The organism is Sphingomonas sp. PP-CE-1G-424 (assembly GCF_004341085.1).
Lineage (GTDB): Bacteria > Pseudomonadota > Alphaproteobacteria > Sphingomonadales > Sphingomonadaceae > Sphingomonas.
The window spans coordinates 634,060-691,730 of record NZ_SLXW01000003.1 but is presented as its reverse complement, the minus strand read 5'-3'; the positions used below and the strand labels follow the sequence as shown (position 1 = coordinate 691,730).

Genomic DNA, 57,671 nt, shown 5'->3' with positions numbered 1-57,671 from the left:
CGCGGTTACCCTCGTCATGCTCGGCAAAATTACCGACTTTCGTCCAATCGACCACCACGGGGCCCTTGGTCGTGACAAAGGCCGTCTGGCAGCGTGACCGGAGCTGAAAGTCCTTGATCGCCGCGCCGTCGATCGTTCCGAACTGGATGAGCACGGGGCGGATCGTGCCGGCACCCGTTGTATTCGTGCGGTCCAGCGATTGCGTTGCAGGCGCGTCTTCGGACGCATTTTCCGTCGCTGGCAGCGGAGCCGAAGGTTCTGGCGCGGCCATGTTACCGTTGGCGTTCATGTCGGTGCTCGTGTCGGCTCCTGGCTGCGCGACGGACGGCGCGGCGTTGCCGTTCTCTGCGGCCGAACCATTGGCGCTGGCGCCACATCCGGCGAGCCCGACGGCGAGCGCCAGCATTACAGAACGCGAAACCATCACTTATATTCTCCGTATAGAAAGAGCTTACTCTCGGCAGCGCGTCGGGTCACCAAGCTGCGGACCATCTGGCCCTTGGAATAGACGTGGCGCTTAATCTCGACCATCGCGTCGTGAAGTTTGCCTTCGTTGACCAGTTTGGTGGTCTTGGTCCAGCCGCCGCCGGGGTTGTAGGCATAGGATACCAGCGCATCGAATTCATGCTGATGCAGCGGTACCTTGATCGCACGCTTGACGCGGTCCTCGTATGACCCGACGATCCGGCGCAGCAGCAAGGCTTCCTGGTCGATCGAAATGTTGATGACGGACTTGTTGTCCTTCACGAATTGCGTCGCCGGCGCGCCCGATCGACCTGCGCCCGCCGCGGCGGTCTTCGCGGCCTCGATCGGTACGCCGATCGCGGTGAGATCCGATTGAACCTCCGCACTGGAGCGATCCTTCATGTCGTAGCCGGGCCCGATCGTCACGCCGCTGCCCGCGGTCGGGTGATGCAGGCGATTGCTGACGCCGCGTTGCGACTCATGTTCGACGATGAAGCGTCGGCCTTCTCGAGACATGTGCATGCTCGACACCGGGCTGGCCGTCCCCGCCGGCATCGCGGCGGTGCGAGCGCGTTCGCGGGCGGGCTCGACGGCGGCTTTCAGGGGGCCGGGATCGCCCTTGCCGACACTTGCCGCGCTGGCTGCGGTCTGCGCCTTCTGGAAGGCGGCGGAGCGCGTTCCAGGGATCGCGACGGTGCGCGTCGGTGTGCCGGCGGGGATGGCGCGCGCCGGGCTGGCGTAGCCGGCACCGTTGCCGGTCAAGACGCCCATCGTCATCGGGCCGGCGATGCCGTCGGGGGGATAGAGCCCGTTACGCCGCTGACCCAGCCGCACCGCGCGCTCGGTCTGCGGACCGAAGACGCCATCGGCGCCGAGCTGCGGGTCGTACTGGCGCAACAGCGTCTGTAGATTTCGGACGTCCTCGCCACGGCTTCCAACGCGTAACATCGCCATCCTTCCTGTCTCCTGGTCGTGGATACTACCCAATTCCACAGGCTTGCACCTCAATGCAGCGGGTGGGCCAGCCTGCAACGGGCCCGGTCGTGCGGCGACTACAATAGATCGAAAGCGAATGATCTCCAGCCGATTTTACAAGTTTTTTGAGGTTAACCATAGTCTTCGAAAGATCACCGCGACTTCGCATCTATGCATGGCGTAAAAATGTCGTCATGGTCCGCCGGGCCTTTCAAGGCGTCGTGCGTATCCCCAAAGGAGAGCGACAGTTCGTCTGTCTACAAATCGCACGTCGTTATCGGCAACGCGCGGGGGATTGATGACATCGAAAGTATGGCGTTCATACGTGCTTATGATGGCTGGCGTCGCAGGGGGGGCGCTTCTTGCGCAACCTGTTGCCGCGCAAGTAGTTCTGCCGTCCCGTCAGGAAGTGACTCCACCCGCACCTGACACGCGCCAAGAATCGGCGGTCAGCGTCGATTCGAGCCGTGCGCTGGAACAGCCCGCCTGTCCGTTCGAGACGTCGTCGCTCAAGGTCACGCTGACCACGCTGAGCTTCGTGCGGCCGGATGGCAGCGCGTTGCAACCCGAGATCGCCGAAGCGGTCGCCGGCATCGACGTGCCGCAGGGCGAGCAGCCGATCAGCGTCGTCTGCGCGCTACGCGACCGTGCCAACGCCGCGCTGCGACATGCGGGCTGGGTGGCTTCGGTGCAGATCCCTGCACAGGAGATCACGGGCGGAACGTTGCAACTGCAGGTCGTGACCGCGCGTATCGTCGAAGTCCGCGTGCGTGGATCAGCTGGGCCGTATGATTCGATCCTGCGTGAGCGGATCGCGCAGATCCAGGCGCTCGATCCGCTGAACGAGAAGAAGGCCGAGCGGCTGTTGCTGCTCGCGGGCGATATCCCGGGGCTCGAGGTGCAGTTGTCGCTACGTCCGGCAGGAACGCGACAGGGCGAGGTGATCGGCGAATTGTCGCTCGCGTTCCGCCGGTTCGCGGTGATCGCCAACGTGCAGAACCAGAATAGTCGGCTGACCGGGCGCGAGACGGGCTATGCGCGCGCGGAGATCTATGGGCTGACCGGGCTATCCGACGTCACCTATGTCGGCGTGTCGTCAACCGCGGACTTCAAGGAACAGCGCGTCGTGCAAGCGGGGCACATCATGGGCCTCGACCGCAACGGCACGACGTTGGGCGCGCGCTTCACCTACGCATGGTCGCGTCCCGACCTTGGTGCACTCGACCTGCGGACCAATACGCTGATCACCGGGTTCGATCTGGCGCGGCCGCTGATCCGGTCGTTGCGGACCAACCTGCGGGCGACTGGCGGCTTCGACTATGTCGACCAGCGCTCGGTGGTGCGGACCGAGGGTGGGTCGGTGCCGTTGACGGTCGATAAGCTGCGGATCGGCTTTATCGGTATCGATGGTGACTATCGCACGGTGCGGTACGACGGCGCGACCGCATTCTCGATCGCCAGTTCGCTGCAGGTCCGCAAGGGCGTCGATGTGTTCGGATCGAGTGATATCGGCTTTGCAAACGGCCGGCTGACCTCGCGGATCGACGGTAATTCGCGCGCGCTAGTGGTGCGTGGTACGGTCGACACGGTGATCGGGGTCGGTCCGATCTTCAGTCTGGCCGGCCAAGGCCAGGCGCAATGGACGAACGATCCGCTGCTGAACTACGAGGAGTTCTCGGTCGGCAATCTGACGATCGGTCGCGGCTACGATCCGGGCGTGAGCACCGGCGATCGTGCGGTCGGCGGTCGCGGCGAAGTCCGTGCCGAGCTGCCGTTGATCACCGGCCTCGGGACGCAGCTGTTCGGCTTCTACGACCACGTCTATCTGCGCAATCTCGATCGTAATGCGATCGAGCCGAAGCGAACCTATCGCAGCTATGGCGGGGGCGCCCGCTTCTCGTTGCCGGGGCTTCTGGTGCTCGAGGTGATGTATGCGCACCCGCTGGATCGGGTTTTGAAGCTGGACGAGAAGCGCCCGCCCAACCGCGTGCTGGTGTCGTTGACCGCGCAATTCCGCGACAAGACGCGCTGACCCGCGCGCCGTACCGAGTTTAGGGGAGCCTTCGATGTCCATCCCATTGTACCGTCGCCATATCCGCCGCACGCTGGCGATCAGCACCGTGCTCGCAAGCGGTTGTGTGCCCGCGGTCGGATGGGCGCAGGCGCTGCCCAGGGCGAGCGACGTGAGGGCGGTGATGACGTCGCCCGGCGGCGGCAACCCGACCGTGACGCGCTCGGGCTCGACCTTGTCGGTCGATCTCAAGGCCACCAGCACGGTGATCGACTGGAACGGCTTCAACGTGCCGACCGGAGCGACGGCGGAGTTCACCGACGGTCGGGGGGCGGCGCTTGCGCGCAACATCGCCGTACTCAACCGCGACGTATCGGGATCGACGGCCGGCACGCAAATCCTCGGCACGCTCAAGTCCGATACGAACGTCGCGGTCTGGGTGTTCAATCCCAACGGCATCCTCGTCGGATCGGGCGCCAAGATCAACACCGGGTCGCTCGTCCTGACGACGTTGAAGCCCGATCAGGCGAATTTTCTCGCCGGTAACGATCTCGGCGGCAGCTATGGCCTCGGCAAAGAAGGCGGCACCGCCGGCGATATCCGCGTCCAGTCGGGCGCGACGATCACGCTGTCGAGCGGCAACCGCGGGCTGATCATGGTCGCGCCCAAGATCACCTCGGCCGGCACGCTGACCGCGGGCAATCAGGACGTCGCCTTCGTTACCGCGACCGACGTGACGCTGAACTACGCCGCCGGCAGTCCCTTGTCGGTGACGTTGGACAAGGGAACGTCGGTCGGCGGCACCAGCCAGCTCGTGACCGGGTCGGTGAGCGGCCGGAACGTCGTGTTCGCGCTCGCCTCCGAGGCGAACGTCACCGATGCCCTGCTCAGCGTCGATGCATCCGTCACCAGCGCCTCGAACGGCGACAACGGCATCGTGCTGTCGGCGGGGCGCAGCGGTAACGGCGTGACCGTGGGCAGCACGGCGACCGAGACCGGCGGTGTGGTCGGCATCGGCGGGTCGGGCGCATGGCGTGCGATCAATGACGATGTGACGCTGACCGCGAACGGCGCAGTGGCGCTGACCGGCGCGCTACGGTCGGGCGGCGACGTCGTCGTCAACGCCGGGGGGCTCGCCAGCGTGGCGGGCGCGGTCACGGCAGGCAATGACTACCGCGTCGCCGGGACCGGCGTCACGCTGGGGCGCTCGACATCGGTCGTGCAGTCGGCGGTCGATGTGGTCGAGATCCTTTCGACCGATGGCAATCTTTCCGGAGGCGCCGGACTGACGCTTCGCGCCAACGCGAATGGCGCGGGCAACAACTTGATGACGCTGTCGACGGCAGGCGCGGCAGGCGGTGATATCGTCTTCGCCAAGGGCTCGTCGATCGAGGGCGGTCCTAATCTCGACTCCGACGTCCGGATCGGCGTCGGGGTGGCGGGCAATGCGATATCGCTCGGGGACGTGTCGGCACGCGGTCTGCTCGGCGCAGTTGGCGGTGGCGCCTATACCAACGGGCTGTCGATCGGCGGCCCGCTGGACCTTGGCGATGTGACCACGCGGTCGGCGTTGTCGCTGAGTTCGGGAGGCAGCTTGACTGCTGGCGTGCTGACATCCGGGGGCGCCGTTACGCTGAATGGCACCGGCGCGATGGTCCTAGCGGCAGTCGATGCGAGCGGTGACGTCGCGCTGAACGGGAGTGGCGCAACTACGGTGTCGAGCGGCCTCATCAGCCGGGGAGCGTCCAGCGACATTACGATCGCGCGCGATAGCGCCTTCACGGTGACAGGCGCGGTAACCGCCGGTGGCACTTTGACGATCGGGACGACCGCAGCGACCGCCGAGTCGACCGCGATCAGCGGCGCGGTCGGCGCACGCGATATCAGTGTCGTGACCAGCGGCGCGCAGACCTATGGCGGCGCGGTGAGGGCAACTGGTGGTCTTACCGCAACGGCTGGTGGCGCGTTCACCTCGTCCGGGGCGATCACCGCTGCGAATACGGTAACACTTACCGGCGCGAGTCTGGGGCTGAACGCCGTGACAAGCACGAACGGCGATCTCACGCTCGTCGCGACGAGCGGCGGCATTGCAGGGATTGCGCCGGTCGGCGTACGCCTGACCGCCGGTGGTGCCTTGAGCGCGACCGCTCCCAACGGCGCGGTAACGGTGGCCAGCAGCACCGCGAACGACGGTGTTCTCCGACTGACGGGCAGCGGCGGTGTGACGGCGGGCAGCTTGACCGGCAGCAACGACGTCATCGTCGACGCGGGGGGATCGACGGCGATCGTTTCGGGCGCCGTTACGGCGGGACGCAACTATGCGGTCAACGGCGGCTCGGTTTCACTGGGAACGACGGGATCCGGACCGATCGGCGTCGTCACGCAGGCCGCTCGAGGCGCGGTGACGATCAGCGGGGGCGCGGGGGGCATAATCGGGCTCGACCGGCTGACCTTGCAGTCCAATTCGGACGGTGCGGGCAGCGAAGCGCTCGAGCTTGCGATCGCCGACACGACGAATGGCGCGATCGCCTTCGCGCCGGGAACGACACTCAGGGGTGGGGCGGCCTCGCAATCCGACGTCGTGATCCGCTCCGGCGTCGCGGAGGGCAGCGTCGCGCTTGGTAACGTCGTTGCGCGCAACCTGCTCGGCGCGGTCGGTACCGATACCGCGACCAGCGGTCTCACGCGTACATCCGCGCTCTCGCTCGGTAACGTCACGCTCACCGGCCCCTTGTCGCTGTCTGGTGCGGGGCTGGCGACCGGTGCGCTGACCGCCGGCGGGGTTGTGACGCTGACCTCCTCGTCGAACCTGACGACGGGTGCGATCAGCACCGCCGACGCCGTCACCGCCGTAGCAGCGGGCAATCTGCGGATCGCATCGGCACGCGGCGTCACGGGCGTGGCGCTGACGTCGACCGGTGGCGATGTCGACGTCGCGGGAGCGTTGAGCGCGACGGCCGGCCCCGTGACTGTCGTGGCGAATGTCGGTGCGGCGCGCTTGCTGGGCGCGGTGACCGCAGGTGGCGATTACGGTGTTTCGGGCGGGTCGGTCACGCTCGGTGGCGTGCAGGCGGCGGTGGGTGCGGTCTCGATTGCCGCGACGGCCGGCACGCTGACCGGCGCGTCCGGACTTTCGCTGACATCGGGAAGCGATGGCCGGACGGCGCAATCGCTTGCGTTGTCGGCAACCGGTGGAATCGGGTTCGCCGCGAACAGCGTGATCAATGGTGGTCCGGCACAGCAGGGCGCGGTGACCATAGATGGCGGCGCGAACGCGATCACGCTCGGCGACGTCAACGGCCGATCGTTGGTCTTCAATGCTGGGCAACCGCTGACCGGGGCGCTGACGGTGGGCGACATCGCAGTCGTCGATGGCCTGTCGATCACCGGCGGCGCGGCGGGAATCCGTCTCGGCGACGTTTCGGTCTCGTCGGGCGGGTTGGCGATCACCGCGGTGGACGGCGGGGTCAATTTCGGCAACGCGGCGGTCAGCGGTGATCTGGCCGTGTCGGGATCGCGGATCGATTACCGCACGATCGATGCCAACGCAGTCGATCTTCGATCGGTCGGCACCTCCGCAACGGGTATCGCCGGGGGACTGATCGATGCGAGCGGACCGGTGACGATCACCGCGACCGACGGCATCGGTGGGGTCGCGACCGGCGCGATTACCACGAAATCCAACCTGACGATCAACTCGGTCGGCGAGATCCGCCTCGATAGCGTCGATGCCGGGGGCACGGCTGATCTGGCGACGCTGACCAATCCGGCCGATGTGCTGATAGTCAACGGTCTCACCGCGGTCGGCAAGGTCACGATCGCCTCGACGCGCGATATCCGCGCACCGTTCATCACCAGCACCGGCAGCAGCCTCTCGCTCAGCGCCCCCAATGGCGACGTCACCGGGTACCTGCCTGGCACGACGATCGAACTCAATACCGGCGTCGATGGCGGCTATACAGTGGACGTCGGGCGCGCGGTGCGGCTGGGCGCGCTGACCGGCGGTCCGGTCTCGTTGCGCGCGGATACGATCGAGATCGGTTCGATCAGTGTCGGTACCAACCTCGTCAAGCTGTTCGCGGACAGCGGCGATCTCACTATCCGCAACGGGATCAAGGCCGGGTTGGTCGACCTCCGCGCGTCGGGCGCGGTCTCGGTCGGCGGCCTGATTGACGCGAGCGATGCGGTCACGCTGACCAGCACCGATGGGCTGTCGTTCGGCGGCATCCGCGGACTGTCGGTCGCGGCAAACTCGGGCGGTGCGATCACCGGCGGCGCGATCCGGAGTAGCGGCGCTATCAACCTGACCGGCGGCTCGCTTCGGGTCGGCGACCTGACCAGTGCCACCGGCGCGATAACGCTCGAGGCCGTGTCGGGAAAGCTCGTGACCGGCGATCTGACCGCCGTCACCGGGATCGGCGCGCTCGCGCGCGGCGACGACCTGTCGGTGGGGTCGGTCACAGTGTCAGGCGGCAGCGCCAACCTGGCCTCGACGGCCGGCGATGCGCGGCTCGACAGCGGCTCCGCGAGCGGCGACATCGTGTTGAGCGCGGCAGGCGTGGCCGCATCGCCCGGCGCGATCCTGGCGGGGGGCAATTATCTGGTCACCGGCGGGACGGTCTTGCTGGGGCGCAACGTTACGCAGGAAGCGGGCGGTCGTATCGCGATCACCGCCACCAGTGGCAATATCGGCGCAGGCGATAGGCTTGCGTTGATCGCGAACAGCGGCAACGGCGTCGCGAGCGATGCGATGTTGCTCGATGCGGCGGGCGCGATCGACCTGCTCGGCTCGCGTATTTCCGTCCGCAACGGCGGCGCGCTGGGGTTGCGCGCGGGATCGGGCAAGACCGTGACGCTCGGCGATATCGATGCCGGGCTCGTCGGCGGCATCGCGACGGCTGCGGATGGCAGCCGTTCGGTCTCGACGCTGTTTGCCAATGACGCGGCGTTCACGGCCGGTACGATCCGCGCGGCGAATCTGGGAATCGCATTGTCGGCGGGCGATATCGCGATCGATGCCGTAACGACGACGCAGGCGACGCAATTGTCGACGGCGGCGGGGGCGATCGGGGTCGGGTCGATCACCGCGGATACCTTTGCGGTGAACGCAAGCGACGTGCTGGCGGGTGGCGCGTACGCGTCGCGCGGGGATAACAGCGTGGCGGCGGGCAGTATCGGACTGACCAGCCTCACCGCCAGTCTCGGATCGACCAGCGCGGCTGCGCGCACCGGCGACATTGCGATCGCCACGGTCGCGGCGGGTAGCACCGCGACGCTCACCGCACCCGGTGCGATCGGTGTCCGATCGATCACGGCGAATGCGCTGACGCTCGACGCGGGCGGTACCGTTACGGGCGGAACCTACGCTATCAAGGACGCGACGTCGGTTGCCGGGCAATCGATCCGGCTTGCGGGTCTCACGTCCGAGACCGGGAGCATCGCTGCGGCGGCTCGACGGGACGGCATTGCGATCGATCGGCTTGCATCGGGCGGCGGCGCAACACTTAGCGCACCCGGTACGATCGCGATCGGCGGCCTGACGGCGAATACGCTGACCGCCACGGCGGGCGGTGCACTGTCGGGCGGCGACTTCACGACGGCGGGTATGGCATCGCTGACCGGGCAGTCGATCGCGCTGACCGGGGTCACGAGGACCCAGGGATCGCTGACCGCCAACGCGACCGGCGGCGACCTGGCGATCGGCCGAGTGACGGCCGGCGGCCTGGCAACGCTGACCGGAACCGGCGCGGTTACGGTGAATGGCCTGACAGCGGGCGCACTGGCGGTGGATGCAGGGGGCGGCGTTTCGGGTGGCACCTATGCGGTGAACGGCGCGGCGTCGGTGGCCGGACAGGCGGTTACGCTGGCCGGGCTGACATCCGATACGAGCGACGTGACGGCGACGGCGCGCGCGGGCGACATTGCCATCACCCGACTTGTCGCTGGCGGCGCGGCAACAGCCACAGCGAGCGGCGCGGTGGCTATCGGTGAGTTTGGCGCAAAGGGTGCTGGCGCGATTACCGCGACCGGCGTTGGTATCCGGCTCGACACGGCGACCGCGAGCGCCCTCACGCTCAAGGCGGCGGGCGATATCGGTGGGCGCACCGGGGCTGGCGCGACGCTGGCGAGCACCGTCGGCGATCTCACCGTGACCGGCGACCGCGCGGTGACGCTGGCGGGGGCGACCTCGGCAGGCGGTGCGACGATCGGCGGTACCGATGTCCGGGTGTCGGGCGGGCTGAGTGCCGCCCGCGCGTTGCTGGTGCAGGCGCGCACCGCGTTGACGCTGGGCGACGCGACCGCGGGGAGCACGCTGTCGCTGACCGCGACCAACGGGCTGACCACGCAGGCGCTGAGGGCAGGTGGCGATACCAGCCTGAAGGCGGGTGCCGCCTTGGCGACGGGCGCGATCGATACCGGTGGCGCGCTGTCGGTAATCGGCGGTGGCGACGTGTCGCTCGCGTCGAGCCGCACCAGCGGTGCCGCGACGATCGACGCGGTCGGGATCGCGACGCTCGGCCAGATGATCGCCGGGCCGAGCCTGACGATTAAGGCCAGCGACGCCCGGCTGTCGGGTATCCAGCGCGCCGCCGCGGTCGGGTTCGAGAACCGCACGGGCGATACCAGCGCGCTACGGCTGGGCGACGGCACCGCCGCAGACGGCTTCCAATTGTCCGATGCCGAGATCAAGCTGGTCGAGGCCGATGCGCTGACCTTCCGGCAGGGCACCGGCGCGGTCGAGATCGGCACGCTGGCGTTCGGCGCCGATGCGGGCCGCCGCACGGTCGACGTGCTGGGGACCGGGCGGATGACGATCGACGGCGTCGTCAGTGGGGCGGGGGCGGGGCGGATGTTCCGCTTTGGTGGCACGACCACGTCGGAGACCGATACCGCGTCCGCGATCCACGTCGCGGCGACCAGCACGGCGGGCGGGCGGCTGTTGTTCGATACCGCCGATCTGGATCTGCGCGGCAACCGGATCGCGGTCGGGCTGGGCGCGGGTTTCCTTAACCTGCTGAACGACGATGCCACCGTCACGCAGGTCGTCGCAGGACTGGTAGGGAACGCCAATTCGGCGCTCTACAACGCCAATCTCGGCGGCGGCACCTATGATCCGTCCGCGCCGACGACGGTTTCGGCCCGCAGCCTGACAGTGCGCTACGGCGACTATGCGCTGTTCCAGAACACCGGTGTCGCGCGCACCAACACGGGTATCGTTCTGGGCGGCACACCTACCGCGCCGGTCAATCCGGCGCTCAGCCTGCGCCCGACGACCGCATCCAACACCTTTGCCGCATTCGGCACGATCAACGGCGTCGGCGCGACCGCGGCGGCGCTGCTGGGGCCGGACGCCGTGGCGCTGGGGAACGCCAACGTCTCCGCTACCCGGATCAACGGCTGCGTTGTGGGATCCGGCGCGGGTTGTCTCACCGCGATCGTGATCCAGCCGACCTTGCAGGTGTTCTCCGCAAGCCAGGCCGATCTGTTCGGCTCGGTCGCCGATCTGACGGTGCCGTTCGATCCGCTCGTCGGCGGCTCGAACGAGGAACTGCTGACCGGGCTGGCGGCACTGGCGCCGAAGCCCGATACCGATGGCTGCGTCGCCGGCAAGAAGGAGTCGTGCAAGTGATCCGATCGATGGCGCGCCCGCGTCTTGTGGCGGGCGCCGCTCTGACGAGCGTTGCCATGTTGTTGGCATCGTGTGCGACGGTGCGCGCGCCAGACCGACCGGACGTCGTCACCCTCGGTCGCAACCCGAGCGGCGAGCCTTGCGTCGCATCGCGCAACTGGTCCGATCCTGCCGTACCCGATCCGTTCGCGCGGGCCTATGCGATCACCTGTCGCGGCGTCACCGCCAGTCGTCCGGTCGGCAGCATCCGCATCGTCCCGGCAACCGCGGCGGCGATGAAACCGATCGATGCGGTGCTCGACTGCGGGCCGGTCTCGCCGATGACGATCGCGGCCGGTGCGGTGCAAGTTAGGCGCTGCAACGACCGCGCGCTGGGGACCGCGACGATCCGTATCGACATGCCGGTGGGCGAGACGATGCTGGTCGCGGATGCGCCGCCGTCGCTGCTCGGGCAACTTGAGGAAGCGGTTGCGATTCTGGCGGGCACGAAGCGGCCGAGCGCGGACGCGATGCGGCCGATCGCGCCGACGATCGATCTCGCGGGGGTCGCGCCGGGGCGCACGACATCGTCGGTGGCGTCGACCACGACCACCGCGGGCGTGTTCGATCCCGCGACCGCGCTCGGCGAGGGCATTGGCTTCAACCACCGTGGTCTGCATGTCGAAGCGTCGCGCGTGCTGAACGACGCGCTCAGCCGCGTATCGACCACCGCCGATCCGGCGATGCGCGTCGACCTGTTGCTCGAAGCGGGGCTGGCGGATTCGAACATCCGCTTCAACGACGCGGCCAAGGAGCATTTCGACGAGGCCGATGCGGTCATGGCGGCGTCGCCGGCCAACCGGTCGCTGTTCCTGATGCGCAAGCGCGATGCGTACCGCGCTCTAGACCTGATCAATCGGCACGCTTTCCGCGAAGCCGCCGACATGCTGAGCCAGTCGACCGGTGCGGCGGTTGCCGCGAAGGATCCGCTGCTGGATCCGGCGACGTTGCGTCAGTTGAACCAGCCGCGCTCGAACGCTGCCGATGCGGTCAGCGCGATCGCGGTGCCCGATACCGCCGACCTGGCGCAGCTGGTGCTCGATATCCAGGCGAAGTGGGCGCTCAGCGTCGCGCGGCTGGCGCTGGGCGACGATGCGGGGTCGCTCGCCGCGATCGACGCAGCGGCGCGGTCCTATCGCCCGCTCGAGAACGAGCGGATCAATCCGTCGCAGATCCTGTGGTTGAGCGCGCGGATCGAGCGGCAGCGCGCGCGCCTGCTCGCGCGGGCAGGCAAGTCGGGTGCGGCGCTCGATGCGTTCGACTCCGCGCTGGTCAACCTCAAGCGCGGCGCGCTCGCGACCGGCGGTACCGGTGCCGAGCCTGCGATCGCACAGGCCGAACTGGAACGCGCCAGCCTGTTCGCGCGCACCAGCGCGCCGCGGGCGGCGGTGCGGACCGAATATGCCCACGCGATCGACGCGATGATCGATGCCGATGTCGACACGCTGGCGACGTCGAACGGCATGGAGGAATATCTCGATCTGCTGGTCCGGGAAGCCGCGACCACGCCGCAGGCGGATACGTTCGCCCGTTTCTTCCGTGCGGTGCAGGCGACCGGCGAGCCGGCGATCGCACGACAGGTCAGCCAGCTGCAGACGGTGGTGACCGCCGATCCTGCCACCGGTGCGCTGGTCCGCGAACGCGGCGAACTGGAGCGCGAGGTCACGCGGCTTCGCTATGCGATCTCGGCGAAATCGAGCGATGTGGCCGTGCCCGGCGCCAACGCCGGCGTGAAAACCCCGTCGAGCGATCTGGGCGCCGCGCGCGCCGCCGCCGAGCAACGGCTGCTTGACGTCGAGGCGAAGCTCGCCAGCGATCCGCGTTATCGGACGGTCGACGATCAGCCGGTAACGATCGAGGCGGTGCGCGCGGCGTTGAAGCCCGGCGAGGTGTTCCTGAAGCTGACGACGCTCAATCGCCGGATCTACGGCATGATCGTGAGCGCGGACCGGACCTATATCTACGCGGTCGCAGCCGACGCCGCGTCGAAGCAGGCGGTCGACGCACTGGCGTCGCAGGTTCGCGGGTCGATCGACGGGGCGTTGTCGCAGGGCAAGCTCGTGCCGTTCGACGACGCGGCCGCCTATGCGCTGTTCCGCCTGATCGCGGGGCCGGCCGAGCCGATCCTGGCATCGGCACGGGCGCTCGTCGTCGATCCGTCGGGGCCGCTCGAGCGGCTGCCCGCGGGTGTGCTCGTCAAGCGCTATGACAAGGCGGCGGTGCGTGAGACGCCGTTCGATTTCTCGCATACCGCGTTTCTCGCGGCGGACACGGCGATCTCGACGGCGCTGTCGCCCAGATCGTTCTTGGTGGCGCGCGCGTTGCCGCCGTCGCGTGCACGCAATCCGTTTCTCGGGTTCGGCCAGCACCGTCCTACCGCGTTCGGGCTTGGCGAGGCGGGGCGGATGATCAAGGTCGGCTTCGGCTGCACGGTCGGCGCCGGGCAGCTCGGCATGCTTTCACAGGCGATCAAGCCGATCAGCGATCACGAACTGACCGTCGCGTCCGATGCGCTGGGCGTGCCGGGCGCGCCGCAGATGACCGGCGCGGCGTTCAGCGATACCGGCGTCGAGGCACGCGCCGATCTCGATCAGTATGAGGTGCTGCACTTCGCCACGCACGGTCTCGAAGAGGGGCAATGGGGCTGTGCGATGTCGCCCCCCGCGCTGGTCACGTCGTTCGGCGATGCGGAGTCGGACGGCCTGCTGAGCTTCTCGGAGATTGCCGGGCTGCATCTCGACGCGAACCTTGTCGTGCTGTCGGCCTGCGATACCGCGAGCGGCGTCCGCGATCAGGAACTCGCGCGTCGGTCAGGTCAGGAGGAGTCTGGCTCGACGCTTGAGGGATTGGTCCGCGCGTTCCTGACCGCGAATGCGCGATCGGTGCTCGCCACCTATTGGCAGGTCTCGGCGGAGCGTGAGAGCGAGGAGTTCATCAAGGTGTTCTATGGCGCGGCACGGACCAAGACGATCGGGGTTGCGCTCCAGGACGCGCAGCGCGACCTGATCCGCCAGCCGACCTATTCGCATCCGTTCTACTGGGCGCCGTATTTCCTCGTCGGTGACGGCAGCAAGACGATGCTGTCGCCGCCGGCTGGGCAACCGCTTGGCCAACCGGTGCGCGCGCCGATCGTCACCGCCCAGCGATGAGCGTTCCGGGTGCAGCGAAAGGCTCGCCCGTGAGAGTGGCGACGGCGGCTATTGTCGGCTTGGCGGCGGCCGCGCTGGTCGTCGGTTTTGGACCCCAGCTGATCGCCGCGTCAGGGGTGATCGGGGCGGACGGGGTTTATGGCGAGACGGTGTTCACGCTGGCGATCTTCGTGCCGCTGCTCGTGATGGCGATCGTCGGCGGCCGATTGACGGGGATCGCGACATTGAACCTAGGCGCGCGTCCGGGAGCGAGACTCGCGCAGGGTGCAGCGATCGGTTTCGGCGGCCTGTTGCTCGCGATCGGCTACGCGGCGATCGCAGGAACGCTCGTTCGGGGTGCCGGCACGACGCTTTCGGTCGTGTCGCTTGGCCTCGGCGCGCTCGTCGTCCTGGTCCAGGTCACCGCGGAGGAAGTCTATTTCCGTGGCTGGCTCCAGCCTCTGGTCGCGACGGCATGGGGAATGCGGATCGCGGTGCCGGTCGTGGCGATCGGGTTCGCGCTTCTCCATGTGGCGGGTGGCCTGCGCGGGCCGATCGAACTCCTCAACCTGTTGCTCGGCGGACTCCTGTTCGGATTGCTGACGGCGCGCGGTGGAGGCCTAGCCGGTGCGATCGGCGCGCATCTGGCGTGGAATGGTGCGGAACAGCTCGGGTTCGGGCTCGATCCCAATCCGGGTATCGGTGGCTATGGCGCGCTGGTCGATTACGATCTGGTGGGCAAGGCGTTATGGGGCGGATCGGACGCCGGGCTGAACGCGAGCGTCGCGATGACGATCAGCCTGCTCGCGCTGCTGGTGCCGCTGGTCCTGCTGTCTCGCCGTCGTCCCACACAATCCTGAGCCTCAGTTGGCCTGAGCGTCAGTTGGCGGCACTTCGCCGCGCGTCGACGCGGTCGCGCAGGGCGTCGAACGCCTTCAGCGCGGCACCGGTAAGGGTCTCGCTGCTCTTGCCCATCTGGAGCGCGAGCGGGTCGGTCGGCTGGCCGTCGATATGTACCTCATAGTGGAGATGCGGCCCGGTCGAGCGGCCGGTGGTGCCGACTTCGCCGATCTGCCGCCCTTGCACGACGCGTGCGCCCGCGATGATGCCGGGCAGGATCCGGTTCATGTGGAGGTAGAGCGTCTCCCAGCCATTGTCGTGGCGCAGCTTCACGAAATTGCCGTTGGGCCCCTTCAAGCCAGCGAACTCGACCACCGCATCGCCCGAAGCGAAGATCGGCGTTCCGGTGGGCGCGGCGAAATCTGTACCGCGGTGCAGCTTCATGAAGCCGAGGACAGGATGTTCGCGCATACCGAACGGCGAGGAGATCCGCGCGCCGTCGATCGGCGTCCGCATCAGCGTGCGGACCGTGCTGCGGCCATTGGCGTCGTACCATTTGGGCCCGGTCGCATCCTTTTGTCCCGGCGCGCCCTTCTGCTCCGGCGGAGTGAACCGGTAGAGCGCGCGCGATTTCGCGGCGGTCTCGAGCGAGGCATAGACGAGCACCGGGACGCCGACCGGGTTTCCCGCCGCATTGTAGCGCTGTTCGAACCCCGCCTCGAAGATGTCGCCGGGCGCGACTTCGCGCTGGAGATCGAAATCGAACGCGAAGGCGTTGGCGAAGTCGCTGACTAGCGTGTCGTTGACTCCCGCCGCGACCGCCGCGCTGTAGAAATCGCGCGCATCCAGTTCGCCGCGGACGATCGTCAGCCGCTGGACCAGATGCGCGGACAGGATCTGCTGTGTGAAGCCGTCGGCACCGCGCGCCAACGCGATGCCCGCGCCGTCTTCGCGGGTGGCGTCGAGATGGACAAGATGGCCGGACTCGATATCGAACACGAGGCGGACGTCGTCGCTCCCGGCACCCAGCGGGCCGCGCGCGCGTGTCGCGGCGTCGTTGGCTTCGGTCGCGTCGACCCCTGCCGCGACGAGGCTAGGGCCGATCGCGTCGGCACCGGCGACGGTGAGGATGCGACGACTGGCGGCAGCCGCGGCGGGGCTTGCGGGCGCCGTGGTTGCTGCGACCGATTGCGGTCCCAATGCGGGCTGGCGATCCAGCATGGCCCAGACCGCACCGCCCGACGCGATGGCGAAACCCGCCAGGATCGCCGGACCGAGCTGCGCTACCGCCTTGGGGAAGGCGTGCGCCGGCGCTGGTGACGGTGGCGTCGGCGACGTTGGCTGTTGTTCCGGCGCGCGCCGAGGATCGCTTTTTCCCCAGCTTCGCGGATCGAACGACGGGGACTGGGGCGTCGACCTGGGCGACGGCACAGGCGGCGCAGTTGGTCGGCCTATATCCCAGCTTCGGGGATCGAACGACAGGTCGTCATCGTCGCTGTCGTTCAATCCAAATCGCCTTCAAAACTGCGCGTGCGAAGAAAGTTATTGTCTGAAAGCCTCGCGGGCGCAATAACCGCAAGTGTTTCCTAGTGGCGCACCGTGTGCCCTGACGTAACGAAACGGGGGCGGATCATTGGCTGGCAAGAACCGTGTCGCATGGCACGAAGGTATGTTCCTGCGGCCGCAGCATTTTCAGGCGCAGGATCGGTTCATCGATGGCTTGATTCGGGCACGGGTCGATTCGGTTCGGCCTTGGCCTTGGGGCCTGACGGAGCTGGTACTCGATGAGGATCTGGCGACGCTCGGCAAGTTCGGGGTTGTTCGCGCATCGGGCGTGATGCCGGACGGAACACCGTTTTCGATCCCCGACGACTTGCCGCCGCCACCGCCGCTCGACGTGCCCGCGGATGCGCGCGACGCGATGATCGCGCTCACCTTGCCTGCACAGCAGTCGGGCGCGGTCCAGTTCCGCGACGCCGAGGGCGGTGCGCTCGAGGCGCGCTTCCTGGTGTCGGAGGCGGAGGTGTCGGACACCTATTCGGACGATCGCACGTCGGAGCCGATCGAGTTCGGCAGCCCCAATCTCCGCTTCGGCGTGACCCGCGACCAGCTCTACGGTCGGGTCACGCTCGGCCTCGCCCGCGTTCGCGAAGTGCAGAACCGCCGGTTGATGTTCGACGACCGCTTCATTCCGCCGACGCTCGACATCGCCGCCTCGCTGCGGTTGCGTGGCGCGCTCGCGGATATCGGTGGCCGTGCCGACCAGCGCGCCGAGGAACTCGCATTGCGCGCGGTCGAGGCGACCGATGGCGGCTCGGATACGTTCGTGAGCTTCCTGCTGTTGCAGGCGCTCAACCGGTGGATCCCGGTGCTGGCGCATCTCCAGCATCTGCCGACGGTGCATCCCGAACGACTGTATGAATCCTTCATCGCGATGGCGGGTGAACTCGCGACGCTGATCCGGCCCGAGCGGAGGCCGCCGCCGCTGCCGCGGTACGATCATGAGAATCCGCAGACCTGTTTCGAGCCGGTGATCGACCTGCTCCAGTCGATGCTGTCGGCGATGTTCGACCGGTCCGCGGTGCAGCTGCCGCTGGAGCAAGCGGGGCCGGGGGCGTACGTCTCGAAGATCACCGACCACAATCTGTTCCAGACGGGCTATTTCTATCTCGCGGTGTCGGCCGCGTCGCCGGTCGAGGAAATCCGCAGCATCTTCCCGTCCATCGCCAAGATCGGCACCGTCCAGAAGATGCGGCAGATCGTCGATTCCGCGCTGCCGGGCGTCCCGTTGCGGCATACCCCGACACCGCCGCCGCAGATTCGCGTGCTGCCTGGGCATGTCTATTTCGAGCTGGATCGCGGCGTCCCCGACTGGCGCGATTTCGCCACCGCGCCCGCGCTCGGCCTGCATGTCGCGGGTGACTGGCCGCAGCTCCGGATGGAGCTGTGGTGCGTGAAGCGAGCCGCACGGTGAGCGTCGAGGACGGAAATGGCGGCAAGACCGTCTTTCGCCCTTCGCCGCTTCAGGGCCTGAAGCAGGGCGCGTCCCCGCCGCCGCCACCGCCGTCATTCCCGCCGCCGCCCTTCGCGCCAGCGGGGGGCGGTGGGCCAGCGGGGTTTCCGCCCGCCGATCCCGGCTATGGTACGCCGCCGCCGTTGTCGCGGACCGGTATGCCGTCGACAGGCGGCGGCCTCGCGCCGTCGCGGCTGGCCGAGGACGACGTGCCGCTGCCGACGACACCGCGGGTCGTGCGCAACATCATGCTGGCGGAGGCCGAGCCAGTGCTCGCGCTGGTCGCCAGCGTGCGCAGCGGGCGGGTGCGGCTGGCGATGCCCGAGTTCCACCGCCAGGCGAGCCAGGCGATCGCACGGTTCGACCAAGCGATCGCGCCGCATTATTCGGAGGAAATGCGCCAGCGTGCAAAATACGCGGTCTGCGCCACCACCGACGACGTCGCGCAGAACCTGCCGGCGATCGGCACCGACGGCGCCGAATGGGCGCGCCGCTCGATGGTCGTGCAGTTCTTCCAGGAGAATATCGGCGGCGACCGGTTCTGGCAGCTGGTCGACGACATGCTGCGCGTGCCCAATGACAATTACGCGCTGATCGAGCTGTACCACGCGTGCCTCGCCGCGGGGTTCGAAGGCCGGTTCCGGGTCATGCCCGATGGCCGCCGCCGCCTGCACGAGATCATGGCGCGGCTGCAGGGTGCGTTGCCGCACGTCCGGTCGCAGTCCGCAACCGAGCTTTCGCCGCGCTGGCGGGGCGAGACCGCGCCGGTCGGCAAGCTCGGCTTCTGGAGCCTGATCGCGTTGGCGTCGGCGATCGCGGCGGGGCTGTTGCTGCTGGTGTTCATCGTGCTGCGCCTTATGCTGATGTCGAGCGGCGACACCCCCGGCCAGCGGCTCGGCGCGCTCCGACCCGAGGCGCGGCTGACTCTCTCGCGGCCGGGCGGGGCGATCGCCACCGCGGACAGCGCGCAGGCGAGCAAGCTCAAGCGGTTCCTGGAGCCCGAGATTCGCGAAGGCCTGGTGGTCGTGGAGGAAGATGCGCAGACGGTGCGCGTCCGCACCACGGTGGGCCAGTTGTTCCGGTCGGGCTCCGACGTGCTGGAGCCGGGGCGTGAGCCGCTGTTCCACCGCATCGGCCGCGCAATCGAGGACGAGAAGGGTGATGTGCTGGTCGAAGGCCATGCCGACAGCGACCGGGTCGCGTCGCTCGCCTTCCCCGACAACATGGCGTTGTCACAGGCGCGCGCGGAAACGGTCGGCGACATCGTCCGCACCGAACTGAGCGAGACCGGGCGCGTCACCACCAAGGGGCTTGGCGACACCGTACCGATCGCGAGCAACGACGATGCGGCGGGCAAGTCGCAGAACCGGCGCGTCGAGATCGTCGTGCCGCGGCGCTACTGACAGGATATCCAGTGATGCGGCGCTTTTTTGGCAATTGGTGGGCGGTGACGATCACCTGTGCGGTGCTGCTCGCGGCGTTGCTCGCGTTCGGCTTGCCGCTGTTCGTGAGCGCGATGCGGCCGCGTTGGGTGCGCATCGCGTGCGTCGTCGGGGTCGCGCTGATCTGGGGCCTCGCGGCGTTCCTGCGGCGGCGGCGGACGCGGCGCGCGGCGGATGCTATCGCCGCCGAACTCGCGGGTCCCAACGCGGTCGACGAGGAAGGCAAGGCGCTCGGCCAGCGGATGACCGAGGCGCTGTCACGGCTGAAGGGCGCGGCCGGCAAGCGGCGCGACTATCTTTATAAACAGCCATGGTACGTGATCATCGGCCCGCCGGGATCGGGCAAGACCACCGCGTTGCTCAATTCGGGCTTGCGCTTTCCGTTCGTCGAACAAGCGGTGCGCGGCGTCGGCGGGACGCGCAATCTCGATTTCTGGTTCGCCGACGAGGCCGTACTGGTCGACACCGCGGGGCGCTACACGACGCAGGATTCGGACCATGCGGTCGATTCCGCCGGGTGGAACGCGTTCCTGTCGCTGTTGCGGAAACATCGCCCGCTCCAGCCGATCAACGGCGTCATGGTCGCGATCGGCATCGACGAGCTGGTCCGCAGCGATTGCGCGAAGATCGATGCGCACGCGCGCGCCGTCCGCCGTCGGCTGGTCGAGCTGCGACGGACGCTGGAGGTCGCGGCGCCGGTCTATGTGGTGCTGACCAAGGCCGATCTGCTGGCGGGCTTCACCGAATTCTTCGACGATCTCGATGTCGAGGGCCGGCGGGCGGTGCTCGGCAGCACGCTCACCTTCGGTGACGGCCGCGCGAATGCCGAGACGCTGGCAAAGGCGTTCGACGAAATCGCGCAGGCGATCGCCGACCGCCAGGCCAAGCGGCTGTTCGACGAGAGCGACCCGCGCCGCCGTGCGCTGATGCTCGGGCTGCCCGCGCAGATGCGCTCGCTGCGGGCACGACTGATGCGGTTCCTCGACGGGGCGTTCGTCTCGGGCGACGAGCCCGGCGGCGTGCTGCGCGGCTTCTATCTGACGAGCGGGTTGCAGGAGGGCGCGCCGCTCGACCGGATCATGGCGAGCATGGCCGAGGTCTACGACCAGTCCGCCGCCGCATCGGGATCGAGCGGGCGCGCATATTTCCTCAACCGGTTGCTCGGCGAGGTGATGTTCCCCGAGGCGGGGCTGGTCAGCACCGACCCGCGGGCCAAGGCGCGGATGCGCAGCCGCCTGATCGGTACGATCGCCGGGCTGGGGATCGCGGTCGCGCTGGTGCTCGTCGCATGGGGCGTGAGCTATGCGCGCAATCGCAGTTTCCAGGCCGATCTCGCGACCAAGGCGGGGACCGCCGAGGCCCAACTCCGCGACGCCGGCGTCGATCTTCGGCAGGTCCGCGACGGCGATGCCGACCTGCGCGCGGCGCTGCCGGGGCTGAACGCGTTGCGCGCGCTGCCCCGCGGATACGCTGCGCGCGTCGCCGGCGGGCCGCCGCTCGCGATGACCTTCGGCTTGTATCAGTCGAGCCTCAGCCGCGAGGCTGAGGAGACCTACCGCGAGGCCCTCCGCCGCGTGTTGCTGCCGCGGCTGCTGCTGCGGCTGGAGACGGCAATGCGCACCGACGGCGCCGATCCGATGCGGCTGTACGAACCGCTCAAAGTGTATCTGATGCTCGGCCAGCAGGGCCCGATGGATGCCAAGACGGTGCGCGCCTGGGTGACGAACGACTGGGCGACTCAGGTCTATCCGGGGGCGGACAGCCAGGGCGAGCGCGACCAGTTGGCGCAGCATCTCGATGCGCTGCTCGGCGATACCGACATGGCGAGCGTCTGGCCGAACCGGAAGCCGCCACTCGACGGTGCGCTCGTCGCGCAGGCACGTGCGGCGGTGCAGACGCTGTCGCTCGCCGATCGCGCCTATGCGGTGCTGCGGCAGAAGGCGGCGAGCGCCGGCGCGCCGTGGGAGATGGCCAACATCCTCTCGCAGGGCGACGCGCTCGCGTTTGCCAATCCCAAGCAGGTGCTGACCGCGCGCATCCCGTATTTCTTCACGCGCGCCGGATATGAGCGTGCCTACATGGTCGGGCTGGCCACGGTGCAGCAGGACCTGAAGCGCGACCTGTGGGTGCTGGGTGGCGATGCCGGCAACGGCGGCGTCCGCGACGAGATGAGCAACGTCCGACCGGGTGTCGCGGGTCTCTATGCCAAGGACTATATCGCCGCGTGGGAAGGCGTGCTGAAGACGTTGCAGCCCGGCCCGTATTTCCGCGATCCGGTCGCGTTCGGGGCGTTCACCAAGAGTCCGTCGCCGCTGAAGCGCGTGCTGCTCGAACTGCGCAAGAACACCATCTTCGAGGGCGGTGCTAAGGCGGGGCTGGCGCGGGCGACCCGCTATGGCCTGAACCGATCGCGCCTGGGGCGCTTCGCGCAGGAAGCGAACCGCGACCGGGCATCCGGGATCGATGCGGGCGAGGAGATCGCCGCGTATTTCCAGCCGCTTCAGGATTATGCCGGGGACGGACGCGGATCGGCACCGGTCGACGAGTTCGTCGCGGCGCTGAAAGAGGCGGGGCAGGCGGTGATGGCCGCGCAGTCGGTCGGCGGCGGCGGCGGTGCGGATGCCACGCAGGCGGGCATGGCGACGGCGATGGCGTCGGTGAAGGCCGCCGCGGCCGGCGCGCCGCCGCAGTTGCAGGGGTTCGTCTCGAGCGCGACCGGCGGTGGCGCGTCGGCGCAGATCGGCGCGGCGAAGGGCGCGATCGCGGATGCCTATGCGCAGACCGTCCTGCCGGCCTGCAAGGAGGTTGCCCAGGAGCACTACCCTTTCTTCGCGGCGTCGGCGCAGGATGCGTCGATGGTTGATGCGTTGCGCGTGTTCGGGATGGGCGGCGTCATCGACGGCTTCGTCCAGACGCGGCTGAAGGCGTTGATGCAGACCGATGGTCCCGTCTGGCGCTGGCGCAGCGAGGACCCGATCACCGCGTCGCTCAACCCGTCGAGCCCGGAGGCGTTCGCCAAGGCGGGGCAACTGCGCGATCTGCTCGTCGGCGGATTGCCGATCAAGATTTCCGTCGCGAGCTTCGGCAGCGACGTCGGCATGGTCGAAGTGGCGAGCGGCGGCACGCGCTATCGCTTCACGCCGTCGATCAACGGCGCCAAGCCGTTGCTGTGGTCCGCCAGCGGTGGCCTGCCCGAAGCGTCGGTGGTCCTGTATCGCCCCGGGCCGGCGCAGACCGACCCGACCAGCGAACCGAAGCCAGGCGCCGAGATCGCGCATTGGAACGCCGAGGGCCCCTGGGCGCTATTCCGGGTGATGGACAAGGCCGACAAGCAGAATGCCGGGCAGCGGGCGATCAAGGCGCGGTTCGGCGACGGCGGCGGTGCGGCGACGTTGCTGGTCGGCCTGCCGAGCGACCGCAACCCGTTCAGCCGCGGTGGCCTGTGGTCGTTCCGCTGCCCCGGTGCGCTGTGACGGGGCCCGCGCGATTGTTTGGCAAGCTGCCCGCGCATGGCGACTTCGTGTCGCGTGGCTGGCGTGCGGACGAGCGTGAGGCGCTCGATGCCTGGCTGTCGACGTCGCTGGCCGACGCGCGGACGGTGCACGGTGCGGCGTTCGAAGAGCGGTTCGACAGCGCGCCGCCGTGGCGCTGCGTCCTCGACGTCGTCGAAGGTGGCCTGTCGGGTGCGCTCGCGGCGTCGCAGGATGCTGTCGGGCGGCGTTTTCCGGTATTCGTCGGGGTGACGGGAGCGGCGGACGCGGCGGTAGCGGAGGCGTGCGAGGGCTTGCTGTACGACGCGATCGCCGGGGGCTGGACCGCCGACGCGCTGGTCGAGCAGGCGGAATTGCTCGCGGTCGCTCGGGAGCCGGCGGAACGATCCTGCCGGTGGTGGACGTTGGGTGGCGAGGCGTTCGCGCCCGGTGAGCGGTCGGCGGCGTATCCGGCCGACCTGATCCCGGCGATGCTGACCCCCGCCATATCGCCCCCCGACATGTCGACGGTTGCGTCGTGAACGGCCGCACGTTGCGCACCGAAGGCGTCGCCGCATCGCACGTCGGCATGGTCCGCCGCGCCAACGAAGACAGCTTCTGCGATCGCGGCGCAGACGGCGTGTGGGCGGTCGCCGACGGGATGGGGGGACATGCGCATGGCGACTGGGCGTCGCAGGTCCTGACCAAGGCGCTGGCGGACGCTGCGCTCCCCGACGATTTCGACGAGGCCTGTCGGGAGATCGCGGCGGCGATCCATGCGGGCAATGCGCGGATCTGGGCGGAGGCGCAGGCGCGCGGGCAGCAGATGGGCACCACGGTCGCCGCCTTGCTGGTGCGCGACGGTCGGTTCGGCGTGGTCTGGGTCGGCGACAGCCGCGCCTATCTGTTGCGCGGGGGCGTCCTCTATCAACTTACGCGTGATCACACGCAGGTGCAGGAGATGGTCGACCGCGGCCTGCTCGAACCACACGAGGCCGCCGCGCATCCGCGGTCGCACGTGCTGGCGCGCGCGGTCGGCGTCACCGCGACGCTCGAGGTCGATGTCGTGGTCGACGCGGCGGAGGCGGGCGACGTGTTCCTGCTGTGCAGCGACGGGCTGACCGGGCAGGTGAGCGATCCCGAGCTGACCGCGATGCTTGCTGCGGCCGACGGCAAGGCGGCGATCCGCGACCGGTTGATCGCGCTGACGCTGGAGCGCGGTGCGCCCGACAACGTCACGGTGATCGTCGTGACCACGGGCGAGCCGACGCTGTTGTCGCTGTCGCCGATGCCGGGGGGCTTCGCGTGACCGACGAGAACGACCCGCCGATCGATCGCCGCCCGATCGATGATGGCCCGATCGATGGCAGTCCTGTCGATGATGGCCGCACCGTCTTCGTGCCGCAGCAGCCCGACCAAGCCACCGTCTTCGAAGCCGGATCGGCGACACCGCCGCTCCCCCCGATCGCGCCGCGCGTGGCGGCACGGGGCATCGAGGTCGGCGATGTCCTCAACCACATCTTCGAGGTGAAGCGCTTCATCGCGCGCGGCGGCATGGGCGAGGTGTTCGAGGGCGCCAACGTCATCACCGACGAGCGCGTCGCGATCAAGGTGATGCTGCCCGCGCTTGCCGCCGACGAGAACGTCATCACGCTGTTCCGTCGCGAGGCGCGGACGCTGACGCATCTCCATCACGAGGCGGTCGTGCAGTACCGCGTGCTGGCGCAGGAGCCGCAGCTCGGCGTGCTCTACATCGTCACCGAATATATCGACGGCACCAATTTGTCGGATGTGCTGAAGACCGTGGAGGCCTCGCCCGAAGCGCTCGTGGCGTTGCTGCGGCGGCTCGCATCGGGGCTTCAGGCGGCGCATGCGCTCGGCGCGATTCACCGGGATATCTCGCCCGACAACATCCTGCTCGGCGGCGGCGACCTGGCGCGCGCGAAGATCATCGATTTCGGGATCGCCAAGGATCTCGATCCCGGCACCGCGACGATCGTCGGCGACGGGTTCGCGGGCAAGCTCGGCTATGTCGCGCCCGAGCAGCTTGGCGACTTCGATCGCCGGCTCGGGCCTTGGACCGACGTCTACAGCCTCGCACTGGTGATTCTGGCGGTGGCGGCGGGGCGTGACGTCGGGCTCGGCGGGTCGCTGGTCGATGCGGTCGACAAGCGGCGGGCGGGGCCGGACCTGTCGCCTGCGCCGGAGGTATTGCGGCCACTGCTCGCCCGCATGACGAAGGCCGATCCGACCGCACGGATCGGCTCGATGGTCGAGGTGCTGGCGGAGATCGCGAAGATCGAGGCGGTGCCGGTACCGGTCGAAAAACCGGCGACCTTCCCCTTGCGCTGGATCGCCCTGGGGACCGTCGCCGTCATCCTGCTGGCATCGCTGGTCGTCTATGCCACGCGTCATCGCTCGACCCCGGCGACCGCGTCTGTGGCAACCGCCAAGCCCGCGATGGACGGCATCGAAGACGTCCGCAGTGCGGTCGCCTCGGCGCTGCCGTCGGTCAGCTGTACGTGGCTGCGGATCGTCAGCGTGACGCAGGGTCGCGACCAGCCGCAGATCGCGCTCACCGGGGTCGCCGGCAACCCGTCCGCCGCGCAGGCCGAGATCAGCCACGCGCTGGCGTCGCAGGGCGGCAAGGGGGCCGTGCTGGATTTTTCGGAGGTCGCGCCGATCACGCCAGCGGGGTGCGCCGCGCTCGACGCCTATCGCCAGATCGGCGCCCCCGACGACACGCGGCTGTCGGTCGCGCAACGCAAGTTCGAGATGCGCCGCCAGACGGGCGACTCCGCCTATGCCGGGACGAGTGCCGCCAGTGCGATCGTTAAGGTCGCGGTGCGCGATCCCAAAACCGATTTCACGCTCGTCGGGCTCGAACCCTCGGGCAAGATCGACATGCTGATCCCCGATCGCGCCGCGTTCCGCGCGCAACTCGCGAGTTCGCGCAACGGCGTGCCGATCACCGATCTCGGCGGTGACACGTATCGGCTCCAGATCGATCTCGACCATCAGGGCTGGTCGGGTCTGCTGCTGATCACCGGCCGCGCGCCGTTCGACCCGGCGGTCGTCGCGCCGCCCCTTGGTGCTCGCGGCGCAGACTGGCGCGACCGCCTCGTCTCGCTCGCCGCCGAACGCGGCTGGCAGGCCGATATGGTCTGGTTCAAATCGATCGACGAGCAGAACGACTGACGACGGAACGATTCTGCGGCGCCGTTTAACGCCGATACCGGGTGGACAGGATCAGCGCTGACATCCAGATGTCCGTGCCGTATTCGCGGTCTTCGAAGCGGTTGATCGGATTGTGGGACGATTGTTGCCCAAGCCATGTGACTAGCGTCAGAATACGGGTGCGCCCGGTCACAACTAAAGGGTCAAGCAACCTTCCAAGCACGCCAGCGCGGCCTTGGAATCCACAATACCGTGAAATTAGATCATTCCAGCCATGCTGCTGATCAGGGCGGAAGAAATCGCCAACTTCGGAAAATCGCGGATGTAAAAGAACTTTATGGCGGTGGCCCGGAGGTCTGTATATCTTCACGATCGACATAATTTCATATCTACGTACCGTCTGCACTGGCCGTCTTTCAGCAGTCTCAACCGTTTGATGTAAGGTACCCGACGCGATCGTGCCCCTACATGTTATGACGAAAATCGTCGAATAACCCATACGTCATTCAGTGTCCACTAAATCGCGGGTGCTACCAGCGACAGACTAACTTGATCGGAAAAAGTTACCTGATTCTCATTTGAGTTGACTCTGTGATAGTAATCAATGCTCAACGCAACGTATCGACTTCACATTAACAGGCGTCCGAAGTTGGAGAGGCGATATGGCCTCCGAGCGCCCGGTCGTGGTTCGACGGGCCAGAAGCCGTAGTGCAGGGCACGCTGTTCACACTTGGACGTCCAAGCTGACGATCCTAGCTCCCGAATAACGGCCATTCATTAAGCGCGATCTTTGTCGTTTCTCCGGATCGGACAGGCCGTTTCGGGAAATTGCAGTTGGGAACAGATTTGGGAAAGCAGGTGCCCCGCTCGGCATTCCGTGCGATCGCCGAAGAAACTGTTCCGCAATAGATTTCTTTTCGAAAAAAGCTCCGGCACGTGAAGTGCCGTTCGATATTGGAACTTTATAACGAAAGCAGGCAGTGGCGGATGGCCTTCACGATGCCACATACGTAACTTGACACGTAACCTGTTACTGAACACTCTTTCATTGTGGCCGACTACATCGAGTCACACGGAAGCGCATTCCTAGCGCATCGGCTGCGCCGCTCATCGGACCGTATCGTCGATCAGATAAGCGGAGTCCTTCTCCAGCTAGGACTCGACGTTCCACCGCGCGGCGCTTCAATGTTGTTGCTGATCGTTGAGCACCAACAGATCGGGGTGGTAGAAATCTCGCGACGCCTGCGATTGTCTCACCCGCTTATCGTTCGCATGGCACGGGAATTCCAAGAGCGAGGCTTGGTCGAGATCAACGCTGATCCGTCCGATGGCCGGCGACGGGTCTTAACCCCGACGGACAAGGCACGTCACGAGGCTGCCGCGCTCAGCGCTTTCAACGCGGACCTCAACGCCCTGTTCGATGGCCTGTTCGCGGACATCGACGCTTCTCTGATCTCAGTCCTCGATCGCTTTGACGCCCAGCTTGATGCGTCATCAATCCCAATGCGCCTCGCCGCTCTCAAATCGACCAAGGAGTAATCGATGTTCCCCCGTCGCCATGCCCTCATTATGCTCCTCCCTTTGTTAGCTTTGACCGTGCCACCGTCTGCCGGCGCTCAAACGGCTACGGCTTCGGCCACGCCTGCAGGGACTTCGGATCTCGACGCGGCCGCTCGCACATCGATCGTGGCGCGCTTGTCGACCGAGTTGCGCAGCAGATACATATATCCGGTTGTCGGCGAGAAGGGGGCCGCCGCGATCACCACCGCCGCAGCCTCGGGAGCTTACGATCGGATTGTGGATCTGCCCGCGTTCGCCACGCGGCTGACCGAGTACCTCCGCGGCGTCATGACAGACAAACATCTGATGTTGTTCGACACAACGAACCGGCCAGCGTCGAGCGTTGCGTCGATGCCAGCCGGCGAGGCCGGGATCGTCCGCGCTGATCGGCTGCCCGGCAGGATCGGCTATCTCCAAATCGACGGGTTCGCCAACCCCTGGGCGTTCAAACCAGCGCTCGACCGCGCGATGGCGGGGTTGAAGGGCAGTCGCGCCTTGATCCTCGGCATGCGCGGCAACGGTGGCGGAGATCCAGCATCGGTAAGCTACCTGGTCAGCTATCTTCTTTCTGCGGGCAAGCGGACCAAGATCAACAGCATTGTTGAGCGCAAGGCAGGGACCACTGAGCTCAGGCGCGATTACTTCTTCAACGAGTCGACCCCGGTCAGCTTCGCCGGTGTGCCTGCCTATGTCCTTACGAGCAGCAATACTTTTTCGGGCGGCGAGGAGCTCGCCTACGACATGCAGACGCTGAAGCTCGGCACCGTGGTCGGCGAGGTGACCGGTGGCGGCGCGAACCCCGGGGAGCGTGTTTCCATTGGACACGGTGTCATGGCGTTTATCCCGACCGGTCGCGCGGAGAGCCCCGTTACCGGATCGAACTGGGAAGGACGTGGCGTGCAGCCCGATCTCAAGGTCCCCGCCGCGGATGCGCTCGCCACGACGCTACGCCGCCTGGGCCAAGTGCCCGCTGCCGCTACGATCGAAGCGGCGTCCCCCGTCTCAGTCTTCGCGCCGCGGACCGTGGCGCTCAAGGGCGGGGAGGCGATGCTGCGCCGCCTCTTAGCCGGCCGTACCGCGCCTGAGGCTGATTTCACGTTGATGAAACCGGACGCCTCAGAGGCAGGCCGCGCGGCGCTGGCGGCCACGCACCGCCGCCTGCAACCGCTCGCCGTTCCGCAGGCCATCCGCTTTCGACGGCCCGATGGGTTCGGGTTCGACGAGTTTACGCTCGTCTATCCCGATCGCACCCTTCTCGTCGGGATCATGCTCGACTCAGACGGGAGGTTCATTGACCTCATCGGTCCTGATCCTAGCAAGTAAGTTTGACGCTAAGCCTTTTCTCCGAAGCTGGAAGGATGGTTGGGAATGGCGTGTTTATTGCGAATGACATGGAACGCTGCTTTTTTCCGCCAGCCATGTTGTTGCCAAAAATAATGTAATGCAAGATCTGCACCTGATCTTATTTGCGAATAGTTCACCGGTCATCTCAAATCAGAAGCAAAGCTGCATATCATCCCAAGTCAATGGCCTATGATCGCAACGTCCAATCCGGTTGTTAGAAATAGACGGAATTTATGTACTAATCTTACATCAACAAACCAAAATGCAATTAATGGGTAATCTATTGAAATACCATTATCTAGCTAGACCATGCGATGTCGTGTAGATAGCTAATTTATAAATCTGTTGACTAGTGATGGTAATCTCCGCGATCAAATATCGTCCAAGACTATGGTGCACTGTGGTCCGTTCGCTGTCGGCTCACGCTGTCGTCGGCTCGTTATTGGCTGCACGGAACGTTAGCGAACCGTTTTACCGTTTGCTTTTACCGATACCTAAAAACCTGACTGTCCCAGAGCTTCCACCTAATCGGCTCTCCGCTTGTCGAAACGGCAATCGTTGGTTTGTGATAGTCCTTAATCGAGAATCGATTTGGTGAACTATCGACTCTAAATCCGTCTGAAGGCGTGGACTTGCGCAGCCTGGCGTCGGCGAGCGCGCGCGTGACGAAACGGCGGGCAGTAGACCGGACCGACGGGGCGCCGATACTTGGACGGTCGCCATCCTACTGGAGCAGTCCCCGCACCTTCATACCGGTCAGAGGCGACCCGCACTGGTAGCGCTTTTGCGCCCAATCTTCACAGTCTCCCGGCGCAGGAGAGGCCCGTCTGGTTATCCCGTCTCGTCATAAGGCAACCATCAAAAAAATAACGAATTTTTCAATTGTCGTACAATCATGGTAAGGCTACCACGCTGGCGAAGTAGCACCACAATAAGGTGCGGCTTGCTGGGGGCGATGCGTAAAAACGTGTCGTGCATAGGGGAGGGTTCTATGAACATGTTTGTTATCGGTTCGCATCGCCGCGGGAATGCCATGGTTGCGATGCGTGCTGGCGTATCCGCAGCGGCACTGATCGCTGCCGGCTTTAGTGGAAATGCCTGGGCCCAGGCTGAGACGCAGGCCATATCGCCTGACACAACCCAAGCGGCGGCACCGGAACATGCCCCTGGCGATCCGGCGGCTGATCAAATGGGTGGCGATATTGTCGTTACCGGTCGCCGCGCCGCGCTCGAAGCTGCCGACGAACGGAAACGTCGGAGCGAGACGATCGTCGATTCGGTTGTCGCCGACGATGCGGGCAAGTTGCCTGACAATTCGATTACCGAAGTCCTGCAGCGCGTTTCGGGCGTGTCGATCGTGCGTTTCGCCGCGCTCGGCGATCCCGATCACTATTCGGTTCAGGGTTCCGGCGTGCAGGTGCGCGGACTGACCGGCGTTGCATCGCGCCTGAACGGCCGCGAGATCTTCAGCGCGAACAACGGCCGGGCGATCCTGTGGAGCGACGTCACCCCCGAGCTCATGTCGGCAGTCGATGTCTACAAGGCATCGACGGCGGATCTGATCGAAGGCGGCACCGGCGGCCAGATCGATCTGCGCACCAAGCTGCCGTTCGACTTCAACGGCAAGTTCCACGTCGCGGGCACCGGCGAACTCGCGCTCGGCGACATGGCCAACAAGGCCGATCCGTCGGGCTCGGTGCTGGTCACCGACTCGTTCGAGACGCCGATCGGCCGGATCGGCCTGCTCGGCGACGTCGCGTTCAGCCAGTTCAGCTCGCTGTCGCAATTCCTCCGCGTCAGCCCGTATTTCAAGACGACGCTCAGCGACGGCAGCAGCAAGTACGTCCCGAGCGGCTTCGCGTATGGCGACGAGGCGTTCCAGTACAAGCGCTACGGCATCTACGGCGCGGCGCAGTGGCAGCCGGCCGAGTCGCTGACCTTCACCGGCAGCTTCTTCCAGTCGCGCTACAAGAGTCAGTCGAGCGACTACGGCACGCAGCTCGATTCGCAGACACTGGCGGTCGATCCGTCGAGCAGCAGTTTCGACAGCAACGGCCTGCTGACGAAGACGAACGCGCTGTTCAATCGCGACACGGGCACGTTCGCGCCGACCGGCGGTGCGGTCAACAGCAGCGGCAACAAGGGCTTCGTTCAGAGCAACACGCGGACGCGCGATTACTCGCTGTCGTTCGCCTGGGCGCCGGTCGACAGCCATTTGTCGCTGAAGGGCTCGCTGCAGCGCGTCGATTCCCGCCAGATCTACGATCGCATCGACATCTTCCGCGATATCGGCTTCGGCCAGAGCTTCGGCATGGACCTGACAGGCGATCTGCCGCAGATCAGCGTCAATCCGGCGACGCAGGCCTCGTTCGCCGACCCGGCGAACTATCTCTGGACGGCGTCGATGCCGCACAACGAGCGGAACAAGGGGCGTCTCGATGCCGGTCAGCTCGATGCCGAATACACGTTCGACAACAGCTTCTTCCGGTCGGTCAAGGTCGGTGGCCGCTACGCCAAGCGCACCGAGCGCGATCTGGCGAACGGCTATAACTGGACTGCGCTCGGCCGCGGCTGGAACGGCGATCCGCAGCTGACCTACGCCAACGCGGCGCCGGGCGATGTCGCCAGCCACGCGTTCAAGGACTTCTTCCGCGGCAACACGACGCTGCCGGGCAATCTTATGTTCGCATCGCAGGATCTTGCCTCGCGGTTCAACGTCAACCGTACCGGACTGGTCCAGTCGCCGCCTGCCGGCTTCTGCACGGGTATCGAATCCGACTGCTCGGCTGCAGGTCCCCTGCCGGTCACCGGCTATGGCGGGCTGTCCGGGATCCGGCCGGTCGGTTTCGTCCTGCCGGGCGATCAGGTCGATAATCGCACCGAGAATATCGCGGGCTATGCGCTGCTTCGCTTCGGACCAGAGGAGGGCGCGCGTGGCATTTCCGGCAACGTCGGCGTCCGTGTCGTGCATATCGAGAACCAGGGTAGCGGCTTCATCCAGCAGAACGGCGGGACCGTCTTCATCCGCAACGGCGTTCAGCAGACGCTGGCGAACACCTTCCTCGCGCGCGGCGGCAAGGCCGATTTCACGCGCGTCCTGCCGTCGATCAATCTCGAATTTTCGCCGACGGACAAGATCAAGCTCCGCGGCGGGTACAATATCACGATGGATTTGCCGACCTTCAACGCGTTGCGGGCCTCCGGTTCGGTCGGCGTAGCGACGACCGCTAGCCAGACTCCGGGCGGGTTCGGGACGTTCAACAACTTCACCGCGGACACCGGCAATCCGTTGCTCAAGCCGACCCTGTCGAACAATTTCGACGTTTCGCTCGAGTATTACGGTCGCGCGGGGACGTCGTTCCACGTCGCACCGTTCTTCAAGCGGCTGACCAACCTGCCGATCTACGCGCTGACCACCCGGCAGGTGACGGTCCAGTTCACCGACGGCACGACGGAAAACGTCTCGGCGTCGGCCACCGACTACAGCAACTCGACCAAGGCGGCGACCGTCAAGGGCGTCGAGGTCGGCGGTCGTTTCTTCTTCGACATGCTGCCGGGTGCGCTTGCCGGGATCGGCTTCGAGGGCAACTACACGTTCATCAAGAGCAGCAATCCGGGCGACGCCTATCGCGATATCACCGGTACCGTCAGGAACGATGCGCCGTTGGTGGGGCTGTCGAAGCACAATCTGAACGCGACGTTGCTCTACGAGCGCAACCCGATCTCGCTGCGCATCGCCTATTCGTGGCGCTCGCGGTATCTGCTGTCGACGAACAGCAACGGCACGAACGGCACCTACACCTATTACAGTGCGCCGGGTGTCGTCAGCAACCAGGACGGCGGCGCCGATGCCTCGACCCAGATCGCGCTGCCGATCTATGGTGGCAACTACGGGTCGATCGATGCCGGTATTCGCTTCAAGGTGAACGACCAGTTCTCGTTCGGCGTGCAGGGTACCAACCTGACCGCGTCCACCCAGCGTACGCTGATGGGCGGCTATCCCGGTGGCGAACTGGTTGGCCGGAGCTGGTTCCAGGCTGATCGCCGGATCAGCACCGGTATCAACCTCGCCTTCTGACGATGATGCATCGCCGGTCGACGCGAGGTCGGCCGGCGATCGAGCGGAGGCCGCGATGCGCAAGCGAATCCTGATCGTCGGCGGCGGTACCGCCGGGTGGCTGACCGCCGGCTATCTGGCCAAGCGTCTCGGTGCCGATCTTGCGGGCGGGGTCTCGATCACGCTCGTCGAGTCGCGCGATATCGGCATTCTCGGGGTGGGCGAGGGGACGTTCCCGACCATTCGGCGGACCTTGGCGACGATCGGTATCGACGAGGCCGAACTGGTCCGTCGCTGCGGTGCGACGTTCAAGCAGGGGGCGAAATTCGTCCATTGGCGCCATGAGCCCGGCAAAGGTCGTACCGATCATTACCTGCATCCCTTCCAGATCGCGGATGCGAGCGACGGGCTGGATCTGCTGCCCTACTGGTTGCTCGGCTATGGCGGTCCGGACAATTGGGACGAGGTTTCCAACCCGCAGAAGAAAGCCGCGGACCAGATGCGGGCGCCGAAACTGGCAACCAACCCGGATTATGTCGGGCCGCTCAACTACGCGTTCCATTTCGATGCGGTGGCGCTCGCCGGGCTGCTGCGCGAGCAGGGCGTGAAGAACGGCGTGCGGCACCTGACCGATACCGTCACCGAAGTGCTGCTCGATACCGATGGTGCGATCGGCGGGGTGCGGACAGAGCAGAACGGTCTGCTCGACGCCGATCTCTACATCGATTGCACTGGGTTTCGCGCCGAACTGATCGGCAAGGCGATGAAGATACCGTACCGATCGTGTCGCGACGTGCTGTTCTGCAACCGCGCGATCACCGCGCAGCTGCCCTATGCGCGGCGGGATGAGCCGATCGCGTCGTTCACCATTTCGACCGCCCAGGAAGCGGGCTGGATCTGGGATATCGGCCTCGATCGCCGGCGCGGTATCGGTCACGTCTATTCGTCGGATCACAGCGACGACGAGACCGCCGAGCGGGTGTTGCGCGGCTATCTGGGCGACGGCGGCGACGAGGCCGACGTGCGCCATTTCAAGTTCGATGCGGGCTACCGCGAGGTCAACTGGTACAAGAACTGCGTCGCGGTGGGGCTGTCGAGCGGGTTCTTCGAGCCTCTCGAGGCGACCGGGATCGCGTTTGCCGAGGTGTCGGCGGGGATGATCGCCAACCTGTTCCCCTGGGGCGGCGATTACGAAACGTCCGCGCGGCAGTTCAACGCGAACATGCTGCGCCGCTACGAACGCGCGCTCGATTTCATCAAGCTGCATTACTGCATCTCGGAACGTCGCGACACGGCGTTCTGGCGCGACAACGTGGCGGATTCGTCGGTGCCGGATAGCCTGCTCGAACTGCTCGACCGCTGGCGGTTTCGACCGCCCAACGAGCTCGACATCGACGGGCAGGTCGACATCTTCACCGACGCGAGCTGGCAATATGTGCTTTACGGCATGGGCTGGAAGACCGACCTGAGCGCGAAAGCGGGGGCGTTGCGCTATCCCGACGATGCGCGGCGCGCGTTCGCCGAGGTGCAGCGACAGGCGCAGTATGCGATCGCGAACCTGCCGTCGAACCGTACGCTGGTCGATTATGCGCAGACGCATCGTTTCGGCGCGCGGGCGCCCGCATGACCGGTACGCCGGCGGCGCGCATCACCAAGGTCGTGATCGTCGGTGGCGGGACCGCCGGATGGATGACCGCCGCCGCGTTGTCGCGCCTGGTCGCGACCGGTGTCGCGGTGACGCTGGTCGAATCCGAGGAGATCGGCACGGTCGGGGTCGGCGAGGCGACGATCCCGTCGCTGCGCGATTACAACCGGATGCTCGGGATCGACGAGGACGCGCTCGTCCGCGCGACCGGCGCGACGTTCAAGCTGGGGATCGAATTTCGCGACTGGCGGCGGCTGGGCGATTCCTATCTGCATCCGTTCGGTACGCATGGCCGCGATATCGAGGGCGTCTCGTTCCATCAGCTGTGGTTGCGGCAGGCGAACCTTGGCGGCGATCCGGGCCCGATCGGCGATTATTGCCTGTCCGCGGTCGCCGCGCGGAAAGGGCGGTTCACGCGCCCGGCGAGCAATCCGCAATCGGTGCTGTCGACACTGTCCTATGCGTTTCATTTCGACGCCGCGCTGTACGCGAAGTTTCTGCGCGGAATGGCCGAAGAAGCGGGCGTCGTGCGCGTCGAGGGACGCGTAGCGGCGGTCGACCGCGATGCCGAGTCGGGCTTCATCACCGGTTTGCGGCTCGACGGCGATCGCCGCATCGACGGCGAGCTGTTCATCGACTGCAGCGGGTTCCGGTCGTTGCTGCTCGGCGATGCGCTGGGGGTGCCGTTCACGAGCTGGCAGCATTGGCTGCCGTGCGATCGCGCCTGGGCGGTGCCGAGCGAGCGACAGGGGACGCTGACGCCGTACACCCGCGCCACCGCCGAGACGGCCGGCTGGCGGTGGCGGATCCCGCTCCAGCACCGCGTCGGCAACGGCCATGTCTATGCCAGCGACCATCTCGACGACGACGACGCGCTGCGCGCGCTGCTCGCCGGGCTGGACGGCAAGCCATTGGCGGAGCCGCGCCAGTTGCGGTTCGTCGCTGGTCGCCGCGAGCGGTTGTGGGAAAAGAACTGCGTTGCGATCGGACTGTCCGGCGGGTTTCTGGAACCGCTCGAATCGACCAGCATCCATCTGATCCAGTCGGGTATCACGCGGCTGATGGCGCTGTTTCCGGACCGCGGGTTCGACGATGTCGAGATCGCCGAATATAACCGCGTGATGCTGCGCGAATATGCACAGATCCGCGATTTCATCATCCTCCACTATCACGCGACCGAGCGGTCGGATTCGACGTTCTGGAACCACTGCCGGACCATGACGATCCCGGATACGCTGCAAGCCAAGCTCGATCTCTGGTCGGGCAAGGCACGAACGTTCCGCGAACAGGGCGAACTGTTCACGCCCGATGGCTGGATCGCGGTGCTGCTCGGGCAGGGGGTGCGCCCGGTGTCGACCGATCCGCTGGTCGCCGCGCTGCCACCCGAAGAGTCCGCGCGGTTCATGGACCATGTTCGCGACATGATCGGCAAGACCGCCGACGCGATGCCGGCACACGAGCAGTTCATCGCGCAGCATTGTGCGGCGACGATCGCGCCATGATCCGCATTGCCGCCCGACGTCGCGGCCTTCAACGCCTCTCAACGGCGCTGCTGATCATCGTGTCCGCGCCGGGCTGGAGCCGGTCGCCGGATGCCGTTCCCTATCGCTGGACCAACGTGACGGTCGGAGCGGGCGGCTACGCGCCGAATATCGTGTTCAGCGAGGTCGAGCGCGGGCTCGCCTATCTGCGGACGGACATGGGCGGCGCGTACCGGTGGGACGACGCGACGCAGCGCTGGTCGGCGTTGCAGGACGGCACCGCGACGTCGAGCTATATGGGGATCGAGAGCATCGCGCCCGATCCCCGCAATGCCGACATCGTCTACATGGCGGCGGGCGTGGGCGCGCGCCAGCCCGCGGCGATCCTGCGGTCGACCGATCGCGGGCGTTCGTGGCGGACTATCCCCGTGCCGTTCGCGATGGGTGGCAACGAGGACGGCCGGGGCATGGGCGAACGGCTCGCGGTCGATCCCAACCAGACGCGGACGCTGTTCTTCGGATCGCGCCATGACGGCCTGTGGCGCAGTAGCGATGCGGGCGCGACCTGGGCGAAGGTAGCCGGTTTTCCGGTCGCGGGGCTCGGCAAACCGGCTTCGCGGACAACGCATGGCGGCGTGTCGTTCGTGGCGATCGACCCGACGAGCGGGCGTCAGGGCGAGGGTTCGCGCAGGCTGTGGGCGGGCGTAGCGGATCCCGGCACGGCCAATCTCTACCGATCCGACGACGCCGGACTGACGTGGCATCCAGCAGAAGGGCCACGGCTGTTCGCCGGCAAGGGGGTGATCGATCGCCGCGGCGTGCTGTGGGTGGGCTATGCGAGCGGTCTGGGACCGAGCGGAATCGCGACGGGGGCGGTATGGCGCTACGGCCCCGACGGGCGCGGGCGCGAAGTCACCCCCGCCGCCTGGCGTGCGACCGGTGCGGAAGGCGCGTTTCTTGGCGTCGCGGTATCGAGACGCCAGACCGGGACCGTCGCGGTCAGCACGGTCGATCGCTATCGCCATGGCGACTCGGTGTGGATCAGCCACGACGACGGCCGCAGCTGGGACGATCTGGGGGCGCGCAGCCGGCGCGACGTTTCGGCGACGCCGTTCCTGCTGCACGAGGGCAAGGGCGCGGATTTCGGGCACTGGATCTCGGGACTGGCGATCGACCCGTTCGATCCCGCGCGGATCGCCTATACGACCGGGGCGACCGTCTATGCGGCGCGAGATGCGACCAATTCAGGGACGATCAACTGGGCGCCCTGGGTTCGCGGCATCGAACAGACCGCGATCATCACGCTCGTGTCGCCGAGCGGTGGCGCGCCGCTGATCTCGGGTTTCGGCGATCTGGCGGGCTTCGTCCACGACGACCTTGATCGGTCGCCGCGGCCGACCTTCGTCAACCCGTACATGTCGAACACGAACGCGCTCGACTATGCCGGGATGGCGCCGAACGTGATCGTGCGCAGCGGCAGCCTGTATCTCGACCGACCGCGCGATGGCTCGTTGGGGCGCTCGGAGGATGGCGGCCGGAGCTGGACGATGGTGACCGTGCCGCCGATGGGCACGCCCGCCCGACGCGAGGACCTGAACGGCGATTGGCCGATCACGGTGTCGGCGGATGGGGCGACGATGGTGGTCGCGACTCCGATCCCGCAAGTGACGCGCGACCGCGGCCGCAGTTGGATGCCGGTGCGCGGACTGTCGGGCAAGACGCGGGCGGTCGCCGACAAGCGCGACCCACGGATCTTCTATGCGGTCGATGTCGAGCGCGGCCGGGTGCTGCTGTCGCGCGATGCCGCCGCCAGTTTCGCGCCCGTCGCCGGCCACGGCCTGCCCGCGCAGCTTCGGGCGATCGGCCGGCAGGGGCGCGAAGCACAGAGCGCGCTGCTGGCGGTGCCGGGGCACGCTGGAACGCTGTGGCTGCAGGCGGGCGACCGCCTGTTCCACAGCGTCGACTATGGCAGCAGTTTCGTCCCTGCCAGCGAGGCGCTTAGCGTCGAACTCTACGGCCTCGGCAAGGACGCGGTCTTTGCGGTCGGTACGCGTGACGGCGTGCGCGGGGTCTGGCGCTCTGTCGATGACGGCCATAGCTGGTCGCGGATCGACGATGACGATCATCGCTGGGGTGGCCGCTACCGCGTCGTCTCGGGCGATCCGCGGCGCGAGGGCCGCGTCTATCTCGGCACGGACGGGCGCGGCCTGTTCTACGGCGACCCCAAGGAGGTTCAATGATCCGGCAACTTCTCGTTCTCGCGGCGCTGGGCGTCGCGAATCCCGTCCTTGCGCAGACCGCGCCGGGTCAGGCCACGGCGGTCCCGCACATCGAGACGCGGAACGGCCGGCATGCGCTGATCGTCGATGGTGCGCCGTTCACGCTGCTGGGCGGGCAGGTCAACAATTCGACCAACTATCCCGACGCGCTCAAGACCGCGTGGCCAGTGCTCGACCGGATCGGCGCCAACACAGTCGAGGTGCCGATCGCGTGGCAGCAGGTCGAGCCGCGCGAGGGACAGTTCGACCTGTCGTTCCTCCAGGCGCTGCTCGACCAGGCGCGGGGGCATGACAAGCGGGTGGTGCTGCTGTGGTTCGGCACGTGGAAGAATACTGGTCTCGCGTACACGCCCGACTGGGTGAAGCTCGACAACCGGCGCTTCCCGCGGATGAAGACGCGCGACGGCAGCGATCACGGCGTGCTCAGCGCGCACGGCAAGGCGACGCTCGACGCGGACCGCCGCGCGTTCGTCAAGGTCATGGAATATCTGCGCGACCATGATCGCCAGAACACCGTAATCCTGGTCCAGCCCGAGAACGAGACGGGCAGCTATCGCAATCCGCGCGACTATTCGGCGACCGGCAACGCGTTGTTCGCGCACACCATTCCCACCGCGCTCGCCCGTGCGACCGGCAAGCGCGGCACCTGGGCGCAGGCGTTCGGCGCGCAGGCCGATCGCGCGTTCAACAGCTGGTACGTCGCCGCCTATGTCGACGCGATCGCGGCGGCGGGCAAGGCGGTCAAGCCGTTGCCGATGTACGTCAACGCCAGCCTGTCGGGACCCTCGAACGTGCCCGATCCCGACGGCGTCGCGAGCGGTGGGCCGCAGCAGGACGTGCTCGACATCTGGAAGGCGGCGGCACCGCATATCGATTTCCAGGCGCCCGATATCTACGATCGCGATGCCGGCAACGTCGTCCAGTATCTCGACAAATACGCGCGGCCCGACAATGCGCTGATGGTCCCCGAGATCGGCAACGCGCGCGAATTCCATCGCTTCATCTACCCGGCGATGGGGCGCGGCGCGATCGGCTACTCGCCGTTCGGCCTCGATGACACCGGCTATTTCAACTACCCGCTCGGCGCGCGCGATCTCGACGACAAGACGCTCGAACCGTTGACGCTCGCCTATCGGATGTTCGGCTCGATCATGCGCGACTGGGCGCGGATCGCGTTCGAACGGCCGACCTGGGGCGTCGCCAAGCCCGCCGACGGCGCGATGGTCTCGACCAGAATGGGCGGCTGGAAGGTCAGCGCGAGCTGGGGCGAGTGGCAGTTCGGAATGAAGGACTGGACCTGGCTCAAGTCCGAGCCTGCGCCCTGGGCGAACGAACCGATCGGCGGCGTCGCGGTCGCGCAACTCTCCGCCGACGAGTTCCTGCTGGTCGGCGACCATGTCCGCGTGAACATCGACGGTGCCGACGGCAAGGCCGGCGGCATGGTGGTGCGCGTCGAGGAGGGCGGCTTCCAGAACGGGCGCTGGGTGATGGCGCGGGTGTGGAACGGCGACCAGACCGACTATGGTCTCAATCTGCTCGACAGGCCGCAAGTGCTAAAGGTGACGATGGGCCATTACCGCTGAGCGACCGCAAACAACCGCCGGCAAGCGGCCTTTGCATGACGAGAATTTCATTTAGGGTAGCGATACCAGTCGGCGGGTCTACCGCCGAAGGAGAGGACAAGCATATGCGACCGATATCTTCCGTGCCGACGAGCGCGTTTCGTTCACGCCGCGTCGGAGGGCTGCTCTCGCTGGGGGCGCTGCTGATCTCGACCGCAGCCTGGGCCGATCCGATCGCGACGGTCGAGCGTAACGGCAGCTTCGTATCTGTCGAGGCATACGCGCCGAACATCGTCCGCGTGACGATCTCGACCGATCGCGCCGAGGCCACCGCAGCACCGGGGCCGGGACCGAACGCGAAGCCCGACGCGGCAGGCTGGGCACGGCGTAGCGACGCCGGCGCCGACGTCTTCACCTCGTCCGCGCTGGCGCTGACCGTCGAGGCGCAGCCCTGGCCCAAGGCGCCGAGCCAGATGGAACGCTATTTCGCGCCGTCGCTGCCGCCCGTCGCGGTAACCGTCCGCGGCGGCGACGGAACATTGCTGACCCGCATGACCGGCTGGGAGATGGCGCCGCACACGGTCAACGACGAGAAGACGTTCCGCGTCGGTGCGCAGTTCGCGGCGCCCACCGACGAGCATTATTACGGGCTCGGCCAGAACCAGGAGGGCGTGCTCGACCTGCGCGGGCGGACGATCGATTGCCGGCACAATTATGACGCCCCCGCGGGCGAGACGGTCTGTGTGCCGTTCATGGTGACCAACAAGGGCTACGGCATCGTCTGGGACAATCCGTCGCAAACCACCGTGTCGCCTGGTCTCCACGGCACCACGCACTGGCAGTCCAACGTCGGCGAGCGCGTGTCGTTCTTCGTGATCTCGGGCAAGACCACCGACGAGCTCTACGCCGGCTATGCGCGGCTGACCGGCGCCACGCCGCTGCCGCCGAAGGCCGCGTTCGGGCTGTTGCAGAGCAAGGCGCGCTACGAGACGCAGGCCGAACTGCTTGGTGTGGCCGAGGGTTATCGCAGTCGTGGCCTGCCGCTCGACGCGATGGTGCTCGACTGGTTCCACTGGACCCGGATGGGCCAGATGGACATCGACCACACCTATTTCCCCGACCCGAAGGGCATGAACGCCAAGCTGAAGGCGATGGGGATGCACTCGATCATCAGCGTGTGGCCGCGCTACGAGCCCGAATCGCGCTATTTCGATATGCTGGCGAACAAGGGCTGGCTGCTCCACGAGAAGGACGGCAGCGTCGTCAACGGCCTGCCGATCCGCTCGGACCGGACCGGCGGGCTGATCGACACGACCAACCCCGACGCGCGTGCCTGGTATTGGGACCGGATCCGCGACAACATCGTCTCGCAAGGGTTCGACTGGATCTGGCTCGACGAGACCGAGCCCGACCTCGTCCCCGACGGCCATTATTTCTCGATCGGGTCGGGCGATCGCTATCACAACGTCTTCCCGCTGCTGCACACCACCAGCGTCGCGGAAGGATCGGCACGCGATCGCCCGACGATGCGCAATCTGATCCTCGCGCGGGCCGCCTATCTGGGGGCGCAGCGCAACGGCGCGCTATTCTGGTCGTCGGACATCCAGGCGACCTGGGAAGCGCTCAAGCGGCAGGTGCCGACCGGCCTCGACTTCACCGCGACCGGCATTCCCTATTGGGGCAGCGATATCGGCGGCTGGCAGTGGCCGAACGGGCCCAAGGCCGAACGCCCCGTGCTGGTCGATCCGGCCGGCGCGACCGCGATGGCGCCGGGCTATACCGACTATCCCGAGCTGTTCGTGCGCTGGTTCGGGTACAGCGTGTTCACCCCGACGCTGCGCATCCACGGCCAGCGCCCCGGCACCGCGCTGTGGGAATATGGCACGGCGGCGGAACCGCTGCTCGCCGATTTCCTGCGGCTCCGCTACACGCTGATGCCGTATATCTACGCGCTCGGCCGCAAGACCTACGAGAGCAACGCGCCGATGATGCGCGCGCTGTTCATGGATTTTCCGAACGATCCCAAGGTCGCGAATATGGGCGACGAATATATGTTCGGGTCGGCGTTCCTGGTGGCGCCGGTCACCGATCAGGGCGTGACGCACCGCTCGGTCTATCTGCCCGCAGGCGCGGACTGGTATGATTACTGGACCAACGCGCGACACAGCGGTGGGCAGACGATCGACGCTGTCGCGCCGATCTCGCGGATTCCGCTGTTCGTGCGGGCGGGCTCGATCATCCCGATGGGCGTCCAGGTGCCGAGCACCGCGACCGCGCAGAAGCTGTCGGAAATCCGCGTCTATCCGGGCGCGGACGGCAATTTCACGCTCTATGACGACGACGGCGTGACCAACGCCTATCGTGAGGGCAAAGGCGCCGGCAAGACGGGTGGCGGCGGTGTAAAATCCGCGCTGCACTGGGACGACCGCGCTGGGCGGCTGACCGCATCGGGTCCGCTGCCGACCGGGCAAGCGGTGGCCGGGCTGGTCAAGATCGTCGGCCGGCCATGATCGGCGCGAGGGGTCTTCGCAGGCTCGCGCTGTCGCTTGCGGTGGTGTCGAGCCCCGTGTTCGCGCAGGTCGACGTACCCGGCGATCCCTATGCCAGCGATCCGGTCGGGATCGTCGCCGATCCGTGTCCGTCGCATTCCAAGCCGAGCGATGGTGCTGGGTGGCAGGCGTGGAAGCTCCACATGCTGACGCGCGATTTCGGGCAGCTGTGCCGGTACCAGGCACAGAACCGCGAGGTCTTGGCGTCGGGCAAACCGGTGCGTGTGGTGTTCATGGGGGACTCGATCACCGACAACTGGATCGGCGCGGATCGCGACCTGTTCACCGACGGGCTCGTCGATCGCGGGATCGGCGGGCAGGCCACCGCGCAGATGCTGGTCCGCTTCCGACAAGACGTGATCGCGCTCAAGCCGCGTGCGGTCCACATCATGGCCGCGACCAACGACATCGCCGGAAACACCGGCGCGGCGACGATGGCGACGGTGCAGGGCCATATCGAAACGATGGCAGAACTCGCGCGCACGCACGGGATCAAGGTGATCCTCGCGTCGGTCCCTCCTGCGGCGGCGTTTCCGTGGAGCCCCGACAAACGCCCGGTGCCGCAGGTCCGCGCGCTGAACGCGTGGTTGCAGGCCTATGCCCGCCGCAACGGCTTCGTCTTCGTCGACTATTATGCCGCGCTGGCGACCAAGGATGGCGCGATGAAGCCGGGGCTGGCGAGCGACGGCGTCCATCCGACGCCTGCGGGTTATGCGGTGATGCGTCCGCTGGCGCTCGCCGCCGTCCGTACCTCGATCGGCGGGCGATGAGCATGACGCTCGACCGACGCGGCGTGCTGGCGGGGCTCGCCGCGATCGGCCCGGCGACGCACGCGCTGGCGCAAAGCCCGATGGGAATCGCGCGCGGGCCGGTGAAGCCGACCTGGGAGTCGCTGGTCGATCACTATCGCTATCCCGACTGGTTTCGCGATGCGAAGCTGGGCCTCTGGTCGCATTGGGGGCCGCAGTCGGTGCCCGAGCAGGGCGACTGGTACGGCCGGTTCCTCTACATGCAGGGCCATCCGGCCTACGAGCATCACCTGAAGACCTATGGTCACCCGACCAAAACCGGCATGCTGGATATCCTCGACCGCTGGACCGCGGCGCGCTGGGATCCGGACGCGCTGATCGACCGGTACAAGCGCGCCGGCGCGAAGTATTTCGTGTCGCTCGCCTGCCATCACGACAATCTCGATTGCTACGACAGCCGGTATCACGCCTGGAACGCGCTCCGGGTCGGGCCGAAGCGCGACATCGTCGGCACCTGGGCGGGCGCAGCGAGGCGGGCCGGACTGAAGTTCGGTGTCTCCAACCATGCCGCGCACAGCTGGCACTGGTACCAGACCGCGTATGGCTTCGACCCCGTGGGCCCGCGGAAGGGCCAGCGCTACGATGCGTTCACGCGCCGCGCGAGCGACGGGCGCGGGACATGGTGGGACGGGCTCGATCCACAGCAACTCTACACCGGCGCGCATGCGGTGCTCCCCGCCGGGATCGACACGATCGCGGCGATGAACGCGTGGCACGATGCGCATGATGGGCAGTGGGTCGAGACCGGGCCGCCGGGGCATCCGGGCTACGCCGCGAAGTGGCTGTTGCGGCAGGCAGACCTCGTCGAGAAATACCGGCCGGACTTCTGCTATTTCGACGATTACGGCCTGCCGTTCGGTCCGATCGGGCTGCAGGCGGCGGCGGATTACTACAACCGCTCGATCGCCTGGCACGGCAAGATCGACGTGGTCCTGACGGGCAAGATGCTCAAGCCCAACGAGCGGTTCGGAATCGTCCAGGATGTCGAACGCGGGTTTACGGATCACCTGTGGGACGAGCCGTGGCAGACCGATACCTGCATCGGCGACTGGTTCTACAACGTCGCGCGATTGAACGACAAAAGCTACAAGACCGCCGAACAGGTCATCCAGCGGCTCGCCGACGTGGTGTCGAAGAACGGCAATCTGCTGCTCTCGATCCCGCAGCCCGGCGACGGCTCGATCGACGGCGAGGAGGAGCGCATCCTCGACGGCATGGCGGCGTGGATGGCGATCAACGACGCGGCGATCTTCGGTTCGCGGCCTTGGCGGATCTATGGCGAAGGACCGTCGAAGGTTCAGGAAGGGATGCAGAACGAGGGCAGTGCGGGCCAGTTCACGTCGCGCGACATCCGCTTCACCACCAACAAGGGCGCCTTGTACGCGCTCGTCCTCGGCAAACCCGAAGGCTCCGTGTCGATTGCCGCGCTCGGCAGCGGTCGGTTGAAGGGGGCGATCGAGCGCGTGACCTTGCTTGGCGGCGGGACGTGCGCGCACCGCCAGGATCGCGCCGGGCTTCACGTCGACCTGACGCGCGGCCATAGCCCGTTCGTGCCGGTCCTGCGGATCGAGGGTCGTGGTCTGACCGGACTGGCTTAGTTGAGCAACCGATTGCGCTACCACTACGGTAGCTAGAAGACAGAAGACGGCGGGGGAGTTGGATATGCGGTGGGCACTCATGGCGGCGGTCGCGGTCGTTGCATCGCCGTCGGGCGTCTCGGCCGAACCCGCCGAGCTTAAGCGGACCGTCAGCATCGATGTCGCCACGGCGGCGGCACCGGTCGACCGCTCGTTCGATCTGTCGGTCGGGTCCGACTTTCCCGGGACGCTGATCCGCAGCGACAGCCAGGCGCAGCTCAAGACCGCGGTCGACGAACTCGGCTTCCGCTATATCCGCTTCCACGACATCTTCCACGATGTGCTCGGCACGGTGCGCAAGACCGACGGCAGGATCGTCTACGACTGGACCAGGATCGACCAGCTGTACGACGCGCTGCTCGCCAAGCATATTCGGCCGTTCGTCGAGCTCGGCTTCACGCCCGACGCGATGCGGACGTCGGAGCAGACGATCTTCTACTGGAAGGGAAACACGTCGCATCCCGACCCGAAACTGTGGCGCGACCTGATCGACGCCTATGTCCGTCACGTCCGCCAGCGCTATGGCAACGAAGAAGTGCGGCGCTGGTATTTCGAGGTCTGGAACGAGCCGAATCTCGCGGGCTTCTGGGAGAAGGCGGACCGGCAGGCGTATTTCGATCTCTATGCCAACACCGCGCGCACCATCAAGGCGATCGATCCGGCGCTGCGCGTCGGCGGGCCGTCGACCGCGGGCGCCGCCTGGGTGCCCGAGCTCCTGAAGTTCACCAAGCGGACCAACGTACCGATCGATTTCGTCACGACGCACACCTACGGCGTCGACGGCGGCTTTCTCGACGAGGACGGCAAACAGGATACCAAGCTTTCGTCGTCGCCCGACGCGGTGATCGGCGACGTGCGCAACGTCCGCGCGCAGATCGAGGCGTCGGCCTATCCCGGCCTGCCGCTGTTCTTCACCGAGTGGAGCACGAGCTACACGCCGCGCGATTTCGTCCACGACAGCTATATCAGCGCACCTTACATCCTCACCAAGCTGAAGCAGTCGCAAGGGCTGGCGCAGGGCATGAGCTACTGGACCTACACCGACCTGTTCGAGGAGCCCGGACCGCCGCCGACGCCGTTCCATGGCGGCTTCGGACTGATGAACCGCGAGGGGATCCGCAAGCCCGCGTGGTTCGCGTATAAATACCTGCATGCGTTGCAGGGCCAGACGATCCCGGTGACCGACGACCATGTCATGGCCGCCGCCGATGGCCGGCGGATCGCCGCGCTGGTCTGGGACTGGCAGCAGCCGGTCCAGTCGGTCAGCAACAAGCCGTTCTACACCCGGCAAGTTCCTTCGACGACGAGTAAGCCGGTCGCCTTCCGCTTCGCGCACGTGCCCGCCGGCACGTACCGGGTGGTGGTGCGCAAGACCGGCTATCGTCGCAACGATCCGCTCTCGCTGTACATCGACATGGGGATGCCCAAGGCGCTCGACGCCGCGCAGCTCGGTCGTCTCCAACAGGCGACCGCGGATTTGCCCGAGCAGGACAAGGTGGTAAAGATCGACGCGCGCGGCAGCGCCTTTGTCGCAATACCGATGCGCAGCAACGACGTGGCGCTGGTGACGCTGGAGCCGGTCGTCCGTAATGCGCGGGCTCGACGATGACCGGTCAATACCGGACCTGAGAAAGTGCCTGTGACTTTTTCCGATGCACGCTCGTAAAAAGCATGTTGGCGGGCGCCAGGGTGTCGCGTGCCAAGGCGGGACCTTGCCCGACCCCGACCACTTTCGAGGTTTCCTAGCACCGCTTAGCGGTGGTCTGTCACAGGTGGCCGTTTCAGCATGCTGCTGATCTACTGGATTGGACGTCTAAGCCTTGATCGGCGGCGAGGTATAGGTTCGGCGACGTGACGGGAGCGAGCACAGCGCAGGAGCGTCCCTTTAGCTTTGCATCGTACAGGGCCCTGTCCGCCTCGAGCAGCAGGGTCGAGAAGTCCGACTGAGCATCCGATTTTATCGCGATGCCTACGCTCGCACCGACCGTCACCGCGGTTTCGTTCAACAAGAATGACGTGCTGGACAGCGTGTCGATGAGACGCTGTCCGGTTTGACGAGCGGTGGCAGCGTCCGTCTCGTCGGCCAGAATGACGAATTCGTCGCCTCCCATCCGGGCGACGACGTCCGTTGCAGGGGTCACCTGTCTCATCAGGTCGCTGACTTCGACGAGAAGTTGATCGCCCGCCGCGTGGCCGAGCCTGTCGTTGATCGCTTTGAATCCGTCGAGGTCGATGTAGAATAGCGTGGCGCCCGTAGTCGTGCCTGCACGGCGAGCAACGACCTCCTCGAGACCCGCACGGTTCAACAAGCCTGTCAGGGTGTCATGCCGTGCGCGACGTCCGTTCTCGCGCTCGGACCGCATGGTCTGGACCAGCATGGCGTTCAGACGATAGGCGGCATGCGTCATGGCGTAGATGTACATCGGAATCTGGAATGCCGTCGCGAGCATGATCAGTTCGCCGGATATGACCCCGGCGATGGCGCACGGCCCGAGGCTGAGAAGGATCATGGTCGTCACGAGCCGAGGGGCGGCAAAGTTCCGAAATGCTACGCCGCCCGTCATGGCCGCCGCGGAGAGGACGACGAGCGTTGCGGCGAGCCAGTCACCGCTCAGCACGGTAATGAAGCACCCATAGCCTACCGAGGCAGCCCAACATACCGCAGCCAATATGTATAGGTCGATATGCGCGCGGCCTCCGCTCTTCGCGGCGCGCGTTCCTTTGATGAGCAGCGGTAGGCGCAATGCCGCCAAGCCGACCTCCAGCACTGCCCAGAGCAGGAACGCGGGTTTGGGAAGACGAGTCGCCACGATCGAGGAGACCAGAATGGTGTTGAACACCCCGCCCAGAAAGATCGGGAGTGATCCATACAACCCCTGAACAAGTGATGGGCGGATTTCAGCCGGAACTTCACCGGCACACTCGACCAGCCAGCGCGTGACAGCCCAACGCGGCAGCACGCCATCACCATGCGGCATCAACATCACTCCCTGGGGCTCCCCCCAGGAGCACATCGCATGGATGCCGTTTTGGAGTTAAATTTCAGTCAATTCGACAGGTTAATCGCACCGCTGGGCCCCCTGCATCGGTGGAACGGCTGCGATAAGGGACAGCCGAACCGGGCGAACGGCACGTCGCGGCTTATGGCTGGTGCCCCGCGGCATCGGGAAGGGCAACATCGGCGAAATGGTGCCGGATATAGTCCAGCTTGGGATCGATGTAGCGGCGACAGAACGGCCTGTCTGGGTCAGTCCGATAGTAGTTCTGGTAGCGTGCTTCAGAGGGTCTGAAACCGACGAGCGGAAGAACCAGCGTCCGGGGACCTTTGCCCGACTGCGATGCAAACCGTGCGATCGTCTGTGCGGCTGTCTCGCGCTGCTCCGCATCAACGACGTAGATCGCACTTCGATACCTCCCGCCGGGGGAGTAGGTCCCGTTCGCCGAATGGGTCCTGAGATGGACTTCGGCGAGCGTCGCCAGGCTTATAGCCGCGGGATCGAAGCTCACGAGCACGCCCTCAGCCCAAGTGTCCCAAGGGGCCTCGGATTGGATAAATCCCTGATCCACCTGATAAACGCCTTTGAGCGCCTGAAACACGCCCTCGGTGCACCAATGGCACCCGCCACCAAAGCCGATCTTTTCCATTGCCAACCTTCCGCATCCGTCAGCGCCGGCGTTTTCGTGAACCGCGCTGGCGTCGTCAATTCCAGTCAGTCGCCGGCACCGTTCAGCAACACGCGCAGCCGCTCGGCATCGTCTGGCGAGGCGGGGTTGTAGATGATCATGCCAAGCTCCGGTCGTCCTTCGACGGCGAACGACGAGAACTCCATCGCGAGCAGCCCCGCATCGGGATGATGAATCCGCTTAACCCCGTCACCATGGGCAACCACGTCGTTGTCCTCCCACATTGCCGCGAACTCCGGGCTGAGCCGGGACAGTTCGGCGACCAGCTTCGTGACCTCGACGCTGGTGCTGGCGCCCGCGCGGGCCACATCGGCGCGAAACGCACCCACCACAAAGCGGGCGATGCTGTCGAAGTCGGCGTTGCGGGCCCGGACATGGTCGCTGCCGAACATCAGCCGCAGGATGTTGCGTCCCTCCCGCGGCAGCTTGGCATAGTCGGTCAGCAGCACCGCGGCCGCTCGGTTCCAGCCCACCACGTCCCACATCGCCGTCTTGATGATCGCCGGGCTCAGCACCATCCCGTCGAGCACGCGCTGGAGCCGCGGGGTGATCCCCTCGACAGGCTGGTAGCGTGCCTCCGGCGGACGGCCGAGGCCGAGCATGTAGATGTGCTCGCGCTCCGGTTCGGTGAGCATCAACCCTCTCGCGATGCGATCGAGGACGTCGGCCGATGGCGCGCCGCCGCGGCCCTGCTCGAGCCAGGTGTACCAGGTTGGACTGATGTTCGCGCGGCTCGCCACCTCCTCGCGGCGCAAACCGGGCGTCCGGCGCCGTCCGCCGGCAAACCCGAACGCCGCAGGGTCAAGCCGGGTACGGCGATCGCGCAGATAGGTCCCGAGCGGATTGGACACGTCGCTGGCCATGATCGATCCTGTTGAAGCTTATACCACGATAAGCTCACTACTTTAACACGTTGGCGAGGAGCTGAATATGGTTGCCAGGCAAAAAGGAGATTTCCCATGCGTGTTTTTGTGACCGGTGCGACCGGCTTTATCGGCTCTCACGTCATCCCCGAACTGCTCGGCTGCGGCCACAGCGTGCTCGGGCTCACGCGGTCCGATGCCGGTGCCCAGCAACTCGAGCGGGCCGGCGTCGAAGTTCATCGTGGCGACCTTGAACGGCCGGAGACGCTGGCCAGCGGCGTGGCTGCGGCCGATGCGGTCATCCACTGCGCGTTCGACCACAATTTCGAGGCCTTCCTCGCGAACACGGCAAAGGACGAACGCAACATCACGGCGATGGGCGATGCGCTGGCGGGGACCGACAAGCCGATCCTGATCACCTCGGGGATCGGCATCGGCACGCCGCGGAACGGCGGTCCTGCGACCGAGGACGTCCTCAACCCGCTCCACGCCAATCCGCGCATCGTCACCGAGCTCGCCGCCGCGGCGCTGATCGCCCGACGCATCGACGTACGCACCATTCGGCTGCCACAGGTGCACGACACCACCAAGGCCGGGTTGATCACCCCGCTGATCGCGGAGGCGCGCCGTGCCGGAGCGATGGCGTATCTGGGCGAGGGCACCACGCGCTGGGCTGCCGCGCACGTCAGCGACGTCGCCAAGCTCTACGTTCTGGCTCTTGAGCGCGGCGAGCCAGGCGCAAGATACCATGCTTCGGTAGAGGAGGGCGTCGATGCACGCTCCATCGCCGAGACGATCGGCAAAGGGACCGGACTGCCGGTCCGCTCGGTCGGAAACGACGAGGTCGAGCATTACTTCGGCTGGATGGCCCCCTTTGCCGCACTCGATATGATCGCATCGAGCAATTGGACGCAGGCGCGGCTGGGATGGAAGCCCACGGGTCCCGGTCTGCTCAGCGATCTTGCCGCGATGGACTATTCCGTCCCCGTAGCCGCGTGATCGGCTACCGTTGCATGCCGACTGATGGCAACGTCAGCTGGCGTGCAACGGACTGCCTGCCTCCGACGCCAGTCGAATCGTCTTCGGAGTTCGGCGCGGTATCCGATGTCGCGATTGATCCGCGCCAAAACGAGTTGGGGGCAGGGGGGCGTGAATGTCCGCTACTGGGTCGGCGCCTCTGTCGGGGCCTCGCCTCTCTGCCCAGGTGACGACCGCTCGTATGGGCTTGAACCCTCACGCAGAAGTGCGTTGAAGGTTTCCGCCCGACTTTATACTGGCACCGGATCAGGTACTTCGGTCGCCTCGCGCTCGGCAACGCGCCCAGCGCAACGCATCAAGGTGGATCGTCAGGATTTTGAGCCGCAATGAATTATCGCCATTCCTTCCATGCCGGCAATAGTGCCGATGTCGTCAAGCACAGCCTGCTGATCGCGCTCGTGCGGGCCTTGCAGCAAAAACCGGGCGCGCTGACGCTGATCGACACCCATGCCGGCTGCGGGCTGTACGACCTTGGCGGCGAGGATGCCCAGCGCACCGGCGAGTCCACGCACGGCGTGCTGCGGGCCTTCGCCGACCCGAGCCCCTCACTCAACGACTACCGCGGCGTCGTGCAGGCGGTGAATGTCGGGGCCGAGCCGCACTTCTACCCCGGCTCGCCACGGGTTCTGGCGCAGCTTCTGCGCCCGCAGGACGTCCTCATCCTGAACGAAAAACATCCTGATGACGCCTATACCCTGCGCGGTGTGATGCGCGGTACATCCGCTGCCGTGCATGAGCGCGACGCCTACGAGCTTTGGCTGGCAATGCTGCCGACCCGAACCCCGCGCGGCGTGGTGGTGGTCGATCCGCCGTACGAGCAGCTCGACGAGCGCGACCGTATCACAGCCACGCTCGCCGCCGCTCACCGCAAATGGGCGCATGGCGTGACGGTGATCTGGTATCCGCTGAAAGACCGCGCCACGCATTGGCGGTGGAAGGAACAGTTACGCAAGCTCGGCATCCCGAAATTGCTGGTGGTGGAACATTGGTTGTACGATGACGATCAGCCCGGCATCTATAATGGCGCGGGCCTTTTCATCGTCAATCCGCCTTACGCTTTCATGCAGGCGCTGCCACCTCTGCTGGACGCGCTGCGCGCCGTGCTGGCGCCGCAGGGGCATAAGGGCGAGATCACAGCCGTGTGGTTGGAGGATTGACGTAAAACCCGCGTAGCCCCGTTCGGCGGCTACGTATCGCCTCGCTATCGTGGCGATGACCGCGCCGCGAAAACCGATCGCCCGTTCAACGGATCGTAAGGATGAAGGCTTAGCGCCCTCCAGAGGTACAGGAGACGATCATGCCCCTCATGCTTCGCGCATCCCGATTGACGGCCATCACGGTCCTTTACGCGACAGCCGCGACAGCCGCGACAGCCGCGGCGGCCGACGCTCCCGAGCCGAGCCCTTCCGTCTATCTCGAGGCATTCAACGAGACCTGCCGCGGCAGCTTTCCAGACTTCGATGCCATTGCGAAAGCGGCCGTCGCGCGCGGGTGGATCGAGCGCGCGGTGCCCTCGGTAGCGATGATCGGCAACAGGCCGATGATGCTCCCCCATGTGTTCAGCAAGAGTGGCATGATGCTGGTCCTCACCCACGACACCGCCGGTGCTTTCACCGCCGTGTGCCAAGTGACGGGCACCGCGGGCACTCGCCTTACCGGCCGTGACATCGCGGCCACCGTTGGGCCGGGGTTGAACGCTGGCGCTGCAGACCCTGGACCGGGCGATTACAAGAAGGATGATTTCACCGTCTGGAATCTGGGCAAAGGCATCACCGTGCAGGCGGGCGTCAGCGTCTATAGGGGTAAGGCGCGGAGCGTCTCGCTTGCGATCCTGCAGGCGGCTTCCGCCGACGTCGGGCCGGTCAATGCTCCCCCCGCCAAATCGTCGAACGATATTTCCATGGTGGCCATCGGGCTCCCCTTTGCACCGGAGGCGCCCACACCCGTCGGATCGTCGCACCCTCTGTTCCACGACGTCACGATCGGCGAGATTCAGGGCCTTCCCGCCACCGTAAAGAGTTCGGCACTAAACTTCATAGCGGCGGCCAAGCGTTCCAGTATCAATGCAGCGCTGAGCGAAACCTTCCGGCAGATGAATCTCCTCGCACCAGCGCCTGCAGCCGGGCGTAAGCGGCTCGTGGTGTCATGGCTGGGCGACAAGACGCCGTTCCACATCGGCAGCGGCAACACGACGAGCGTGACGCTCCACTACCGCTTGGAGCGGGTCGACAACGGGCAGACTTTGTTTGATCGAGAGATCACCACGTCTGCCCGCGGCGGCGGCATGGATGCGTCGATGCGCGACAACGGGATCGTGCGGGCCGCGATCGGGGCGAACTTCGCATCTGCGGCCAATTGCCTGGATCACGCAGCGTTCGGCACGGCACCCTCGGACTGCGCGCTCACCCCGCAGTACAGCGTTTCGGTCGTGCGCACCGGGCGGTAGTGCAGCGGGATACCGGACTGTCGAATTCAACCACCCGGCAATGCCCTCAAATGTGTCCGTTGCCTCGATCGACGATACTGTCCGATGGCGGCAGGGAAGGCGAGTTCTACGCGGCTGTTAAAGGGTAGGAAGGTCTTAGGGGCTAAACCGCGCCCCAACGTGGCATAGGGCCACGCGTCTGGAGCAGGCAATTGGCGACATCCCTTTCGATCCGGTTGTTCGCGGTCTTGTTCGCGATCAGTCTGATGTTTTCGGCGGCACTGGCGTACTACGCCACGCGCACGATTAGCTTCGCCTTTCCAATCGCACCCGAGGCGATGACGACGTTGGTCATGCGGATCCAGGCGATCCGGGCAGTCGGCCTGGGGCTGGCCTTGTTCCTGATGTTACTGGTGGTCTTGTCGGCGTCGCGCGCTGCTCGCAGTGCGCTGGCTCTGCGCTGGCTTCTCGGCGTCGTGACGAGCTTAGCGTTTCTGCGCGGATCAGGGCTGATCCAGCCGCTGGCGCAGCACGATACTGCGATCATCGCAACCTCGGCTTTGCAGCTCGCGATGGAAGCGTTGGCGATCCTGTTGCTTTACGGGGAGGATGCGGCCGATTGGTTTGAGACACGCCGCTGACGGTGTTGCGGCAGCGTTGTTCACGGTCGCCGCGGTGCAAATCCGCTAGTGCAGGACCGCCCAAAGTACGACGTCGCTGGCTTGGTTTTCCGATCCTGATAGCGGACATAAACCGCGTCTGGTCTCACCTTTACAAGTCAACCTTTTCAATTTTCCAGCCAGCGGCAGCGAAGAGCCAAAACAGCATCCCACCACCTGCACCAAAAAGCGCAATTTGGCCGATAAAGGTTAGGTTGGTGAGCCATCCATATGGGGTCAACGATCCGTGCAATACTGTGGCACGCCCACCGGTGCTGGCGCTGTCGGGTGTGATCAGCGACGAAAGGATGAGCCAAGGCAAAGCGGCGGCGACAGCCCCGGTCAGGGAGCAATTGAGTAATGTAGCCTCAAAACGTCGGCGCAGAATAAGGAACGCCGGTAAGCCTAGGATCACAGTCGCCGGATATGCTCCGACAACGGCGAACACTAGGGCACTGCGCCAAATCCTCTCTAGTGGATCGCTGATCCCGTCGTAGGCTGGCATCATAATGGCCATCACCAATGCCGCGACACCGGGAACGATCAAAAAGGCGGCAATGATGCGCCAAATCGGCGGATAAGAGCGCTCAGGTCTGACAGTATCCATAGCGGACAGCTTAGTGCTTCACTGTCAATTTTCTATGCTTTTCACCTCAGAGGCGCACGGTCCGCTTTCCTCCCCGTCTCGGCCGCTGGCAGCGCTGAAAGCCTCAGTCGACCACGTGAGTTGCAAATGTTTTGATCGCTGGACCGGCTCTGCCCGGTGGAGGTCGGGGGCCAATTCAGTTGGGGGACGTTGCTGACTGAGCGCGCCGCGCTGTTACTGCAATCTTTCCAATTAAGCCCCGGCTTCAGCCGGGATGTGATAATTTGTTTCGGAGGGGTGGTGCCGCTCCCATGCGAACTCAGGTTATTCCCCCGCGAAGGCGGAGGCCCAGACTGGGCTCGCTCGGGAGAAAACAAGAGGGGCGGGGGACATCGACCCGGACGCTATGGTCTCCCAAACTCCGCCTATCCGCGCAACAAGTCGAAAGCCGTTGGACCTCGCCGCGCAACGTCGGTACTGCGCGGCCAAGTCCAATCGGAGTGACAACATGGGTTATCGGGTGGTGGTCGCAGGGGCGACCGGCAATGTCGGGCGCGAGATGCTCAATATCCTGGCGGAGCGCGAGTTTCCGGCGGACGAGATCGCCTGCGTCGCGTCGTCGCGCAGCCAGGGTTTGATGGTCGACTATGGCGACACCGGCAAGCAGATCAAATGCACGAACATCGAGCATTTCGACTGGAACGGCTGGGACATGGCGCTGTTCGCGATCGGTTCCGAGGGCACCGCCATCTATGCGCCGATCGCTGCCGCCGCGGGCTGCGTGGTGATCGACAATTCGTCGCTCTACCGCATGGACCCCGACGTGCCGCTGATCGTGCCCGAGGTGAACCCCGAGGCGATCGACGGCTACAAGGTCCGCAACATCATCGCCAACCCGAACTGCTCGACCGCGCAGATGGTCGTCGCGCTGAAGCCGCTGCACGACGCCGCGAAGATCCTGCGCGTCGTCGTCTCGACCTACCAGTCGGTGTCGGGCGCGGGCAAGGCCGGCATGGACGAGCTGTTCGAGCAGAGCCGCAACATCTTCGTCGGCGATCCGGCCGAGCCCAAGCTGTTCACCAAGCAGATCGCGTTCAACGTGATCCCGCACATCGACAGCTTCCTCGACGACGGCTCGACCAAGGAAGAGTGGAAAATGGTCGTCGAGACCAAGAAGATCCTCGACAAGAAGATCAAGGTCACCGCGACCTGCGTCCGCGTGCCGGTGTTCGTCGGCCATTCGGAAGCGATCAACATCGAGTTCGAGAACGAGATTTCGGCCGAGGAAGCGCAGAACATCCTCCGCGAGGCGCCCGGCATCATGCTGGTCGATAAGCGCGAGGACGGCGGCTACATCACCCCGATCGAGTGCGTCGGCGACTTCGCGACGTATATCAGTCGCGTGCGCGAGGATCCGACCGTCGAGAACGGCCTGAACCTGTGGTGCGTCAGCGACAACCTGCGGAAAGGTGCGGCGCTGAATGCGGTGCAGATCGCCGAGTTGCTCGGGCGACGGCATCTGCAGAAGGCGTGAACGCGCGGGGCGGCGACGGCGTGTCGCCGCCCTTCGATCTGGCGACTACAGGCAATGCAGGATGAGTTTGTGAGCAGCACCCCGAGCGAGACGCAGTATTTCGAGAGCTTCGACGGCACGCGGCTGGCGTGGCACGAGGTCGGCCCAACCACCGATGATACGCGCGCGGTGGTGTTGATCCACGGCTATTTCTCCGACGCGAAAACCAACTGGATCCGCTATGGCCACGCCGCCAAGATCGCCGCGAAGGGCTTTCGCGTGATCATGCCCGACCTGCGTGCGCACGGCGAGAGCGACAAGCCGCATGGGCTGGAGGCGTATCCGGCCGACGCGCTGACGCAGGACGGGCATGCGCTGATCGCGCATCTCGGGCTGACCGACTATGATCTGGGCGGCTATTCGCTGGGTGCGCGGACGACGTCGCGGATGCTGGCGACGGGCGCGACGCCGCGTCGCGTGATCTTTTCGGGGATGGGGCTGGAGGGGCTGACGCAGACGTCGCGGCGTGCCGGGCATTTCCGGAACATCCTGACGAGGCTCGGGCAGCATGTGCAGGGTACGCCCGGGTGGCTGGCGGAGGCGTTCCTGAAGACCACCGGCGGGGATCCGGTCGCGTTGCTTGGCATTCTGGAGACGTTCGTGGATACGCCGCTGGAGTCCGTGAAGGCGATCCGGCAGCCGACCCTGGTCGTGTGCGGCGGAGAGGACCAAGACAACGGGTCTGCGCCGGATCTCGCGGCGGTTTTGTCACATGGGGAGTATGTCGAGACGCCCGGTGGGCATATGGGTGCGGTGGTGAAGCCCGAACTTGGTCAGGCGATCGCGGATTTTCTTGCTCGTTAAGAACGAGCGCCCTTAGCCGGTCATCTTGGCGAACGTCGGGTTCAGGGAGACGCACCACAAGCTTGCTTACTTCTGTTCCCCCGAGACAGCGGGGCCCCAGGGTTACGAACGCTTCCGTGGTTTCAGCTGGGCCCCCGCCTCCGCGGGGGAACGGTCAGCAGCGCCGATCTTCTACCGCCCCGGCGAAGGCCGGGGTCCAACTGGGAAACCTCGCTAACGGAGCGATGCGGTTCGCCACTAAGGACGTTCCAATTTGGCCCCGGCCTTCGCCGGGGTGGAGGCTTGGTTTGGCAGCGTGCCCGGCGCCTACTCCGGGACCGTCCCCGGATCGGCGATGCCGGCATCGAACGACTTCGACGAGTCCGCCCCGTCGGCCTGATGCGCATGCTTGCCTTTCGGTTTGGGCGCTGGCTGAGCCTTAGGCGTGCTGCCTCGCAAGGTCAGCAATGCGCCAACCGCCGCTCCCGCAACCGCGACGCCGCTGAAGATCGCAGCCGCCCCCCATTTGCCACGGGTTTTTTCCGGTGGCTTGGCGACCGGGACCGGCGTCGCCGAGTTGCGCGCGGGGACGGGGCGAGGCGTGCTGCGCTTGGTCGAGCGCGGCTTTGGCGTCGGCTTGGCTGCGGGCTTTGGCGGCGCGGCAGTCACGGGCTTGTCGGCAACCGGTTTTGTCGCCGGCACCGGCTTCGACGCGACCGGCTTGGTCGAGGACGTAGCAGCCGGCGCTGCCTTCGGCGCACTCGCCTTGCGCGGCGCGCGGCGGCGGGTGACGGGCTTCTTTGCTTCCGTATCGGGCGTGTCGGTGTCGGCCACGGTTATCTTCCCTCAGCAATGATTCCGGATGCGTAACCCATTCTCGCGCGATCCGCTCCGATTTTTAGCGGCCCACGTTATCGGAAGGGCGGCTCGTCGAACGCGCGGAGCTT

The 57,671-nt window shown here is 66.2% G+C and carries 37 protein-coding genes (2 of these 37 only partly in view); 27 read left to right on the top strand and 10 right to left on the bottom strand.

Going from position 1 to position 57,671, the window contains the following annotated elements:
• Positions 1 to 424, bottom strand: the 5' portion of a protein-coding gene (locus C8J43_RS13160) for a hypothetical protein (protein ID WP_133031270.1). The gene continues 140 nt to the left of window position 1, outside the view; 424 of the gene's 564 nt are visible here — the first part of the coding sequence; the start codon lies at positions 422 to 424; its stop codon lies off the left edge, out of view.
• Positions 424 to 1,413 carry a peptidoglycan-binding protein gene (locus C8J43_RS13155; RefSeq protein ID WP_165899626.1) on the bottom strand — a complete coding sequence of 330 codons (990 nt, stop codon included), beginning with the start codon at positions 1,411 to 1,413 and terminating at the stop codon, positions 424 to 426. Before C8J43_RS13155 ends, C8J43_RS13160 begins: the two co-directional genes overlap by 1 nt.
• Positions 1,414 to 1,849: 436 nt before the next feature.
• Between C8J43_RS13155 and C8J43_RS13150 the strand changes: the two genes are divergently transcribed.
• From C8J43_RS13150 to C8J43_RS13135, 4 genes are read left to right on the top strand one after another with little or no spacing between them, the layout of a single operon-like run.
• Positions 1,850 to 3,472, top strand: coding sequence for a ShlB/FhaC/HecB family hemolysin secretion/activation protein (locus C8J43_RS13150; protein ID WP_133031268.1), 1,623 nt, complete (start codon positions 1,850 to 1,852; stop codon positions 3,470 to 3,472).
• A gap of 34 nt (positions 3,473 to 3,506) precedes the next feature.
• A complete protein-coding gene (locus C8J43_RS13145; RefSeq protein WP_133031267.1) occupies positions 3,507 to 11,081 on the top strand; it encodes a filamentous hemagglutinin N-terminal domain-containing protein in 7,575 nt (2,524 codons plus the stop codon).
• Between the two features lie 56 nt (positions 11,082 to 11,137).
• Positions 11,138 to 14,269: a CHAT domain-containing protein gene (locus C8J43_RS13140; RefSeq protein ID WP_133031266.1), complete on the top strand. Its 3,132-nt coding sequence runs from the start codon at positions 11,138 to 11,140 to the stop codon at positions 14,267 to 14,269.
• A gap of 29 nt (positions 14,270 to 14,298) precedes the next feature.
• Positions 14,299 to 15,108: a CPBP family intramembrane glutamic endopeptidase gene (locus C8J43_RS13135; protein WP_165899625.1), complete on the top strand. Its 810-nt coding sequence runs from the start codon at positions 14,299 to 14,301 to the stop codon at positions 15,106 to 15,108.
• 19 nt (positions 15,109 to 15,127) lie between these two features.
• Here the strand turns inward: C8J43_RS13135 and C8J43_RS13130 are convergent, their stop codons facing one another.
• Entirely contained in the window at positions 15,128 to 16,594 is a 1,467-nt protein-coding gene (locus C8J43_RS13130) for a M23 family metallopeptidase (RefSeq protein WP_133031264.1), read from the bottom strand.
• 127 nt (positions 16,595 to 16,721) lie between these two features.
• Here C8J43_RS13130 and tssK point away from each other — a divergent pair, with 127 nt between their 5' ends.
• From tssK to C8J43_RS13100, 6 genes are read left to right on the top strand one after another with little or no spacing between them, the layout of a single operon-like run.
• Positions 16,722 to 18,062 carry a type VI secretion system baseplate subunit TssK gene (gene tssK / locus C8J43_RS13125; RefSeq protein ID WP_121884791.1) on the top strand — a complete coding sequence of 447 codons (1,341 nt, stop codon included), beginning with the start codon at positions 16,722 to 16,724 and terminating at the stop codon, positions 18,060 to 18,062.
• The gene (gene icmH, locus C8J43_RS13120) at positions 18,038 to 19,504 is read left to right on the top strand and encodes a type IVB secretion system protein IcmH/DotU (RefSeq protein WP_133031263.1); all 1,467 of its coding nucleotides are present in this window, start codon (positions 18,038 to 18,040) and stop codon (positions 19,502 to 19,504) included. Before tssK ends, icmH begins: the two co-directional genes overlap by 25 nt.
• 14 nt (positions 19,505 to 19,518) lie before the next feature.
• Positions 19,519 to 23,016 carry a type VI secretion system membrane subunit TssM gene (gene tssM / locus C8J43_RS13115; RefSeq protein ID WP_133031262.1) on the top strand — a complete coding sequence of 1,166 codons (3,498 nt, stop codon included), beginning with the start codon at positions 19,519 to 19,521 and terminating at the stop codon, positions 23,014 to 23,016.
• A complete protein-coding gene (gene tagF, locus C8J43_RS13110; protein ID WP_165899624.1) occupies positions 23,013 to 23,555 on the top strand; it encodes a type VI secretion system-associated protein TagF in 543 nt (180 codons plus the stop codon). The genes tssM and tagF overlap by 4 nt, the downstream gene beginning before the upstream one ends.
• Positions 23,552 to 24,322, top strand: a complete 771-nt coding sequence (locus tag C8J43_RS13105) for a protein phosphatase 2C domain-containing protein (protein WP_243645566.1) — start codon at positions 23,552 to 23,554, stop codon at positions 24,320 to 24,322. The genes tagF and C8J43_RS13105 overlap by 4 nt, the downstream gene beginning before the upstream one ends.
• Positions 24,319 to 26,211: a serine/threonine-protein kinase gene (locus C8J43_RS13100; RefSeq protein WP_133031260.1), complete on the top strand. Its 1,893-nt coding sequence runs from the start codon at positions 24,319 to 24,321 to the stop codon at positions 26,209 to 26,211. The genes C8J43_RS13105 and C8J43_RS13100 overlap by 4 nt, the downstream gene beginning before the upstream one ends.
• A 25-nt stretch (positions 26,212 to 26,236) precedes the next feature.
• Here C8J43_RS13100 and C8J43_RS13095 read toward each other — a convergent pair whose 3' ends face one another.
• Positions 26,237 to 26,569 carry a hypothetical protein gene (locus tag C8J43_RS13095; protein ID WP_133031259.1) on the bottom strand — a complete coding sequence of 111 codons (333 nt, stop codon included), beginning with the start codon at positions 26,567 to 26,569 and terminating at the stop codon, positions 26,237 to 26,239.
• A gap of 671 nt (positions 26,570 to 27,240) precedes the next feature.
• Here C8J43_RS13095 and C8J43_RS13090 point away from each other — a divergent pair.
• From C8J43_RS13090 to C8J43_RS13040, 11 genes are all read left to right on the top strand, one after another.
• Entirely contained in the window at positions 27,241 to 27,729 is a 489-nt protein-coding gene (locus C8J43_RS13090) for a MarR family transcriptional regulator (protein ID WP_133031258.1), read from the top strand.
• 3 nt (positions 27,730 to 27,732) lie between these two features.
• The gene (locus C8J43_RS13085; protein ID WP_133031257.1) at positions 27,733 to 29,073 is read left to right on the top strand and encodes a S41 family peptidase; all 1,341 of its coding nucleotides are present in this window, start codon (positions 27,733 to 27,735) and stop codon (positions 29,071 to 29,073) included.
• Positions 29,074 to 30,283: 1,210 nt separating this feature from the next.
• Entirely contained in the window at positions 30,284 to 33,172 is a 2,889-nt protein-coding gene (locus C8J43_RS13080; protein ID WP_165899622.1) for a TonB-dependent receptor, read from the top strand.
• A 55-nt stretch (positions 33,173 to 33,227) separates the two neighbouring features.
• On the top strand, positions 33,228 to 34,778 hold the full coding sequence (locus tag C8J43_RS13075; RefSeq protein WP_133031255.1) for a tryptophan halogenase family protein: 1,551 nt from the start codon (positions 33,228 to 33,230) through the stop codon (positions 34,776 to 34,778).
• A complete protein-coding gene (locus tag C8J43_RS13070) occupies positions 34,775 to 36,298 on the top strand; it encodes a tryptophan halogenase family protein (RefSeq protein WP_133031254.1) in 1,524 nt (507 codons plus the stop codon). The genes C8J43_RS13075 and C8J43_RS13070 overlap by 4 nt, the downstream gene beginning before the upstream one ends.
• Entirely contained in the window at positions 36,295 to 38,517 is a 2,223-nt protein-coding gene (locus C8J43_RS13065) for a hypothetical protein (protein WP_133031253.1), read from the top strand. Before C8J43_RS13070 ends, C8J43_RS13065 begins: the two co-directional genes overlap by 4 nt.
• The gene (locus C8J43_RS13060) at positions 38,514 to 40,139 is read left to right on the top strand and encodes a DUF5597 domain-containing protein (protein WP_133031252.1); all 1,626 of its coding nucleotides are present in this window, start codon (positions 38,514 to 38,516) and stop codon (positions 40,137 to 40,139) included. The genes C8J43_RS13065 and C8J43_RS13060 overlap by 4 nt, the downstream gene beginning before the upstream one ends.
• A gap of 104 nt (positions 40,140 to 40,243) precedes the next feature.
• Positions 40,244 to 42,628 (top strand): TIM-barrel domain-containing protein, encoded by a 2,385-nt coding sequence (locus tag C8J43_RS13055; RefSeq protein WP_133031251.1) that lies wholly within the window; start codon positions 40,244 to 40,246, stop codon positions 42,626 to 42,628.
• Positions 42,625 to 43,437 (top strand): SGNH/GDSL hydrolase family protein, encoded by an 813-nt coding sequence (locus C8J43_RS13050; protein ID WP_056049872.1) that lies wholly within the window; start codon positions 42,625 to 42,627, stop codon positions 43,435 to 43,437. Before C8J43_RS13055 ends, C8J43_RS13050 begins: the two co-directional genes overlap by 4 nt.
• Positions 43,438 to 43,439: 2 nt before the next feature.
• Positions 43,440 to 45,074, top strand: a complete 1,635-nt coding sequence (locus C8J43_RS13045; RefSeq protein ID WP_133031464.1) for an alpha-L-fucosidase — start codon at positions 43,440 to 43,442, stop codon at positions 45,072 to 45,074.
• Positions 45,075 to 45,138: 64 nt separating this feature from the next.
• On the top strand, positions 45,139 to 46,722 hold the full coding sequence (locus C8J43_RS13040) for a cellulase family glycosylhydrolase (protein ID WP_133031250.1): 1,584 nt from the start codon (positions 45,139 to 45,141) through the stop codon (positions 46,720 to 46,722).
• A 172-nt stretch (positions 46,723 to 46,894) separates the two neighbouring features.
• Here C8J43_RS13040 and C8J43_RS13035 read toward each other — a convergent pair whose 3' ends face one another.
• The 3 genes from C8J43_RS13035 to C8J43_RS13025 form a co-directional block, all read right to left on the bottom strand.
• On the bottom strand, positions 46,895 to 48,091 hold the full coding sequence (locus C8J43_RS13035; RefSeq protein WP_133031249.1) for a GGDEF domain-containing protein: 1,197 nt from the start codon (positions 48,089 to 48,091) through the stop codon (positions 46,895 to 46,897).
• A 163-nt stretch (positions 48,092 to 48,254) separates the two neighbouring features.
• Positions 48,255 to 48,758, bottom strand: coding sequence for a peptide-methionine (S)-S-oxide reductase (locus tag C8J43_RS13030; protein ID WP_133031248.1), 504 nt, complete (start codon positions 48,756 to 48,758; stop codon positions 48,255 to 48,257).
• Between the two features lie 65 nt (positions 48,759 to 48,823).
• Positions 48,824 to 49,660 (bottom strand): helix-turn-helix transcriptional regulator, encoded by an 837-nt coding sequence (locus tag C8J43_RS13025; RefSeq protein ID WP_133031247.1) that lies wholly within the window; start codon positions 49,658 to 49,660, stop codon positions 48,824 to 48,826.
• A 96-nt stretch (positions 49,661 to 49,756) separates the two neighbouring features.
• Between C8J43_RS13025 and C8J43_RS13020 the strand changes: the two genes are divergently transcribed.
• The 4 genes from C8J43_RS13020 (at position 49,757) to C8J43_RS13005 (ending at position 53,764) form a co-directional block, all read left to right on the top strand.
• Positions 49,757 to 50,659 carry an SDR family oxidoreductase gene (locus C8J43_RS13020; RefSeq protein ID WP_133031246.1) on the top strand — a complete coding sequence of 301 codons (903 nt, stop codon included), beginning with the start codon at positions 49,757 to 49,759 and terminating at the stop codon, positions 50,657 to 50,659.
• A gap of 365 nt (positions 50,660 to 51,024) precedes the next feature.
• Entirely contained in the window at positions 51,025 to 51,855 is an 831-nt protein-coding gene (rlmJ, locus tag C8J43_RS13015) for a 23S rRNA (adenine(2030)-N(6))-methyltransferase RlmJ (RefSeq protein ID WP_133031245.1), read from the top strand.
• A 140-nt stretch (positions 51,856 to 51,995) separates the two neighbouring features.
• Entirely contained in the window at positions 51,996 to 53,144 is a 1,149-nt protein-coding gene (locus C8J43_RS13010) for a hypothetical protein (protein WP_133031244.1), read from the top strand.
• Positions 53,145 to 53,335: 191 nt separating this feature from the next.
• Positions 53,336 to 53,764 carry a hypothetical protein gene (locus tag C8J43_RS13005; protein WP_133031243.1) on the top strand — a complete coding sequence of 143 codons (429 nt, stop codon included), beginning with the start codon at positions 53,336 to 53,338 and terminating at the stop codon, positions 53,762 to 53,764.
• Positions 53,765 to 53,894: 130 nt separating this feature from the next.
• On the opposite strand, the gene C8J43_RS13000 is transcribed toward C8J43_RS13005, so the two are convergent.
• Positions 53,895 to 54,389, bottom strand: coding sequence for a hypothetical protein (locus C8J43_RS13000; RefSeq protein ID WP_165899621.1), 495 nt, complete (start codon positions 54,387 to 54,389; stop codon positions 53,895 to 53,897).
• 487 nt (positions 54,390 to 54,876) lie between these two features.
• Here C8J43_RS13000 and C8J43_RS12995 point away from each other — a divergent pair, with 487 nt between their 5' ends.
• On the top strand, positions 54,877 to 55,902 hold the full coding sequence (locus C8J43_RS12995; RefSeq protein WP_133031242.1) for an aspartate-semialdehyde dehydrogenase: 1,026 nt from the start codon (positions 54,877 to 54,879) through the stop codon (positions 55,900 to 55,902).
• A gap of 123 nt (positions 55,903 to 56,025) precedes the next feature.
• Positions 56,026 to 56,745, top strand: a complete 720-nt coding sequence (locus tag C8J43_RS12990) for an alpha/beta fold hydrolase (protein ID WP_243645579.1) — start codon at positions 56,026 to 56,028, stop codon at positions 56,743 to 56,745.
• A 306-nt stretch (positions 56,746 to 57,051) separates the two neighbouring features.
• Here C8J43_RS12990 and C8J43_RS12985 read toward each other — a convergent pair whose 3' ends face one another.
• Together C8J43_RS12985 and C8J43_RS12980 are read right to left on the bottom strand one after the other, a co-directional pair.
• The gene (locus C8J43_RS12985) at positions 57,052 to 57,558 is read right to left on the bottom strand and encodes a hypothetical protein (protein WP_133031240.1); all 507 of its coding nucleotides are present in this window, start codon (positions 57,556 to 57,558) and stop codon (positions 57,052 to 57,054) included.
• Positions 57,559 to 57,635: 77 nt separating this feature from the next.
• Positions 57,636 to 57,671 carry the end of an AMP nucleosidase gene (locus C8J43_RS12980; RefSeq protein ID WP_056048645.1) on the bottom strand. The gene runs 1,401 nt beyond the window's last position, so the window shows 36 of its 1,437 coding nt (coding positions 1,402–1,437); its start codon lies off the right edge, out of view; the stop codon is at positions 57,636 to 57,638.

Excerpts from the sequence above, each read along its gene's own strand:
- C8J43_RS13155 (WP_165899626.1), bottom strand. The coding sequence starts at position 1,413 with ATGTTACGCGTTGGAAGCCGTGGCGAGGACGTCCGAAATCTACAGACG.
- C8J43_RS13145 (WP_133031267.1), top strand. The coding sequence starts at position 3,507 with ATGTCCATCCCATTGTACCGTCGCCATATCCGCCGCACGCTGGCGATC.
- C8J43_RS13140 (WP_133031266.1), top strand. The coding sequence starts at position 11,138 with ATGTTGTTGGCATCGTGTGCGACGGTGCGCGCGCCAGACCGACCGGAC.
- tssM (WP_133031262.1), top strand. The coding sequence starts at position 19,519 with ATGCGGCGCTTTTTTGGCAATTGGTGGGCGGTGACGATCACCTGTGCG.
- C8J43_RS13095 (WP_133031259.1), bottom strand. The coding sequence starts at position 26,569 with ATGTCGATCGTGAAGATATACAGACCTCCGGGCCACCGCCATAAAGTT.
- C8J43_RS13085 (WP_133031257.1), top strand. The coding sequence starts at position 27,733 with ATGTTCCCCCGTCGCCATGCCCTCATTATGCTCCTCCCTTTGTTAGCT.
- C8J43_RS13080 (WP_165899622.1), top strand. The coding sequence starts at position 30,284 with ATGGGTGGCGATATTGTCGTTACCGGTCGCCGCGCCGCGCTCGAAGCT.
- C8J43_RS13075 (WP_133031255.1), top strand. The coding sequence starts at position 33,228 with ATGCGCAAGCGAATCCTGATCGTCGGCGGCGGTACCGCCGGGTGGCTG.
- C8J43_RS13070 (WP_133031254.1), top strand. The coding sequence starts at position 34,775 with ATGACCGGTACGCCGGCGGCGCGCATCACCAAGGTCGTGATCGTCGGT.
- C8J43_RS13065 (WP_133031253.1), top strand. The coding sequence starts at position 36,295 with ATGATCCGCATTGCCGCCCGACGTCGCGGCCTTCAACGCCTCTCAACG.
- C8J43_RS13060 (WP_133031252.1), top strand. The coding sequence starts at position 38,514 with ATGATCCGGCAACTTCTCGTTCTCGCGGCGCTGGGCGTCGCGAATCCC.
- C8J43_RS13055 (WP_133031251.1), top strand. The coding sequence starts at position 40,244 with ATGCGACCGATATCTTCCGTGCCGACGAGCGCGTTTCGTTCACGCCGC.
- C8J43_RS13050 (WP_056049872.1), top strand. The coding sequence starts at position 42,625 with ATGATCGGCGCGAGGGGTCTTCGCAGGCTCGCGCTGTCGCTTGCGGTG.
- C8J43_RS13045 (WP_133031464.1), top strand. The coding sequence starts at position 43,440 with ATGACGCTCGACCGACGCGGCGTGCTGGCGGGGCTCGCCGCGATCGGC.
- C8J43_RS13040 (WP_133031250.1), top strand. The coding sequence starts at position 45,139 with ATGCGGTGGGCACTCATGGCGGCGGTCGCGGTCGTTGCATCGCCGTCG.
- C8J43_RS13035 (WP_133031249.1), bottom strand. The coding sequence starts at position 48,091 with ATGCCGCATGGTGATGGCGTGCTGCCGCGTTGGGCTGTCACGCGCTGG.
- C8J43_RS13030 (WP_133031248.1), bottom strand. The coding sequence starts at position 48,758 with ATGGAAAAGATCGGCTTTGGTGGCGGGTGCCATTGGTGCACCGAGGGC.
- C8J43_RS13025 (WP_133031247.1), bottom strand. The coding sequence starts at position 49,660 with ATGGCCAGCGACGTGTCCAATCCGCTCGGGACCTATCTGCGCGATCGC.
- C8J43_RS13020 (WP_133031246.1), top strand. The coding sequence starts at position 49,757 with ATGCGTGTTTTTGTGACCGGTGCGACCGGCTTTATCGGCTCTCACGTC.
- rlmJ (WP_133031245.1), top strand. The coding sequence starts at position 51,025 with ATGAATTATCGCCATTCCTTCCATGCCGGCAATAGTGCCGATGTCGTC.
- C8J43_RS13010 (WP_133031244.1), top strand. The coding sequence starts at position 51,996 with ATGCCCCTCATGCTTCGCGCATCCCGATTGACGGCCATCACGGTCCTT.
- C8J43_RS13000 (WP_165899621.1), bottom strand. The coding sequence starts at position 54,389 with ATGGATACTGTCAGACCTGAGCGCTCTTATCCGCCGATTTGGCGCATC.
- C8J43_RS12995 (WP_133031242.1), top strand. The coding sequence starts at position 54,877 with ATGGGTTATCGGGTGGTGGTCGCAGGGGCGACCGGCAATGTCGGGCGC.